Source organism: Aeromonas sp. ASNIH2, assembly GCF_002934795.1.
GTDB lineage: Bacteria > Pseudomonadota > Gammaproteobacteria > Enterobacterales > Aeromonadaceae > Aeromonas > Aeromonas caviae.
On the sequence record NZ_CP026406.1, the window covers coordinates 3,694,758 to 3,748,305 of the forward strand.

A 53,548-nucleotide genomic window follows, 5' to 3' on the forward strand; every position below is an offset into this window, starting at 1 on the left:
GTCGGTCATGCACGAGCTGGCCCTGGCCCTCGATGAGCCGCTGATTTCGACTGCGCATGCCGCCGGTACCGACCGGCAGGCCCTGCGCCTGGCCCGCGAGCTTGAGGCTCGCACCCTTGAACGCGCCGATAACCAGCCTAGCGCCTAACTTCCCTGGCCCGCCTCACCACCAGGCTTACTGAATCAGGACCTGACCAATGACCAATCCGACCATGGCCCATGGGGCCGACCTATTGCGCCATTCCTCACAGCTCAAGCAGGGGGTGGAGGCATGAGCAACGTCTACAGCAAAACCAAAAGAGCCAAGATCTTCTCCATTTTTGGAGGGAACTGTGCGTATTGCGGCGACCAGATCATGATAGAGACATTTCACGTAGAGCATGTGGTACCCAAGTCGAGTGGCGGCACGAATGAATATTTTAATCTGAAGCCATCCTGTGAAGGGTGTAACCGCACAAAACGGACATGGTCTATCGAAGATTTCAGGATCCGCCTTGCAGTCAAGCAAGCGACCAACGGGATCAGCTTTAACGCTGCACAGATCGAATTGCTGAAAGCTACGGGATGCCTTGACTTGCTGGGGGTCAATCAAAACCTGCAGTTCTATTTTGAGACAATGAAGAAAGTTGAGGGACAAGAATGAACATCAACTTTCTTGACCGCCCAATTGCGTTCCATCGCCCGTTTGTGACCATCACCGGTTCAGTCACTGCAGCTCTGTTTCTGTCCCAGGCAATCTATTGGGCAAAGCGCTGTAAAGCACATGAAGATGGTTGCTTCTGGTTCTACAAGACACAGGCTGACTGGGAAGAAGAGACCGGTTTAACCCGCTATGAGCAGGAAGGTGCGCGCAAGGCTTTACGCAATTTAGGGGTTCTTAAAGAAAAGCGGATTGGGTTACCGGCGAAGCTATATTTTTGCATCGATTTGGCCGCACTTGAAGCCGCCTTGAACACCACTGATTTCTTGCAACCTAGTATGCGGAAATCCAGCAAACAGGCTAGTGGAAAACCAGCGGACACTGCTGCTGGAAACCAGCAATCTATTACAGAGATTACTACAGAGATTACTACAGAGATTACTGATCCCCCTGTATCCCCCGTTGGGGGAACTCCCGATGCGCTCCACACCGAAAGTCCAAGACCCGACAAACCGAACACTGACCGTTCGGAAATCGGCAAACGTGGAACCAGACTCCCTGACGACTGGGCACTGCCCGACGCCTGGCTGCAATGGGCCATCCAAGAGACCCACATGCCGGATACCGCCCTTCGGCGTGAGGCTGAAACATTCGCTGACTACTGGCAATCATTGCCGGGCGCCAAAGCCGTGAAGCTGGACTGGGAGAAAACCTGGCGGAACTGGATCCGTCGCGCAGCTACCTCGTTCGCGAATGCCCCTCGCCAGCAGCGTACCAAACCAGAACCCCCCATGCCGCGCGCATTCGGCGAGGAGCTGCCTGCCAGCAAACCTGCCCGCACGACTGACCATTCAGACTATCGACCCAGGCCGTTCGGGGAGTGATGACCATGACCACCATGCCAAACCTGCGTGAATCGCACATGAGCGAGCGACTGTACAGCCATGACGCCGAGGCGTCGGTGATCGGCTGCCTGCTGCTCGACCAGAGCCTGATGGCCGAATGCCTGCTGGAGCAGGGTAATTTCAACTCCCAGCCGCATCAGCGGATCTTCGCTGCCTGCCAGGCGATGTTCTTGCGCAAGGCGCCGATCGACCTGTTGACCCTGCAAGACGAGCTGGGGCGGCGGGAGCAGCTCGATCTGGTGGGCGGGCTGGCCTACCTGGTGGAGATCGCCAAGAACACGCCGAGCGCGGCCAACTTCACGACTTACCAAACCATCGTGCTGGAGCGTTACCGGCTGCGCACGACCTACCTGATGCTGCGTGAGGCGCTGCCACGGTTGGAGCGCGGTGAGAATGTTTCCGATGAGCTGGCCGCCTCCCTGCTGCGCATTGCCCAGCCCAGCGGCAAGTACGAGCACGGCCCGGAGGACATCGCCAGAGCCGCCGTCGATGCGATTGAGCTGTACCAGACCGGACAGGCGCAAGGGGTGACCTACGGCATTCCTGCGCTCGATGAGACCACCAACGGGGCGCACAACTCCGATCTGGTGATCATCGCCGCCAGACCCGCTATGGGCAAAACGGCGCTGCTGTTGAACATGATCCTGGGGGCGCTGGCGTCACCCCATGGCTACTCGCTGGGGTTTGTCTCTGCTGAAATGCCGGTCGCGCAGATCGGCACCCGCATTTGCTGCATGGATGGCCGGGTCAGTAGCCACAAGATGCGTGCCGGTACGCTGGACGACGAGGACTGGTCGCGGCTGACGGTGGCCACTGGCCGGTTGGTCGGTTCCAAGTTGCGGGTGTTCGACAAGTCCGGGGTGAGCATTACCGAGATCGAGCGCATTGCGCGCCGCTGGAAGCATGAGCACGGGTTGTCGGCGCTATACGTGGATTACCTGCAACGGATCAAGGGGGTCAACCCCAATGCGGAGCGCTGGCAGCAGGTGGGTGACAACGTGATGCGGCTCAAGGAGCTGGCCCGTGAGTTGGAGATCCCGGTGATTTGCCTCGCGCAGGTCAATCGGGCGTGCGAGGAGCGGGGCAATAAGCGTCCCGGTATGGGCGACATTGCCAACTCGTCAGAGGTCGAGAAGGAGGCCGATCAGATCATGACGATCTACCGCGACGACGTTTACAACGAGAACAGCACTGAGCGTGGCATTGCCGAGATCAACTACGTGAAGAACCGCCACGGCCCGACCGGGGTGGTGCGTACCCGCTGGGAAGCGCCGTTTATGCGGTTTTGCAGCCTGAAGGAGGATTACTGATGGACATTATCGCTGTGCCTGCCAGCCAGGTATTGAAGGAATGGCATGCTGAGCTGTGCGTCAGGGCCACCCTGACCGAACCGGAGTTAGCGGCGCGCAAGCGCGATCAACGCCGTGCCAGAGAGCGGGAGATCTCCCAGGCGATTGGGCGACCGTATCGCATCGAGGAGGATTGCTGAAATGTTCAATCCTGACGTGAGTGCCGCGGTCGTGGCCGCGAAATTCTGCCGGGTGGTGATCTATCCGCCCGTGCGGGGCTGGGTGTGGGAGCGGGTGCAGCTCGAGGTGGCCGACGAGATCGACGCGCTGGGACACACCGACCAGCACCATGGCGCAGGGCATTGGTTGGTGCAAAGCACGACGCCGGAGCGAGTGGCGGAGGAAGCCGCACGGCTGAGAGCCGCGCCAGTGCTGGTGTTGCGGTGTGATGCTTCGTTTGGGGCTGTGGATAACTTTGAAGGGGAGGGCCTTGCCAACCAGTGACACAAGGGGTACCGCGCCGTACCATTGCCAGTGCCGGACCTAGACCACCCGGCTGTTTAACCAAAGGACCTAGACCATGACCAAGCCGCATACCCGAGATCTATCCATCGCGACCCAGTTGGGCCGCGTGATTGCCGTCATGAGCGACGGCAAGGCCCGTACCCTGCGCGACATCGAGCGCGAGTGCTGGAGCCGCTACGGCCACGCCGACACCCAGGCCGCCATCAGCGCCCGCCTGCGCGAAGTCTGCTGCTACGGCTGGGTGAAGCATTCCAGCAATCAGGTCATCGACGGCAAGCAGGTGTGGCATTACCACCTGACCCCGTTCCCCACCACCGAGGCCGTAGCGGCTAAGGCGGTGGCAGCATGAGAATCACCCACGCTATCGCAGCCGTTCTGGCCGCCACTGCTGTCCAATCGCCCTGGTTCAACCCGCTTGATTTCAAGCCTGGCCATGGCTTCTGCATCCCCAACCCGCGCAATGACCGGGCCGCACAGCGTCAGCGTGCCGCCTCCAAGCGCCGCAACAAAGCCAAGCGGGGGTGAGGATGGAACTTACCCTTCTGAAAATGTCCGGCGGGGTACTTGCCCCGTCCACTCCGGCCGATGCCGAAGCCATCAAGCTGATGCCGATCGGTACCACCATCCTGGCCAAGGGCAAGGGGCGCCGCAACCTGGCGTTTCATCGCCGCTTCTTCGCCCTGCTCAACCTGACTTTCGATTACTGGGAGCCAACTGGCGGCATGGTATCGCCAGCCGAGCAGGGGATCCTGTCCCGGTTCGTTCGCTACCTCGCCCAGTTCGGCGCTGGCAACGTGCTGAACAAGGCCAAGGATGAGTTTATCGACCAGCTGGCCAGCAGCCGTATCGAGCGCCACGGCCCCCAGGCTGAGAAGTCGTTTGAGGTGATGCGCAAGTGGCTCACCGTCGAGGCCGGTTATTACACCTTGGTGATGCTGCCGGATGGCGGCATGCGCAAGGAGGCCAAGAGCGTCAGCTTTGCCAAGATGGATCAGACTGAGTTCTCCGACTTGTACCGGGCTGTGTTCGGGGTCTGCTGGCGCTATGTGCTGAGCAAGCAGTTTGCCACCGAGGAGGAGGCTGAGAACGCCTGCGCCCAGCTGATGGGGTTTGCCGGATGAGATTCGAGACCAGCCCAATCCGCTCCAGCGACCTGCGCGATGGCGCTCGCGGCCAGCTCTGCAAGATCCAGCTTGTCGGGGTCTGCATCGGTGGCACCGAAACCACGGTGCTGGCTCACCTGCCAAGCGCCCCGCATGGAATGGCCCTCAAGGGGGATGATTTGGTGGCAGTTGAGGCGTGCTGTGCTTGCCATGACGCCATTGATGGCCGTATCGCCTACGACTGGCAGCCAGGGGAGCGTGAAGAGGTCACCTATAGCGCCCTGACCCGTCAGCTGCACAGCTGGGTGGTGCGTGGGCTTGTCAGTGTGAAGGGGGCGGCATGAGCGATAAGGCTGTCAGCCTCGCAGAGGTGTGCAAGGAGAGCGGCATCAACGTCGTCTCCATCCTGGAGCAGGTACTAGAGAGCGCCAAGCGCGGCGAGGTCATCAACTGCCTGATCGTGACGGTCAACAGCGATTATTCCTGCTCCCGAGCCTGGGCGAACGGCTACCAGCCTTTCACCTTGCTGGGTCAGCTGGAGAACGCCAAGGCCGGATTCATGACGGCGCACCTCGAATGATCCATCTATCCGCCGTGGAGGCAGGCCGCCTACTCGGCAAGCACCAGAAGGTCAAGCAAGTGGTGGCGAAGGCCAAGAAGGCGCAGCAGGTGGGCGACCTGCACCAGCGCGTGCTGGCCCAACTGGTCGGCTTCCCTGACCCGACCACCGAACTGATGTTCCACCCCAAGCGTAAGTGGCGCCTCGACTTCGCCTGGCCCACCCACATGATCGCCGTCGAGATCCACGGCGGGATCCACTCCGGCGGTCGGCACACCCGGGGGAGGGGGTTCGTAGAGGACCGGGCCAAGATGAACGAGGCCACCTTGCTGGGGTGGACCGTCATCGAAGCCACCCCAGAACACATCAAGTCCGGCCAGCTGCGTGCCTGGCTGCTCTCCGCTTTCAACCAGACCAAATACCAGAGGACCAACCCATGAGCATCGAGCTTCTTATCAAACTGCACGCCCCCAAGGCGGTATCCATCGAGGCGGAGTCGCAGCGGGCTGGCCGCTCTGCGGAGGCGGTGGGCCGTGAGGAGGTGCTGGCCGCCCTGGCTCATGCCGATCGCCTGCACCCGGTCGGGGTGATGGTGCTGCGTGCTCGCCACCTGGGTGATGGTGTCGCCCTGCGCCAACTGGTCGGCAGCTACCCACCCAGCGCGGTGATGAGCGCCGCGGAGCTGCGCAGCGACCCCGAGCGACTGCTGCGGCTCTACAAGCGCCACCACCCCTATGGGCGCCGCGAAGCGAAGCGGGCCCGGGAGCTGGAGTTACTAGGGGATCATGACAACGCGGCGCGGGTGCGGGCGCTCATCGTCTCCCGCTGTGAGCGCGATACCCAGGGTGGGCACTGCCCGGCCTGCTCCGGTACCGGTGAGCTCACCAAGCCGAAGCCGCACGCCTGCCCGCACTGCCACGCCGGATACATCTCGGCCCCGGCTCTGGCCACGGATGCAGAGCGCAACGCGGCCCAAGAGCTGCAGTATTGCTACAGCGATGCGGTGAGGGCGTTTCACCAGTACCTGGACAAGGCCAAGGCGGCGTGAGGGGGCAAGCCATCTATTTGTCTTGTGCGGACTTGTTCTTGGCCCAGATCTCCTGAATGTGAGCTATCAGTTCTTGCAGATCCTCGGCGGGTATATCTGTCTGAAGGGGGTATTTTTTTAGCCTGGCCCAACGTGGGGGCGCGCTCGACACAGGCGCATCGGTTTGCTCTGGGGTGGGGGAGCCAAGGTAGCCTGCGGCTTCCATGGCATTACGCAAGTGATGCACGATCTCTGCATTGATGGATCTCTGATTGTCCTTGGCTGATGCCTCAATCATTTCTTTTAGATCTTGCGGCATGCGAACGTTGAACTGGGGATCTTTTCTTGCCATCTACAAACTACCATCAAAATACCTATTGACGACTATAGTCGCACGGTACTACGCTATCAATGGTAGTACGGTACTATCAAACCCATGAGGGACATAGAGTGAGTAAGCAGATACCCCCCACTTCAATAAGGTTGCCTGATGATCTCAAGCGCTGGCTTGGGCATAGGGCAGTTGATAATGGGATTAGCCTAACCAAGGAGGTAATCACCATTCTCTATAGGGAGATGGAGCGGGAGAGCGAAAGTGATGAGCGCACAGTGGCATGATGCCAGAAAGAATTCGGCCTCAGCTGTTCGAGCAGCTAAGGCCGAGGGATGTAAGCCCCACGACCAAGTAAGGATTACGGTATGACTATACAACAACAGTATCAGCAAACCAAAGTTTTGGCAGGGCCGCTGAATGGTAGCAATGCCATAACCATGACCAGCCTGGATTTTCTGAACAACTTTATCAATCCGGCTCGTATCGCAGCTGGTGAGTCCAAGGTTGAGCACGGAAAATTCCTCGCTCGCGTGTTGGATGAGTTGGACGGCGAGGGGGTCGAAAAGTTTTCGATACCCCATCCGCAGAATAAACAGCCAACCGATGTGGCAAATCTCAACATGGATCATCTAACCCTAGTCGGCATGCGTGAATCCAAGGCCGTGCGCCGCTCGGTGCTCGCCAAGCTCAAGGCGCTTGATGAGCAGGTGCGCGCCCCACAAGTAGACCCCATGGTTGCTCTTAACGATCCAGCCACCATGCGTGGGTTGCTGTTGAGCTACAGCGAGAAGGTGATCAACCTGGAGCACAAGGTTGAGGAGATGCAGACCGATGTTGATGCGCTGGAGCGTATCGCCAAGGCCGATGGCAGCATGTGCATCACCGATGCCGCGAAACACTTGCAGGTGCAGCCAAAATACCTGTTCCAGCTGCTGTCATCCAAGCAGTGGATCTACAAGCGGGCAGGCGGGAAAAGCTGGGTGTCTTATCAGGACAAGCTCCAGTCGGGGGTGTTGGAACACAAGGTGACTATCGTTACCCGTCCAGATGGCAGTGAAAAGGTGACAGAACAGGTGCTGGTGACAGCCAAAGGGATCGCCAAACTTGCCAAGATGATCGGCGTGAGCGGGGTGGCAGCATGAGTGCTCAGGAAAAACTGACCGCCCTGCTGGCATCGATAGCGGACCGGTTGGAGACCATGGATATCCAACTGAGCGACCGTTGCATCCTCGAAAGAGAGTTGGGGGAGGCCAAGGCGCTCGCCACCAACCGTCAATAACCCGACGCTCGCCAAAATCTGCGATTGCTTGCTATTTGCGGTCGCGTGGCACAAAATCTCCCCATCATAGCCGGACTCTTATTGAGCCCGGCTTTTTCATTTCTGGCCCGCCACTGTGCGGGCTTTGTCGTTTCTGGGGTGGGGGATAGGTCATGGCACCTGATAGCGAGCATCTGCGCGATGCCGGGGGTTGGTTGATGAGATTGGCCGGGCCAGGCGGCGGGTTTGCGTGGATGTTCATTCTCGCGATCTGGGGCGGCACGGTGAGTTACCTCTCTCGGCTGAAGCAAAACCGGGAGCTGGCGTTCAGCTTCGCGGAGTGGATAGGGGAGATGGCCATCAGCGGCTTCGCCGGGTTGCTCATGGCTTACGTCGCCATGGAGCTGCAGGCCAGCTGGTATGTCGCAGCTGTGTCAGCCGGCATTGGTGGTCACATGGGGGGGAGGGCGCTGTTTCTCATGGAGCTGGCACTGCGCCGCCGTCTGGGGATGGGGGAGCCGAAATGAGCATTCGCCTGCAAGTCATTGACGAGGTGATCCAGCGGGAGGGAGGTGACAAGTTCACCGACCGTGCGGAGGATCGCGGCGGCCCGACTCGCTGGGGGGTGACCCAGGCCACTGCCCGCCAGTTCGGCTACACCGGCCACATGCGCGACTACCCCAAGAGCGAGGCGATCAAGGTCTACACCTCCTACTGGAACCAGCTGCGCCTTTCCACCATCGAGGTGTTCGATGCGGACCTGGCCACCTACCTGTTCGACTACGGGGTCAACTCCGGCCCCGGGCGCGCCGCCACCGATCTGCAGAGACTGCTGAATGTGCTGAACGATCGACAAAAACTCTATCCAGATATGAAAGTAGACGGGGCCATCGGGCCCCGTTCTCTTTCTGCGCTGGAGAGCTACGTCAAGGCGCGTGGTGCCGGTGGCAAGCGCCTGCTGGCCGAGGCGGTGAACTCCCTTCGAATTGCCCACTGCATCACTCTGGCGGAGCGTCAGGAGTCGCAGGAGGCCAATGCCTACGGCTGGCTGAGCCGGATTTGCAACCTGTGAGGTAGACATGGAGAACATCGTTGATATCGCCGTCCACTGGATCCTGGTCCTGATGGCGGTTGTCGGGGCGGCGTCGATGATTGTGCAGGGCTTGGCCCAGCTCGCAGCGATCACCCCCTCCACCCGGGATGACGAGATCATCGGCAAGGTGCAGGGCTTCCTGACCAGCCTGGTCAAGATCCTGGACAAGGTGGCGCTGAACCTGCCGGCCGACAAGGCCAGGCGATTGTGAGCGCCTTTCTCAAGCTGCTGGGGCTGTTCGCTGACGAGCTGTCACGACTGCTCCGGCTGCAGCGGGCCAGAGAGATACAGGAGAAACACGATGCGAATCACGCCGACCCCCAGGGGCGCTTTGCTGATCGCTTTGGCGCTGCTTCTGACGGGGTGCGCGACGAGCAGCGCAAACCCTAACTGCCCGCCGCCAGCCCCGCATCTGGAATGGAGCCCCGCCGATGATGGCGGGGTTTCTCTTTCTGGTGAGTCCACGGCTCGCCTGCTCGATTACATCGACGCACTGGAGCGCTGTACCAGATAGCCATGACCGACAAGAACGACAAGAAGCCCGCCCCGAAGCGTGGGCCGCGGCGAACTGAAAAGGTGGTGGCGGACGCGCTCAATCCGGAACGCGCTCACCGCAAGTCCACAACCAAGCCACGCACCACTAAGGTGGCCCAACCCGCCAAGCGCCACGGGGTCTACGCCAAGTTTTTCCCCGACGAGGTGATTGAGGATGCGGTGAGGGCCAACCTTGCCGACGAGCTGATCGCCATGCGCTGCGGGTTTCGTAACGGGGTGCTGACCCTGGGCCGCATCGCCAAGGACTTGGAGCTGCCGCCCGAAGAGTTGGAGCTCGAGCAGCGGATGGACCTCTACAAGCTCTACAACTCAACCACGCGCGCCATGGACAACGTGCTCGGGCGCATCGTGCAGCTTGAGAAAACCATTGTCGAGATCCCCTTCATCGTCGAAAGCACCAAGCACAAGACGGTGCAGGCAGAGAAGGACAAGGCGCTGACCGACAAGGCGCGGGCCGAATACGAGATCCTGCGCAAGGGGCGGAACACTGGCGTACAGGTGATGTGGAACCTGGGCTTTATGAATCAAGGGGGTGGTGATGGAGGTTAGGACCATCACCTATTCACCGAGCCCGACATTCGAGGCCATCCACCGGGATCGGCCGATGATCGCCGCCGTACGCGGTCCGGTGGGCTCTGGCAAATCGGTGGGTTGCGTGATGTTCATGCTGGATGTGGCAATCGCCCAGGAGCCCAACGCCGACGGCGTGCGCAAGACCCGCTGGGTCTGCATCCGCAATACCTACGGGGAACTGAAAGCCACAGTTATCAAGACCTTTCAGGACTGGATCCCGGAGGAGGTGTGCCCCATCAAGTGGGATGCGCCCATCGTCGGGCAGATGCGGATCCCGCACCCGGACGGGCGGACCGTCATTGATGCGGAGTTCTTCTTTCTGTCGATGGACAGGCCCAAGGATATTCGCAAGATGCTGTCCCTTGAGATGACCGGGGTGTGGATCAACGAGGCCCAGTTTCTCGATCTGAACATCGTGAACGAGGCCGCATCCCGGGCGGTACAGGCGCGCTATCCCTCCGGCAAGGACGGCGGTCCCACCTGGTGCGGGCTTATCATGGATACCAACAGCCCGGATGAAGACCACTGGTGGCACGAATTTGAGTTCGGCCAGGATGACGATGGCAACCCCCTCAAGCCGGTCGGCTGGAGCTTCTACGAGCAGCCGGGCGCCCTGGTCGAAGTGTCACCAGGGGCGCCGATGTCACCTGACCTGCAGGCGCTTATCGATGCCGGCTACTTCCGCGACTACCAAGGGCGCCGGTTCGTGGCCAACCCCAAGGCTGAGAACGTGAAGAATAACAAGAAGGGGTTCGATGCCTGGTTCGATCAGCTCGGCGGCAAGACGCTCAACTGGGTGAGATCGCGCATCTGCAACCGCTTCGCCACGGTCGCCACCGGCAAGCCGGTCTTCATCGACCACTTCAACCGGGATCTGCATGTTGCCAAGGATAAGCTGGGGCCCATCAAGTCGCTGCCCATCGTCATCGGAATGGACTTCGGCCTGACACCGTCCGCCATCATCGGCCAGGTCACCGCCTTCGGGCAGCTTCGCATTCTGGATGAGGTGGTGGCCACCGGTATGGGGATCGAGCGCTTCATTGATGAGCAACTTGCCCCACTGCTCAATGCCAGATACCCGGGGATGACGACGATCGTCAATGGCGTCGTGATCTGGGGGGACCCTGCCGGGGTGGGCCGCAGTCAGGCCGATGAGACCACCTGTTATGAGGTGCTCGAGCGCAAAGGGTTCCAGGCCGAGCCAGCCCACACCAACAACCTGATGGCGCGCCTTGAGGGTGTGCGGTGGTGGCTGTCGCGGCTGGTTGGCAAGGGGCAGCCAGCGTTCATTATCAGCCCGCACTGCCGGGTGCTCATCAAGGCGTTCGAGACCGGTTACCAGTACAAACAGCTCAACGTGGCAGGGGCGACCAAGTTCACCGAGCAACCCGACAAGAACCAGTATTCCCACCCATCTGACGCCTGCCAGTACCTGTGCCTCGGCGCCATGCCGGAGCGGGACCGCAAGCAGACCATCAACAGCAACGCTACCAGGGCGGCCCAGCGCGCCGCTGACTCTGTAACAGGATACTGACCCCATGAGCAACCCGACCGAAATCACACTGCCTAGCGAGGCGGTGGAGCAGCTTTCACCCCTTGATTTGTTCGGCGCCAGTCGCTTTCGCGATCTTGAGCACCAACTCCAGCAGCGCAGCTTGGTCGAGCAGCGTTGGCTGGATGACCTGCGCCAGTACCGCGGCGAGTACGAGCCCGAGTTCGTCAAGGAGCTGAGTGTGGCCAAGAAGTCGCAGGCCTTCGTCAACATCACCCGCGAGAAGACCGACGCCTGGGCCGCCCAGATGGGGGATATGTTGTTCCCGGTTGATGACAAGAACTACGGCATCGCACCGTCACCCAACCCCAAGCTATCTATGGTGGCCAAGCAGGTGATGATGGTGGGCGATGGTGAACAACCCACGACCGAGGCACAGCAGGCGACGCAAGAACTGGCTGCCGCGCAGGCCGCCGCCACGGCCATGGAGAAGACCATTGACGATCAACTGGTCGCCTGCGACTACAACGCCGAATCGCGCCGGATGCTGCACTATGCCGCCAAAATCGGCACCGGCATCCTCAAGGGGCCCATCGTGGAGAGTGCCATCAAGCAAGCCTGGCTGCGTGGCGATGATGGCGCATGGGGGGTGGAAATAGAGAAGGACCTCAAGCCCGGGTCGCGCTGCGTGTTGCCGTGGGACTTCGTGCCGGACATGAGTGCTACCCGTTTCGCCGACTGTGAGTTCGTCTACGAGCGGGAGTACATGACCAAGAAGGAGCTGCGAAAACTGCTGAACTTGTCCAGCATGGGCTTCATCCCTGAGCAGGTGGAGAGGCTGCTGGCGCAAGAGCCATCCACGACCCGCACCCGCTATGCCGAGTTCGTTGACCAGATCCGCTACCTGTGCGGTCTCAACCCTACCAACCAGGACTCCCGTTATGAGGTGTGGACCTATCACGGCCCGGTCCCCATCGAGGTGCTGCTGGTCGCTGGGGTGGATATCGAGGGGCTGGAGGGGCGCGAGTTCGACGGGGTCATCATCTTCTCCGGTGACGTGATCCTGAAGGTGACTATCAACCCCATGGACACCCTGGAGTGGCCCTATTCTGTCTATGTCTGCGAGCCGGACGAGGGGTCAATCTTCGGCCTCTCCATGCCCTACCTGATGCGCCACCCGCAACGCATCATCAACAGCGCCTGGCGCGCCATGCTGGACAATGCCGCCAAAACGGTGGGGCCGCAGGTGGTGGTGAACAAGCGCCTGATCAGCCCGGTTGATGGCAATTGGGAAGCCACGCCGTTCAAAGTGTGGGAAATGGATGCCAACGTGCAGTGGGCAGAAGTGCAGAAGGCATTCGGGGTGTTCCACTTCGAAAGCCGGCAGAGTGACATGGCCAACATCCTGCAGCTGGCGCTCTCGCTGCTCGACCGCGAGGCCGGGGTGCCGATGATAAGTCAGGGTGAGCAGGGGCAGGTGACGCCGACCTTGGGTGGCATGAGCATGCTGATGAACGCGGCCAACGCCGTGCGCCGACAGCAGGTGAAGGAGTACGACGACAACATCACCAAGCCGATGATCCGGCGCTTCTATAACTGGAACATGCAGTTTGGTGAGGAGTCCGCCATCAAGGGGGATTTCGAGGTGCAGGCCCGCGGCACCAGCGCGCTGCTGGTCAAGGAGATCCAGACCGCGCAGCTGACCCAGATCCTGGACAAGTACAGCCAGAACCCCGCCTTCGCGCCGATGTTCAACCCCTACGAGGCGATGAAGACCCTGCTCCAGTCCATGCACATCGATAACGCCAAGGTGTTGCGTAGCCAGGAGGAATACGAGGCGGCCATCAAGCAGCAACAGGAGAGCGGCCAGCAGGACCCGGCGCTCATCAAGCTGCAGATGGAGCAGCAGTTGGCTCAGGCCAAGTTTGACCATGAGACCCAGCTCGCCCAGATGAAGAGTGCAGGCGCCCTGCAGACAGCCCAGATGCAGGCGTCCATCAAGCTGCAGGAGCTCCAGTTCTCCAGCCAGTACAAGTTGGCCGTGATGCAGCTGCAGCATGAGGACAGTCAGCGCCGTGAGCGCATCGAGCTGATGAAGCTGGCACAAGCCAAGCAGATGAGCCAAGCACAGCTGATGATCGAGCTGGAAAAGCTGGACAAGCAGCAGACTCACGACACTCAGAAGTTCATGGCCGAGGTGAAGATGAAGCAGATGCTGCCGCCGACAGGGAATTACGGGTTGGACTGATGCGCCAGTTGACTTTTCCGGCAGGTGGCACAAAATAGACCCAAGACTGCCAGAGTCTCATTTGCCCCGCCTCGTGCGGGGTTTTGCGTTTCTGGCGCCCACATCATTCAGCCCGGCCATGTGCCGGGTTTTTTATTGGAGTCGTCATGACCAAGCAACTGGACGCAGAGATGGAGCGCGATATCGAAGCGTTGCATTTGACTGCACCGCGCGTCACTCCTGAGCAGATCGATGCACTGATGGCTGGTGTGGCCTATCACACCCATGTGATCCCCGGCACCACTACCACGGTGGCAACGGCCATCGCCGCCAGCGGCTTCACTCTGGCTATCGGTATGAGCGCCTGCGCAGATCCAGCCAACTTCAATGAGGAGTTTGGCGCCAAGTATGCGATCCGGGACGCCGAGTCCAAGGCCCGCAGCCTGCTGTGGAAGCTGGAAGGTTGGCGCCTCAAGCGGCAGTTGCACGAGCAAGTTTGCTCAATTCAGCCTTCGTACATCGACCGCATGCGCCAAGAGCACATTGAGCTGTGCGATCGTTTGAACAAGTTGGGTGATTTCATCGTCACAGAGAAATTTACCACTCTCTCCGCCAATGAGCAGAGCCGCATGAAGCGGCAGCTGGTTGCCATGCAAGAGTATGCAGAGGCTCTGGGTGAGCGTCTTTCATGCGCATCGGTAGATGCGCTGGCATGAAAAAGACCATCGTCCATATCGCCGTGGTGACCACCATCGCGACCCGCTACGGCGTGGCCTTTAATCCCTGGGCAAACCACAGCAGACACCGGCAGCGCCGCGAGCATATAGAACGCGTCATTACACTGGCCGGCGACCTTGCCCAGTCCGGCTACCAGGTGGGATCTCTGGTGCGAGAGGCGTTCCATGCTCACCCATAGCCAGGACACCCATACCGTCTTGCAACACCTGCAGGGCCAGCTCCAGCAGCTGCGTGCCGACCTGGAGCAGGACATGGAGCACGAGCAGACCCAGGCCACCCGAGCCCAGATCCGGCTGCTCGATAAGCTCATCACCGATTTCACGCCGGCTGGCTAACCACAACCCGCGACCACTGCCCGCCTTGTGCGGGTTTTTTATTGGAGATTTTTCATGGATCACCTGAACGACCAAGCCGCACCAGGAGCTGACCAGGCCGCCGCCGAGAGCCGCGATCTGGATGTGTTCGCACAGGCTGCCGGTGCCGCCGACGCGCGTTTGCGTGGTGAGCCCGCAACCAGCGAGCCGCAGAACGTCGAGCAGCACGAAGAGGAACAGCCCGCCGCCAGGAATGACGGTGGTGAACAGCATCAACCGGGGGCCGCCTCTGCTGAGCAGCATGCCGCGTCCGGCGATGACCTGTTTGCTGATGCCACCCCCGAGCAGCGTGCCTATCTGCAATCGCTGATCGCCGATCGGGATCGGGAGGCTCAGGCCGCCCGTTCAGCCAACGGTCGGTATGCCGCCACTGCGCGGCAACTTGCTGAGAAAGAGCGCCAGTTTAACGAGCAGATCACCAGCATCCAGCAGGCAGGCAAGCAGGGAGATGGCACGGAAGCCACCCGCCAGCTTGACGCCCTGGAGAGCCGCATTGCAGCGATGCGCGAGGATTACCCCGACATTGCTGACCATATGCAAGGCGTGGCTGATGCCCTGCGCGATGGACTGCGTAGCGAAATCTCGCAAGTCAAGGAGCCGGTTGCCCAACTGCATGAGCAGGCTAAGGCACGCCAGCACGAGGAGCTGATCACCATCGAGACTGACGAGCTTATCCGTCGGCACCCCGATGCTGAAACTGTGGTGGTGAGTCCGGAGTTTCAAGCCTGGATCGCCAAGCAGCCACCCTCTGTGCAAGGCATCGCCAACTCTGACAGCGCAGCAGACGCCGATGTAGTGCTGACCCTCTACAAATCCACCCAGCTCCAAGCTCAAGCCCAACGCAACGCACAGCGTCAGCGCAAATTGGCCGACATGGCGCCACTTGGCGGCAGTCAGGGGCGCGCCACCGTCGATACCTCCGACGAGGCATCCCTGTTCAGCCGCGCTGCGGCGGATGCGGACAAGCGGCTGACGCAGCGCAAATACTGATTCAGGAGAAATAAGTTATGGCTACCACCACTTACGGGGATATCTCCCCGCGTGTCGGCATCATCGCCGAAGTGAAAATGCTCGAACACGCCGAGCCGATCCTGGTGCTGCAGAAGTTTGGCGACCCCAAGCCGCAGCCGAAGAACAAGGGCCAGACTGTGAAGTTCCGGCGCCCGGTGCCGTTCGCCGCGGCAACTACACCACTGACCGAAGGTGTCACCCCTTCCAGCCAGAAGATGGCCTATCAGGACGTGACTGTCGGCATGGCGCAGTACGGCGCCTGGACCGAGATCACCGACGTGATCGAAGACACCCACGAAGATCCGGTGCTGCAGGATACGCAAATGCTGCTCGGTGAGCAGGCGGCGGAGACCTTCGAAGTGTTGACCTGGGGTGTCATCTCCGGCGGCACCAGCGTGATCTACGCCAACGGCACCGCCCGTAACGGCGTGAACACCCCGGTCACTCTCAACAAGCTGCGCCTGGCCTCCCGCTCACTCAAGAAGCAGCGCGCCAAGAAGATTACCAAGATCCTGGCGCCGTCGGTCAACGTGTCCACCAAGCCGGTCGAGGCGGCATTCGTGGTGGTGGCGCACACCGACTGCGAATCCGACATTCGCGGTCTGGCCGGCTTCAAGTCGGTGGCCGAGTATGGCACCCGCCAGCCGCTGTGCCCGGAGGAGATCGGCTCGGTCGAAGACTTCCGCTTCGTGCTCTCCCCTGTGCTGGCTGCCCTGCCGGATGCCGGTGGGGCCAAGGGGACCATGTTCTCCACTGGCGGCACGAATGCGGACGTTTACCCCATGGTGGTGCTGGCGCAAAACGCCTTTGGTATCGTGCCGCTGAAGGGGAACGGCGGGCCCGGCTCTATCGTGCCGATGGTGCTCAACCCCAACGTACCGCGTGGCGGTGACCCCATGGGACAGCGCGGCTCTGCCTCCTGGAAAAGCTGGTTCGCGGCCGTGCGTCTCAACGAGCTGTGGATGACCCGCATCGAAGTTGCGGTCACCGCGCTCTAACCCCAACAATCCAGAGGAGGCTCGCCCAGTGCGGGCCTCTTTGCTTAGGAGATCACCATGGAACTGATCGACATCAACAATGCTCAACCCGCTGAGCTCCGCAAATACTTGCTGGAACAGTTCGGCATCGAGAAGGCCACCAACACGCCGCGCGAGAAGCTGGTCGCCGAGATCCTGGAGCAGGAGCAAGCCTCCGGCATCAACCGTGATGCCAGTTCGGCCGCCAGCTCGGAAGCCATCACCGGCGCGCCGACCACGGAACAGCGCGAGATCAACGCCAGTAAGCGGGTCAAAATCCGTATCTCCCGCGACCCGCACAGCAAGGGCAATGACGATGTGTATGCCTCTGTCAACGGTGTGGCCTTCATCATCCAGCGCGAGAAGGTAGCCGAGGTGCCAGAGCCGGTCTATCAGGTGCTGATGCAGGCGACGGAGATGCGCTATGAGCAGAAGGACGATGGCACCCTGGTGCCGCGCACCGTGCAGTCCTACCCGGTCAGCCTGGTCGGCTAATCATGACCTTCCTCGAGTTGTGCCAGCGGCTGCGGGCCGAGTGCCAGGATCTCGGCAGCGGTCCCGAAACCGTCGCTGGCCAGAATGGCCGCAACCTGCGCTATATCGAGGCGATCAGGGAATCCTGGATCAAGCTCCAGACATCCCGGGCGGATTGGGACTGGCTGACCAGTGACACTCCGACCCCATTGCAGGTGCTTGCCGACGACAGTGACACCCCATTCATCGACGAGGCGTATCACGTCGTGATCGTCTGGAACGCTTTGCGCAAGATGGCGATCACCGAGCTGGCCCAGGAGTTGATTGTGCGCGGCGAGGACGAGTTCGTGACGTGGCACGGCATCCTCTGCAAGAAATACATCTCGCAGAGCTTGAGCTTCTGTGCCGGGGAGAGCCTGTGAACCTGCCAGAACGCAAGTTCGCCACTGTGCCGCTTGGCGGTGGGCTGGATTTCGCCACCCCGCCCATTGGACGAAACCCAGGATTTGCCATTTCGGCGATCAATGTCGAGCCAGCGCCAACCCAGGGCTATCGCCGCGCCGTGGGGTATGACCGCTTCGATGGCCACCCCAGACCGTCCCAGACCAAGGGCTATTACCTGTTCCGCACGGACGGCTCGCAGGCCTTCCCGGCGGCGACCGGGTTCCCAGCGGTCACATGGTCTGGCGGATCCGGCGTCCTGCTGCACACCAGCGGCGGGGATGCCTTTATCGGTGCGCTGGTAGCTCCCTCCCTGGCCATTGGCGACGCCTTCACTGTCGGCGGTCAGGTGTTCACCCTGACACACGCCCCGTCACGGGCGGCGCGCCAGATGGATGACGCCATTCTTGCCGCAGCCAGGGCCGCAGACTGGCGCCGTACCTTTATCGGAGCAGTGCCCGGGATCGGACCGGTGCGCTGCGTGGTGGCCCTGAGTGATTCGGTTTTCGCCATCCGTGACCAGAGCGTGAGCGAGGCGGCCCTGTTCAAGGCCACCGACGCCGGCTGGGTGGCGGTGGGAGCCATGGGCAAGCAGTTCCTGATCCGCGACGGCTACGGGCTCGATGACGGCGACATGGCGCTGATCAAGCACTCCAGCGGCGCGACCGTGGATGTGGTCGCCCAGTTAGCGGCGGCGGGGGACGTGGGCACCTGCACCGTGCCAAACGGCCAGACCGTGGCGTTTGGTGACATCCTGCGCAGCCCCCCTGTTTCAACCAGCGCCATGACGCTCTCCGGAGTCCTGACCAGCGGGACCACCCCCACGGCGGACACCGCCACCAACCAACTTGGCGGCGGCACCATCGCGGCAGCGGATGCGGCGGGATGGTATGCGCTGGTTGGCACAACCTGGTTCAAGGTGGTCAGCTATCTGCTCAAGACGGGCGCCATCCATACCCTGATCCTGAGCAACCCCCACGGCAAGACCGTGCCGAGCAACACGTCGATCACCCTGTACAAGCTGACGGCCTACGCCGAAGTGCAGGCCGTGTCTGACATGACGCTCAAGGCCGAGGGAAAATACGATGCCTGTGTGTTCAACTTCTTCGGCGACCCGTCGATGCGCCGCGCCTATCTGGCTTCCGGCGTGCAGCGGGCTATCGAGTTGCGGGAAGACGGGCGCATGGTGCCACTGATCGCCAACGGTGACGATGCCGACGACAAGCCGAGCCTCGTTGAGGCGCACGCGGATCACCTGTTCTTGGCCTACAAGGGCGGCTTCTACATCCATTCCGGCCCCAGCAATCCGCTGTCGTGGTCTGGCCTGCTGGGTGCGGAGCAGTTCGCCGTAGGGGACGAGATCACCGGCATCACCACCACGGCGGGGGGCGTGCTGCTCGTGACCTGCCGCAATCGGACGGTCGCCCTGTACGGGACGTCCCAGACCGACTGGCAGCAGAAGGTGATCTCCGAGTCGGTCGGGATCCTGGCCGGCACCCTGCAATCCACCTTCATCCCGGTGGGATTGTCTGAGCGCGGACTGGTGCGGCTGGATCGGGTGCAGGAGTATGGCGACTTCAGCCTGAACCTGCTCGACCCAAGCGATAAGATCCAGCCCATTATCGAGCAGTTCAACTGGGTAGGCTCATCCCAGGTGGCGGGCGCCAACCAGTATCGGCTCTACTCCAGCGCCGGCCGCAATCTGGCTATCAAGATCAATGCAGATGGCGCCATCGAGGTAACGGAGGTTTCCTACGGCTCACCCGTGCTGGACGTGTGGCGCTATGACGAGCTCTCCGAACGTCAGTTCTTCACCCTGGCCAACGCCGATGGCTATGTGTTCGAGCTCGATGAGGACGCAACCAGCTTTGACGGAGCCAACATCAACTGGCTGCTGCGCCTCGCCTATGCCCATTTCGGGTCGCCACAGGTGCGCAAGTCGTGGCGCGGGGTGGAGTTCGAGCACTCGGTACAGGGCCGCCTCGATGCGAGGCTGGCATGGTCGCTTGACTACCGCCCCGGCATCACCTCGGAGAAGCAGGATGTTCATATCGACGCCAGCGGCAGCGGGATCTGGAACTACTCCAGTTGGAACAACTTCTACTGGATGTCAGAAACCGAGGAATCCAGCCGCGTGATCCCGCTGGACGGCACCGGCACCGCGCTGAGTCTGGCACTCTCTGGCCGCTCCAACTCCGAGCCCAATTTCAGCATCACCGGCATGACGGTTGAATACATCCCCAGGAGGTACAAGCGTGGCTAACGAGTATTACGAACGCCTATCGGAAATGAACCCAGGCGATCTTGCCGATGGGTTGGCGATGGAGGCGGAATTTGACGCCATCTCCCAGGGCTTCAGCAAGCTGCCGACCCCGCACACGGGCGGCCAAGGCTTTGATGGCCCGGTGCGAGTGGGGGATGCAGTCAACACCGACGAGGCGGTCAGCCTCGGGCAGTTGAATGCAGCCATCGGTGAGGCTGTGCTGCTGCCCATTGCCACCTATGGCGACTTGTCGGCTACCGCGTGGGGGGCGCTGCCGTCTAACACCTATCTGCTGTTCGGTACAGGCGCGCAGTTCGCCAACACCCCTTACACCCTGGTGGCGGGCTCAACCTACTACCTGCAAGTGCGCCACGTCATCGGTGGATCCGGGGTGGCTATCTACCACGACCAGCTGTCGCTGGCCTCCACGGACGATTCAGCCAACGTCGATTTGCGGCGCCTGTTTGTGCGCACCGGCGGCACCTTTGCCAGCGCTGTCTCTGGCGGCTGGGTGGGGTTCACCCTGAAGAAAGCGGCGCTCACGGCGCTGGAGTCACTGTCACCATCTGCTGACCAGTTGGCTTATTACACGAGCGCAGGCGCAGCAGCCATGACTCCGCTTACTCCCTTCGCCCGCTCGCTGCTGGATGATACAGATGGGGCGGCGGCAAGAAATACTTTATTTGCTTTTAAGTATGACCCTAGTCAGTTATCTATTGATATTAACTATATTGTGACTGCTGGTGTTTATAATATCGGAGGCACTAGTGCTAATTGGCCTCATAGTTCAGGAGGTACACTTATAGTAACTTCGCACGGGACTTATATTAATCAGCAAGCTCATCTCGGTGCTGGTGGCCAAATGCTTATAAGAGGCTATGATGCTGGTGCTTCTACTTGGTCGCCTTGGCGCTTTATTCACGACCAGCGTAGTGTTGTGGGGGTTGTTTCCCAGTCATCTGGCATTCCCACTGGGGCGATTATCGAGAGGGGCAGCAACGCGAATGGTGAATATGTTAAGTACGCAGATGGTACCCTGATTTGTACAAAGAACGGTATTCCAGGGACTTTGGCAAATACAGGTAATATTAATGCTAATATTTTCACTCCCGTGCAGTTCGTCTACCTTGACGGAATATCCACCCAAGTTGGGTTTACCGATTTGATGACAGATTTCCCTAGGGTCTTCTCAGGCCCCACTGCCTATAACATCACGGCCGACTCGCCTACGATATCAACCTACATCCCTATAGCCATTCTATCAAACAACACATTCACACAGGCGAACGCTAATGTTTGCCGTTTTGGGTACATAGCCATCGGCCGCTGGTTCTAAGGAGTTTACTATGAAAATAAAACTATCCCCTGTACGTGCTGACGCACAGCTAGCCGCCACTGTATCTGGCGATGTTCTGACTGTTAATAGCCAAGTATTAGACTTCTCGCCATTACTTGAAGGAGCGTCGTTGCCTTCTGAAGCTGTAGACACGGAATGGCTGCAAGGAAATATCACAAGAATTGACGGAGAAATCCATCTTACGCTTCTGCTTCCTCACGGCGCCAACGCTCCTTATGAAACCAGGTTCCCTGCGGCTTTTGAGACACCTATTACTGTGCTCGAAGGTGAAGTGCCCTTACCACCTTACGATTCGGAAGTGCAAGGGGGCCAATCATGAGTATCGACTGGAGCAAGTTAAGGTCTGCTGCTGACATTGAAAATGAACGAGTGTTGGCTACCTATATCGAATGGAAGCGTGAGCGCGAAGACCGGGTGTGCGCCATTGTGGTGGAAGTTGATGGCCTGCACTTTGACGGCGACGAGGACTCCCAGAACCGCATGGCCCGCGCCGTGGCAGCGGCCGACCTCATGACAGAAACCACCGAATGGACCCTGGCCGACAACACAGTCGCCATGGTGTCGGTGCAGACCCTGAAGACCGCTTGCCGCCTTGCCGGCGAAGAACAGACCCGCATCTGGCACGAAGGCCGCCCGGCCTGATACCGAGGTAACCCCAATGGAAGTACAGAATCTGGCAGGCCTGGGCATCACCCAGGCCAGACAAGGCGCGCCTACACCACCCAATTTCGACGGCAGCAACGTCAATGATCAGCTCGGGGCTACCCTGAATCAGGGCGGCCTGCTGATGCGGATGGCGCAGAGTAAGGGTCAAGGGGCAGCCTCGGCGCGCGGGCTTGGCAATTCCACTATCGGGATCGATGCAGCCCAGAGGGCCATGGTGGATGCCGCATTGCCGATTGCCCAGCAAAATGCCCAGCAGACGCATCAACGTGTGATGCAGGGGTCTGACCAACAACAGCAGATCACCATGTTGGATAAGCAGCAGGGTTGGCAGGGTAATCAAAATTCCCTGGATCGACAGCAGCAACTGAACATGCAGTCCAATCAGTTTGGCCAAGATAAGAACATGGCGAACCTGAACGCATCACTGCAAAAGCAAAGAGACGACCTGCTTTACCAGCAGCAGATTGGCACGCTGGACAAGCAAGGTCAGTTGGAACTGAAGCAGCTCGACGCCCAACTCAAGAACCAGACCTCCCTCAATAACCAGCAGTTTGGTCAACAGAAAGAGCTCAACCAGCAGCAGGCCTTCTTGCAGGCCGAGCGCGACGGCCTGTTGAACAGGTTCCAGCAGGGCATTCTCGACAAAGAGGGGCAGCAGCGCCTCAAAGAGTTGGACGCCCAACTCAAGAATCAGACCTCCCTCAATAACCAGCAAAACCAGTGGAACAGCGCAGAGGCACAGAAGGAACGCCAGCAACAGCTGACGGTGCTTGAAAAGCAGTTCGGACAGGAAACTGCAAAAATGGCCCAGCAAGTGGTGGCAAACACCCATGGCATGTATATGGGGGCCATCGACAGCGCCGTTGGCAGCTACAACGAGCGCTATGCGGCCATCATGGCGGACGGCTCTATGAAGGAGGCCGACAAAATCAATAGTGTGAACAATTTGAGGGGGGAGCTCAACGCCACCTTTGACATGTATCAGCAGCTCTACTCGAACATCAGCACCATCCGCCCGGACTGGACAAAATTCCCGACCATCCAAGTGCCTGGCGCTGAACTTGTCGTAAAAAAATAGGGGGCTTAGATGTGGGGACTTGATGCGGTAGTGAGCGGGTTAAGTGCGGGCTCAGATTACGCAGACGATGCCGTTAAGTTTATCACTGGCGGACTGAGAGAGGCAGGGAAGTGGATGCAGGACAGCCCTGGGGCGGCTACGCTGCTGGGTTCGGCCCTGGTGGCTGGCGGGTCCTATATGGAGAACCGGGAGACCCAGAAAACGCAGAAACGGATGCGCGATGATGAATGGGCGCGGGAAGACCGGATCCGCGATGAGAATGGCGTGCCGCAGCTGACCCCCATCGAGTACCAGGTCACGCCCGGGCTTGCTGGCGACGGGATGACCATGGGTGGCAGCCTGACCAACGGCCTGTTGGCCAACATCCAGAAGAACAAGAAGGGGAGCAACTGATGTCCAGGGAGAGCGGCGCAGGCCCGGAGCGCAACGGCAACGGCGGCGGGATGAGTGGAAACACCGGCAGGGGTAGCGGCGGTTCGTCCAGCGGCGGCAAGGGAGGCGGCCGGAACGATAGCGGCGGATCCGGCAGCAAGAGCAGTTCCAGCAAGAGCGGCAGTAACAAGGGCAAGAATGACACGGCCAGCACCGCCAGCAGTCGGGGCAGCATTGGCCCGATCGGTGGCGCCTCGATGTACGGCGGCGAGTCGGTGCGCAATGCCATGACCAAGGATAACTCCAACAAGAATGGCGGCAGCAAGGTCAGCGATCGGCTGCCCTCCGTCAGCAAGACGCTGGGCACCTACAAGCAGACACCTGCGTTGGCACCGGTCAACAATGCGCATCAGATCTCGTCCTTGGGTGGGGCCTCAATGTATGGCATGGCGGAGGACCAGAAGGGCTTGCTGGGCAGACTGGCCGAGAATGTCGGGCTGACGGCGGACACGCCGGACACTGGCTTTAACCAGACCATCAACACCGACAACGTGAACGGCGTGATCCGCAACTGGGAGGGAAAGGAAAAAAACGGCACCCTGACCGCCACCGATAAACAGCATATTTCCCAGATGGCTGGCGGCTTCAACAAGCAGGCCGGTCTCAATCTGGCAGGTTATGGCCTACTGGGGAGCTTAGGTGGGGCTGCCGCCAAGAAAGTGGGAGAGCTGACCGCCCCAGGGGACTATTTCAGTGGTACTGGTCGGCGCATAGCCAATGGTCAGCTTGACAGTAGCCGATTGGAAGGCAGTGAGGGCGACGTTTTGGGCCATGGTGGTGGTTTGGATGATGCCTTCAAAAGCGCACTGGGGCTGGTATCGTCCTTCGTGCCGGGGCTTGGCTATCTCACCAATGTGGCCGGGGCGGGATTAACGCAGCCCGCCGCAGGGACCGGGTCCGTGCTCAACGGTTTGGCTGGCAACAAGACCGGTGGACTCGTGTCTGGGGATGGCGGTAGTAATGACTACACCGCGCCAACACGCCCCAACCAAAGTGCGCAGACTGGCGAACTCAACTTTGACAGCCGTTTTTATGATCCGAGCCGCTTCAGTGTGAGCGCCGGCAAGAGGGGGTACTGATGGGGCTTATTCATAGCATGCAGCAGGGCGGTGCGCCCGGCGCAGCAGCGCAACAGCAATCCGCACCAGGTCAACCGCAAGAGCGGCCGCAGGCCGGCGGCGAGGATGACCTGCACACCAGCATGATGCAGATGCTGGAAGCAGCGCTGCTAGGTGATGGTGGTCAGGCCGTGGCTGGCAGGCTGGGGGCGGGGGAGGACAAGATCCAGGGGGTGGCCGATGCGGTCGCTGGCGGCATCTTCACCATCCTCAAGCAGGCCAAGGAGGCAGGGCGCCAGGTGCCGGCACAGCAGATCGTCAAGGCGGTCTACGCCGGGTGCCGGGAGATATTGTCTTCAGGCAGGATTGGCGACCCAGACAGCAAGATCGACGCCCTGTTTCGGGCCATGGACAAACTCAAAGAGATGGATGCCGCGAACGACGTGATCGACGATCAGATCCTGGCTGAGGCTGGGCAGTTGCTCCAGCAGATCGTCGCCAAGATGGAGGAGGCGGAAGCCGGCGGGCAACCGCAGGCGCCGCAACAGCCCGCACCGCAACAACAGGGGGCAGCATGAGCCTACTCGCCGCATTAGCCAAGGGGATTGGCGCAGGGACTGTGGATAACGCCAAGGTGGGCTTTGCCGAGCAGCAGCGCCAGCGGGAGGCAATCCAGCGCAAGGAGGAGATGGGCGTTGAGTTCGATCGGCGTGACGCCATGCTTCTAGAGCAAATTAAAGCGGGCAAGGCGGATACTGAAACAAGACTGGCCGCCGCCGCCACCGAGAATGAGAAAGCTCGACAAAGTGAATGGGCCATGATGGAGAAGAGGTTGGGCGCCGGGCTCGCCAAGGCGGCAGCCAGTGCCAATGCGGCCGCCAGGGGGAGCGCCGCCAAGAGCATGCTCAGCCACCTGGACGAGCTGGATAAATACCGCATGGAGATCGACAAGATCCCGGACGACCAGATCACGCCGGAGCGGCGCGACCAAATACACGCTCAGCTCGATATGCAGCGTTACCTGATCGCCTCAAACCCCAATGCCCAGGCGCTGGCCGCAGAGTATGGCGGATTGGACAGGCTGCAGTATGCGCTGTCACTGGTGCCGCCGCCATCCGAGCCAGCTCCAGATGCCCCGGACTCCTTGCGCCGGCCACCAGAGGTACATGCTCCTATGCGCCGCCCTGGTAGTGATGGACCGAATGCGCAACCGTCCAAAGCCTTCTCGGCCGAACAACTGGACGGAGTGTTGGGGAAAACTCAGCAGCAAGCAAAGGCGAATTTGGAAGAGCAAAGGCGAGCGCAATTGCAAGGCCGGAGCGGGAATTATATGGGCGTTGGTTATGACCCGCAGAACCGCGCCCCCGTCAATGTGACGGCTGGCAAGCCACTGAGATTGACCAGTGAGTTCAGCTTGCCCAGTAATGACGCCTATGTCCCGCCATATGCCCGGTATCCGAAGTGATTCGCTGATAAAGAAAAGCCCGCCGTGTGGCGGGCCGTTTACAATAGCATTTATATTTTTGGCCTTGGTGGTGGAGATACATTGGATTGCCCGTTTTCACTCCTGCTTGATAGGCAATCACTTTTCTTTATAACGAAGATGGAGATAGTGTCACCGTCACTACCAAAATAGCCAACCTTTATCAGCATTCCATTTTTTATGGACTTTCTCATGTTGTAACAGAAATTCGATACCATCAGCGGCCTTACCGCTTTATTAAAGTCACTCTTATTGAGCTTGGTGGACTGATAATTGACCAATGTATAGTTAAATGAAGCTGTTTTTTTTGATACAGAGAAACTATCCCACCTTGTTTCTTCATCAATCATTCGTGGTAGAGTGCTTGCGGCAGCTTTTAAAGATTGTATCTCGCTGTAACCTGACGAGCCTTTGGCTCTGTAATAGTCCCTGACTAAAATCAAAGCAAATATTGCAGCAAAAAACATCAGGGTGGCGGATAGAAGCTTTAGTTTGGATGACGTTCTTTTTTCGTTGATTTTCTTTTTCTGCTCATGAAATGCTTGTTCAAATTCATTATATTTTACTGGCGTACATTCACCACTTATGGTTTGGGCGCCTTTAGCTTCACCAGTGTTAGTACCAGCGTGCGCCATAGGTGTTTTTTTGTATGTATTCTTTCCAGCATAATCCTTTTGTGGCTCCACCTATCATCTCCATTATAAAACGGAATAGGGTTTAACGGCCCGACTTAGCCGATGCTGTTCAACGTGCTCTAACAGGCCATCCCACTCTTCCTGCAAGGTTGAGTACATCAGTTGACCGCTGGTACTCCAAAGATCCGGGGATGCCTTGATGGTTTCCCAGATTCTGAGCTCGTCATAATCAAGAAGATCTGGTCGCGCCTGGGCAAGATTAGCCAAACGAACCGACTCATCGGTTGACCATAACCTATCAATCACCTCTAAAAAGCTCTCGCCGCGCTCAATGTCGAAGATTGCTTCAGCGCCGGCGCGCTCTACAGCCCACTCTATTACCCCGGTGATGGTGCGCTTCTGCTGCCTGGCGAGCAGATCGATCAGATACTTGGAGCGGGGGTCGAGTCTTAGAGATAGCGTGACGCTGGTCGAGGCTTTCTTAGATTTCTTTTCAATAGCCATAAATGTTCCTGATGCGCCGGTTTGGATAACCTTAAGCGTTTTCAATGATAGCGATTGTTTATCATGTGTGGTGCGTTGGTCAATGGTGGTAATTTGTAGTGATGGGCGTAATTTTGGTACATGTGCTAAAAATCATTGCATGAGTTAATTTGTTGGACTATGTTAGTCGTATTGAAACCACAGCCAAGCAGAGGACGAGAATGGAAAGCGAGAAGAAAAAACCACTACAGATACGCATGACCCCAGCGATGATCGCGGAGTATAGCGAGAATGCGGGCCAGCATTTTAGGACGTTGGCAGCCGAGGTGATGTACCGTCTGGCGGTACTGGATACGCTGATTGCAAGGGGGGAGGTAAACCTGAATGAGTTCAAGTTCTAGAAAGGATTCGACCCAAGCTGCGTCAACAGCTCGGGCCGAGGATGTAAACCCAACCAGCAAAGTAAGGACTACGGTATGACTATACATCAATCTGATAGACAAACGAAAGTCAATGCCATCGTTATCGAGAGCCATTCTATCGCAGTGAAGGCTGACGGCATGTACTGCCTCAACGATCTGCACAAGGCGGCGATGGCGCTAGGCAAGGCGACAGAGAGCCAACGGCCAGGCGCTTTCTTTGATGTGGAAACAAACCGTGAGTTTGCTCGCGTTGTTTCCGAAAATGCAGGAATTCCTGCATTTAAATCCACCAAAGGGCGCAATGGCGGCACTTGGGCTGTTGAACTGGTCGCCATGAAGTACGCCGGTTGGATCGATGCTTCATTTGAAGTGCAGGTCTATGCCGCAGCTCAAGCGCTGCGTCACGGCGACATTGAAAAGGCGGTTGAGCTCTCGGGCAGCAAGGCGGCCAAGGCTGCGCTGGATGACATGCGCTTGGCCAAGGCTGTCACGTTGCGCGCCCAAGCGCTCGATCAGCAGATCAAGAATGCTCAGGCCATTTGTAATCTGCTCCCCCACCTGAGCGATGTGTCTCGCCAAACCATTACCGCGTCACTGGTTAACCCAGTGGCGGGCGCTGACATCATTCCGCTGCCATTGCTCACTGAGCATTACTACACAGCCACGGAGGTGGGCGACCGCTACGGCATCAGTGCCAACAAGGTGGGCCGCCTCGCCAATGAGCACGGCTTGAAAACCGAGCAATACGGCAAGGTGTTTCTCGACAAATCGCCAAACTCGCCCAAGCAGGTGGAGTCGTTCCGCTACAACGACGCCGGCATGAAGGCCATTGGCGAGATCATCACACAGCTGGAAGTTGGGGGTGCGGCATGAACCTTCATCCGCAAACCAAAGTTTTGGCAGGGCCGCAGAATGACGGCGGCAGCCTGATCATGAAGTCTTTCGAGAACTACCAGATCCGCATCATCACCGATGAGCAGGGCGAGCCTTGGTTTGTTGCCAAGGATGTGTGCGAGGCTCTTGGTTACACCAATAGCCGAAAAGCCTTGGCTGACCACGTTGATGAAGAGGACGTAACGAAACGTGACACCCTTACCAAAGGTGGCGTTCAAGCGGTCAGTTGCATCAACGAGTCTGGCCTGTACTCGCTGATCCTTGGCTCTAAGCTGGAGAGCGCCAAGCGGATGAAGCGCTGGGTCACATCCGAAGTGCTGCCGAGCATTCGCAAGTCAGGCAGCTATGGCGCACCGGCCGCCAACCTGCCTGACTTCAGCAACCCGGCCGCCGCCGCTCGCGCTTGGGCTGAGGAATACGAGCGCGGTCAGGTGCTGGCTATTGAGAACAAGCAACAGCAAGCGCAGATCGACTCACTCGAGAGCCTGTTCCGCCAGGGCATGACCATCCCGCAGTTCTGCAAGATGCTTAACGGGGTCAACACCCAGCAGGTGTGTGGCTTCTTCGAGGCGCGCGGCTGGCTGTTCAATGAAAGCCGCTCCGGGCTTAACAAGCGCTGGCGCACAGCGTCAGAAGCACGTGACAAATACCTTACCGAGGAGCAGCACGAGCAGAAGCGGCATGGTTTAGACCCCTTCATCTATTTCACGCCGGTGTTGTTGCAGAAGGGGGCAGTGCGGATCTATCAGATCTACCTGAAAGGTGAGCTCCCCATGAAGAAGGACTGGGATGGCCTGTATACCCAAGACAAAGTGATCAAGGGGGCCGCATGAGCAGCCAGCCTATTTACCCAGTTTTTAGATTCAGAGATAGCGTCAGTGACGGTGAGAAGGAAAGACGCCTGTCGGCGTTTCGTGATGCCATGCAATCTGTGTCAATGGCTCTCAGCATGAGTGAAAGCCCCCCAATTGTTTTGAGTGCGGCAAGAACAACGCTGGCTGCTGCGTACCTGCTATTCAACGGCAGGGCGTTCAACAATGGCACTGTCAGTAAGCTGCTCACACTGGAGGATATTGAGTGGACAATGGGCAGCACGCTCGAAGCTGAGTTTTATGGCGAAGGCGGAAGTAAAATCACCGCGTCTAAACTGACAGAGCTGTACATGTGCCTGGCTGTAATTGATGGCCACACATGCTGGCTTTCAGAAGCCGGGATTGGGGTGATGGATAGCCTGATGATGAGTACCCTTGGCGTGACATTTGTGATGCCAGACTTCGTCACCGAGTTCATGGGAGGTCTGCAATGAGCGCCGCCCAACTGCAAGCCGAGCTGACCGCGCTGCTGGGAGAGCTTGAGAGCATCGACCTGATGCCGGAAGAACGGTTCGGGCTCACCCAGCGCATTCAGCGGATGATGCCAGCGCCTTCTGGTGACAGCGCCGAGCTTGCCATTTAACCCCCACTAGCACAAAATTTACCCATCATGGCCGGACCCTTAACAGGGGCCCGGCTTTTTTATTGCCTGCGGAGAGTGACAGCATGGCCTACAAGCCGACTTACGATGATTTTCTGAGGGCTCGAACCGCCAAACGGCTGGCCTTTGAACAGCAAACTCAGCAGGCCGTTGAGCCTGCCGATGATCAGGGCATTTTCGGCGATGTCGTTGATATGTTCCAGCGTGGCCTTGGGCAGACCCTGGGCGGTGATCTTGAAACCGTGGGCCAGCTGGCCGATTCACAGGGCATCAAGGATGCCGGGCGTGGGGTGAGTGCGTGGGCTGATGGTCAGCTGCAAGAGGCGTCTACCCCGATGAGGGAGGCGATGGGCAAGCAGTTCTTTCAGGAGAATGCGGAAACCGGCGCCATCGAGGCGGGAGACGCCTGGTCTGACCCGAGATCGTGGGCAGGCAATTTCGCCACCGTGCTGGGGCAGTTCACCGGCTTGGTGGGCGGCACCAAGGGTGCAGGGTTGATTGCCAAACCTGCCTTGCGCGGGGCGGGCAAGCTGCTGGCCAAGGACCTGGTGGAGGGGCAGGCCCGCGAATTGGTGGCCAAGGCCACGGTGAAGGATGCCATCCAGGCGGGGGCGCTCGATTCGGTCAAGGCGGCCTATCTGGCGGCCCCCGGCGAGGCGGCCAAGCGGGCGGTGCTGGACAAGGCCATCGGCCGCCTGACCTCGATCGGTTATGGTGCTCATGCCGGGGCCATGGCGTCCGGGATGCGGGCCCAGCAGGCCGAGCAAGAGGCGAGAGGGTTCCTCAACGGCCTTGGCAATGACGAGCTCAACGCCAACCCTATCTACCAGCAGGCCTATTGGGATCTGGCTGATGGCGAGATGCGGGGGGCTGGTGTTGAGGAGATCCGCAGGGCAGCCATCGACAGCGTTGCGGAGAATGCGGCCACCGGTGCGTGGTCGGACAAGCGAGCACTGACGGCTGATTTCCTGTCCGGCATGTTGACCGGTGCTGGGGGCGGCGTGGGTGGTCTGCTCGGCAAGGTGGGCAGTACCAGGGCGGGCGCCGCGGCTCGCGGCTTTGTCGGTGAAGGGGCTACCGAGGCATGGCAGGGCGGTGAAACCCAGCGAGCGGTGAACCAGGCGGTGCAGGAGTGGGCCGATGAAACCCGGGATCCGATGGCGGGTGTGCTGTCTTCGGCGCTGAACGAGGGGACCCTTGGCGGGGCATTCGGTGGCGTGGTCGGTGGTGTGCACGGGCCCCAGGCCCAGGACGTCGTCAAGCCGGTGGTGCGTGTAGAGCGCCGGGTGGTCACTGGGGACAGTCAGATAGATGACATGATCCACGGGCTGGATCAGCGGCAGGCCGAGCGCGGGGCCGACATCAGCGGTGAAATCGAGAGCATGTTTAGCGGCGATAAAAACCCGTTGGGATCAAGCAAGCTCGACCCGATCAGCGATACCCTGGCAGGTGCCGCTCCCGCAGCCAAGCAGGCCGGCGTTTTTCCCGGCACCTTTGAGCGGGACTCGCGCGGTGTCTTGCGCGTTACTGGGGACGCGGACGCTTTGGCTGCGTGGGCAGAGCAAGCCGATATGCCCTACATCACCGATGGTGATGGCATTGCAATCCCCGCCAAATATGCCAAGCAGGCAGAAAAGGCGATCAAAGGTTACCGGCCGGTTGCAGCTGAGCTGATGGCAGAGGCAGCGCCTGCCGACATGCTTGCGTTCAGCCAGGTTGACCCCATTGAGCATGAGCCCGCGATAAAGCGGCAAGGGTTCGTCATGCGCAATGGCGATGGTCAATCGACTGGGGAGCCGGAGCCCTATGTCCGCCCGCAATCAGGGGATGAGCTGCTGTATGAATCAAGTGCCAACTGGCAGGCTGGTCAGCCACATGCCGAGTCAGCACCAGTAGATCTGGAAGCGCTGCGCAAAGAGAGCGCCCAGCGCTGGCGCGACGGCAACAAGCCAGAGGCGGGCACGCCGGTTCGCACTGAGGAAGACACCGAGCAGGCGCTGAACGCATTGCGGGCCGAGGGGGTGAATGGCTGGGCCGGCCGACAAGATCCCAAGCTGGATATGCCGAAGGGCCAGGAGTTTATCCCGCATGGCCCCCAAGCCGGGTTGCCGGCGGTCGTGGGTGATGGGGTACAACAGGCGGCCGGTAAAGCCAAGGGGCTCCCGCTATCCGATACCATCTTTGCAGGCGGCCCGAGCCACGGCGGCCAGGCGGATAATACCAACTATGCCCGTCCTCACCTGACCCGCGAGCAGGTCGATACCAGCATGGGGGAGGAGTCCACCCGGGATCCGCGCTCACCAGTCAGTCAGGCCATTGCCAATGCCGGCAGCGCCACGGATAGCGTGTTCGGCCCCTTGCGGTCCCTGCGCGTCACCAAGAGAGGCAAGCCGTTTGCCAGCCAGAGGGAGGCTCAGCTCGCATCCCGAACTGATGAGCAGCCGGTGGCACTCAATGGCGGTGGCTTTGGGATTGCCAACCGTGGTGAGGTGGAGCAGGCCAAGGCCGCCGACCAGACAACCGATTTTGCGGATCGCCCAACCATCAACGTAAGTGGTGATTCCGTTACGGTCCCGTCCTCTGCGGAGGGCGCGGCCAGCCAACCACAAGCAGAGGTGCGCGATGAACAGATTGCCCCAGTATCTTCAATCAGCGGTGATGGACAGAGTGATCAGCCTGGCGCAGGCGTGCCGACTGCAGCAGGCGCTGAACCAGCCATTACCGGACTCGCCGATGGAGTTGGAGCCGGAGATCGGGCAGATCTCGCTGCGCCTGCACCTGTACCTGACAGACAGCAGCAAGATGACCAAGCACTGACAACCCCGGCCACCGATGCCGGGGTTGTTGTTTTTGAGGTTGCGGATCCCGCCTCCGATCCTGCCGCTGCCCCGCAGCCGTGGGCGGAGGCCATCGACAATGCTGACGGCACCGTCACGCTCAAAGGTGAGGTCCCGATCATCAGGCAGTGGGCCAAGGATAACGGGGTAAAGGCGATCCCGGGCAAAGGCGGATTGGTGGTGGCCAAGTCATCGGCCGCCAAGGTGCGGGAGTATGTGGCGCCAGCCGCCAGTGAACCGGTGCAGCAGATCGAGGCTGCCCGCGCCGAGGTTGCGCCGGAACCTACCGAGGCGCAGAAGGAGGCGGATACCACCAAGCCCGTCACCAACCAAGGTCGAGAGGTGGTCGCGGCAGACAACCTGACCGATGATGAAGCAATCTCAGTTGCCGATGAGTTGGGTGTCGAGCATGGGGGCAATCCAGACGATGCCCGCTGGGCGCTGGAGAGCTTCAAGCCTGATGCGCTGGCTGCGGCTGCGGCCCGGGTTCGTAACCCAGGTCAGCCGGATACCTTCAAGCCTCGGTCCGGCAGCCCCAACATCGTGGCAGCCCCGCCAGTAGAGGATGAGGCTCACGAGGACGCTAAGCCCGATAAGCCCGGGCCCACCGTTCACTTCTCCAAGCAGGCAATGGCACAAGGGAACAAGCCGGCCAGACACCTGACCCGTAAAGAAGCCGAGCTGGTCACCAAGGGGTGGTTCCGGGAGTACCAGGGGGCGAGCGGCATTGAGGTGAAGATCCACGCCACCCAGGCCGAGCTTGAAGGGGCCCTGGGGCTGGATGCCAAGGACGGATTGATCCGTCGCGCGGCGTTTGACGACGATGCAGGCACTCTCCATGTGGCTGCCGACACCATCTCCGACCCCAAGCGGATGCGCGAGATCCTGCGCCATGAGGTGCTGGCCCACTATGGCCTGGCCAATGTCCTGGGTGACGGGGAATACACCAAGCTGATGAGCCGCCTCATCCAGTCCCAGAAGGACCCCAGCATGAAGCCGGTGTGGGATTGGGTAAACACCCATTACGCCGATGAGGACATCGGCACCCAAGCCGAGGAAGTGGTGGCTCATCTGGCTGAACTGGAGCAGGGGGCCTGGGGCCGTGGCTGGGATCGGGTCGTGGCCATGGTCACCCGGGCGCTGCGTGCGGTCGGCTTTGTACCAGATGGCATTACCGCTGCGGAGACGCGTTCCCTGATTGAAGGACTGGGCAAGAAGCTGCAGCGCAGCGGCCCAGACGACAGCGGGCCGGATGGCGGCAAGAAGTTCAGCCAGGAGGATGCTCAGGCGCCGATCAAGAAAGGTGGTGTCAGGATGAGCCAGACGGCCACCGCCGCAGACAAGGCAATGGAGAAGCTCAACCTGGGCCCCAAGCCCGACATCATCGACAAGACCAAGGCCAGCCTGAACAAGCTCCGTCAAGTTGACCGAGGCGTGGTCAGCTCATGGATCGATCGCGTCATCAAGAAAGCCAACACCGAGGTGCTCGACGCGCTGGCCCCCATCAAATACGCCGAGGAGGCTGCCGGCATTACTGATGCCGCAGACTCCGGTTATGTGGCGGCACGGATGGCGACGGGGGCCGCCTCCACCATGCAGGCGACCATGCTCTATGGTCTGCCGGAGTGGAATGACGGGGTGATCCAGCGCAAGGCGGGTACCGGCGAGAAAGACGCGCTGCTGGGCATCTTTGCCGACCTGGGAGCTGATCTGCACAACTGGCTTGGCTGGATGGCTGGTCACCGGGCGGAACTGCTGATGGCGCAGGGCAGAGAGAACCTGCTCGATGCCAATGACATTGCGGCGCTCAAGGGGCAAGGCAAGGGCAAGGAGGCCAAATTCCTTGATGCCAAAGCCCGCTGGAACCGCCTCAATGCCGCAACCCTGGACCTGGCACAAGAAGCTGGGCTCTTCACCAAAGAGGCGCGGGCCGAGTTTGAAAGCGAATGGTACATCCCGTTCTTCCGTGAATCAGATGACGGCGACGTGATCGCCCCCTTCAAGACGAAGGGCATTGCCAACCAGAACTCCGGCATCAAGAAGCTCAAGGGCGGGGAGGCCAACACCAACGACCTGCTCGAGAACATCTTCACCTCCACCTCCAAGCTGATCGACGCGTCCATGAAGAACATGGCGGCCCAGAAGACGGTTTGGAACCTGGCGGATACCGGCATCATCGAGGTCATTCCGAAGCCAAACAAGATGGATTACCAGGCCCTTGCCAATGGCAAAGACAGGATCATGGTCAAGCTGGAGGGGGAGGACTACATGATCCGGGTTGAGGATCCGGACCTCTATCGCGCTATGACCTTCTTCGACCGCAAGCCGTTCAGCGCCATGGTCAATGTGGCGGCCAAGGCCAAGCGCCTGCTTACTGCTGGGGTCACTGCATCTCCCGAATTCATGCTGCGCAACTTCCTGCGCGACTCACTCTCCAGCTGGGCGATCAGCAAAGACGGCTTCAGGCCGGTGATCGACTCCATCAAGGGGGTGAAAAAGACCCTGGCGATGGACGGCAGTACCATTGATGTGATGTTCAGCGGAGCCTCCTTCCTGGGCGGCTACGTGAATGGCAATGACCCAGAGGCGATGGCCGATACCGTGCGTAAGTCGCTGCGACGCAAGGGGATGACGCCCGAGCAAATCGCCCGCTACGAAAAGAGCATTATCCGCAACGCAGCTCAGGCAAAGGGCGTGGTTGCCAATGTGTGGGAGAAGTACAACCGCTATGGCGAGGCTTTCGAGAATGCCAACCGCGAGGCGGTCTATGCCGCAGCCATCAAGGCTGGCAAGAGCCACGCCCAGGCGGCGTTCGAGTCGAAGGACCTGATGGATTTCTCCATGCTGGGTGCCTCACGCACCATGCAGGTCATGACCCAACTGCTGCCGTTCTTCAATGCCCGGGTGCAAGGTCTAGGCAAGCTGACCCGTGAACTGCGAGACAACCCGAGAGCCATCGCCAAACGTGCAGGCATGATCACGGCTGCGAGCCTGGCTCTGCTGGCCGCCAACTGGGACGATGAGCGATACGAAGAGCTGCCGGATTGGGACAAGGATGCCAACTGGCACTTCTTTGTCGGCGATCAGCACTTCCGGATCCCCAAGCCGTTCGAGATTGGCGTGCTGTTCGGTACCATCCCCGAGCGCATGGTGCGTGCCCTGGGAGACAAGGACACCGGCGCCCAGTTCGGCAAGGCAGTTGCGCGGGCGATCGGCGATACCTTTGCCCTTAACCCGACCCCGCAGATCGTCAAGCCACTGGTAGAGGCCACCTTCAACTATGACACCTTCCGCGGCGGCCCCATCGACGGTCCGCAAGACCTGAACGTCCAGGCAGAGGCGCGTTACAACGAGCAGACCAGCCTGCTGATGCGCGAGCTGGGGGAACTCACTGGCTTCTCACCCAAGCAGCTTGAGCACCTGGTCATTGGTTACACCGGCACCATGGGCAGCTATGTGATGGCTGCCGCTGACGGGCTTATCCGGGCTTCGCGCCCTGGTGAGTCAGCAAGCTGGCGCGCCGACGAGATCCCGCTTGTGAAAGCGGTGTATCGCGGCACTGGCCCTGCAAAGTCCACCCAGCACATGGAGGAGTTCTACCGGATGCTGAACGAGGTGAATCAGCTCAAACGCACCGTTGACCAGTACCGCAGCGAAGGGCTGACCGACAAGGCAAACGAGCTACTGGAAGAGCAGGGCGGGATCCTGAAGTCGCGCCGAAGCCTGAGTCGAACCCAGCAGCAAGTGCGTGTGGTCCGCAACAGGATTGAGCTGATCCAGCGCGATCGCACACTGGCCGCAGAGGAGAAGCGCCGGCGCATTGATGAGATGCTGGCCCGTCGAAACGACCTGGTGTATCAGGCAGTCAACAAGAACAAAGCGAACTGGGAGTAAGGGGGAATTGCGGCCCTGGCTGAGCCTCTGTGATAGGGGTAATCTGGGGCCTTAACCGCTGAGGGCCCTGACCATGTGGATACTGCTTGCTCTGATAATGATGGTGGTGGCGCTGAAAGCGTTCAGTGTCAGCTTTACGCTGGCCCTGATCCCCTTTGCTGCCGGGTGTTGGTGTTTCAGTAAGTCCAGTCGCGATGACCTGGACACCTTCATGGCGTTCAGTTTCTTCGCTGTCTTGATAGGGTTTGCATTAAACATTCTCATTAGTATCTGGTGATATTTTGGCAGGGATTTAGAGAAAGGCACGACACCGATGGGGCTGCGGCCCCATTTTTAATACCCAAATCAGTCCGAAAATGATAAATTCAAGAGGTTTACTGTACGTGTATACAGTGTTTCACAGTCGAGAGACTGGGAGAGCAAGGGGGAGATCGGATGGAATCACTACTAAGCGAACTGGAAGAGTTTGTTGAGACGCTGGACCTGGCGCCTGAGGAGGAGAGCAAGATCGCGCGCATTCTGGAAAAACTACGCGATGAAGCCACCGTGTCAGCGTGATGCGGAAGGATTCGGATTGGCCCGCCAATGTGCGGGCTTTTCTATGCCTGGATGGCAGAAAAGAAAAAAGCCTGCATTTCTGCAGGCTTTCTTGCTCTTGGATCACCAGTGGATCATTTCGATTCCAGTTTTGGGCCAGTCACTGTCGCCTTGTTTGTGCTAAGTGGCTGTTTTATCTGGGTTTGTCCTGTCGGTGTCCTAGTTAAATTGGTGGAGCTGGGGGGATTTGAACCCCCGTCCAAAATTACTACATCCTCGGTACTACATGCTTAGTCACTCTTTACATTCGCCAACACGCTGCGGAGAGACACGCCACGCATTGACTAGCTCGATTGGTTTTAATGCTTCCGCCCCGAGCAGGACTTCCACACGATCCTGTGAAGGATGACCTTCCATTTCCCTAGGACACAGGCAAGCTAGGGGAGAAGGGCTCAGCGCAGGTTATTAAGCTGCGAGTGCGTAGTTTTCGTCGTTTGCGACTATTTTTTTGCGGTTTATTAACGAGGCCTACCGCACCTCGGCATGCACCTTGGGTTTTGTGAATCTTGTCGAATCCAGAATCAGCCCCAAGTTGTCAAAAGGGATTGTACGCAAAAATCCTGTCATGGCAAGGCGTTGATGGCAATCGACCGGCCTTGGCCGGTCGATTGCTGGTTTATTGGTCGCCGCATGGGGGCCGACGGCGCACAATCAACCGCGGTGCTTGTTCTTCATGATGCGGGCCTTCTCACGGTCCCATTCCCGTGCCTTGGTGTCTTCCCGCTTGTCGTGCTCTTTCTTGCCCTTCACCAGGCCGATCTCGACCTTGACCCAGCACGCTTTCCAGTAGAGGGCCAGCGGCACTATGGTGTAGCCCTGACGAGCGGTCAGGCTCTCGAGCTTGTCGAGTTCACGGCGACTGAGCAGCAATTTGCGGGTGCGGGTCGGATCGCATACCACGTGGCTGGAGGCGGCGTTCAGCGGCAGGAAGCTGGAGCCGAACAGGAAGGCTTCCCCCTGCATGAAGATGACATAGGCTTCGCTGATGTTGGCCTTGCCCGCCCGCAGGGACTTCACTTCCCACCCTTGCAAGGACAGGCCGGCTTCCACGCGCTCTTCGATGAAGTACTCGTGACGGGCGGTTCTGTTGAGTGCAATGGTGCTGGACCCGGCTTTGTTTTTACTGTTCTTTTTGCTCATGACGGGGGCCTTAGGCAATGTTTAGGAAGGCGCATTATACGTGGGTGGCGGCGGCTGTAAAACGCACAGCGCTCCGAGTGGCGGCTTTGTGAGCAGTTCGATGACGATTTTGAGGGAAGGGCGGGGCGAGAGCAGGCCACACTGGCCGGAAAGTGTGCGATTGCCCTGCTTGGTGACCCGCGAACAGTTTCGGCGGTGATTTTGGCTGACAAGGTGATAAAATCGGGCCGATTGGATGAGGAAAACCCATGCCCCGTATTACTCGCAGTGCCCTGGTGATGTTCAGCGCGGAACAGATGTTCCGGCTGGTCAATGATGTTGATGCCTATCCTGAGTTCCTGCCCGGCTGTGTCGGCAGCCGTGTTCATGAGTCAGGTGAAGACTACATGATGGCCTCGGTCGATGTGGCCAAGGCAGGTATCGCCAAGACCTTTACTACGCGCAACCAGCTCGATGCCAATCGCACCATCAAGATGGAGCTGGTGGAGGGGCCTTTCAGCAAGCTGGCGGGATGGTGGACCTTCACGCCCCTGGACGTGGATGCCTGCAAGGTGGAGTTTGATCTCGACTTCGAGTTCACCTCCAAGCTCATTGAGCTGGCCTTTGGCCAGATCTTCCGCGAGCTGGTGAGCTCCATGGTGCTCGCCTTCTCCAATCGTGCCAAGGTGGTTTACGGTGTCTGAGCTCCTCAATATCGAAGTGGCCTATGCCCTGCCCGAGCGGCAGACGGTGCTGTGCATCCGGGTCGCGCCCGAGACCAGCGTGCTGGCGGCCATCGAACAGTCCGGCATCCTGCAAAAGCACCCGGAGATCGACCTGTCGGTCAACAAGTTCGGTATCTACAGCCGTCCGGTCAAGGGCACAGAGTCGGTGCAGGAGGGGGATCGCATCGAGATCTACCGCCCTCTCATCGCCGACCCCAAGGAGATGCGCAAGAAGCGGGCGGAGAAAGCCAAGGAAGAGGGGCGCGCCGATGTGGTCACCGGCGGGCGACCCGATGTGCACCGCAAGCGAGACGATGCTGGCACCTGACGGGTGATGGGCTGTGACAAGGGGCGCCGTGGCGCCCCTTTGTGATCGTCTCGCCCGGCACGGGGCATCACAGGGTGAGCAGGCGCTCGTTTTCCACCGTCTCTATCCCGCTCTCCTGGATGGCAAGGCGCGCCATGGCGTGCGCCACCTGACTGGCCTCGATGGCACGCCAGCGGCGCAGCGACCCGCGCAGCAGGGGCTTTACCAGCGGATAGATGGCCTGGATGATCTGCTCCGAACGGCGCGCAGGTTCGCGATGGCCGAGCAGCATGGCCGGGCGCAGGATGACGAGCCGCTGCCACTCCTGGGCCAGCAGGGCCAGCTCCATCTCGCCCTTGGTGCGGGGATAGAGGGCAGGGGAGCGCGGGTTGGCGCCCAGACTGGAGACCACCAGCAGGCGGCGGCAGCCGTGGCGACGGGCGAGCGCGGCAAAGGCCAGCACATAGTCGAGATCGACCCGGCGAAAGGCCTCGGCCGAGCCGGCATCCTTGCGGGTGGTGCCAAGGCAGCAGAAGGCAATGTCCACAGGGGAGGGCAGCGTCAATCTGTCCAGTGCGTCGAACGAGGTGGGCAGCCAGGTGCGTCCCGGAGCGGGGTCGCCCGGTTTGCGGCAGAGCAGGAGGAGGTCGTGCTCCGTCCCCAGCTCGCGCAGCAAGGCTTTGCCAATCAGACCGGTGGCGCCGGCAATCAGGAATCGACTCATGATGATCTCCTCGGGGCAATGAGGCATCCAGAGTGTGGCCCGGCGACATCACCGGGGCCAGAGAGAACAAAACCGGCAGAAGCCGGTTTTGTAATGTCATCTAGAGCGGTGTGGTGAAGGCGGCAGGGAGAGGGAAATCACCGGTCACGGTGGCCAGTCTGTCACCCACGAAGTTGAGGGTCAGCTCCTTGCGCTCCTTGTCGCCCCGACCGGGCTGGAACTCATAGAGGTAGTACCAGGTGTTGGGGTCAAAGCTGTCGCGCAACATGGGAGAACCCAGCACGAACTCGACCTGTTCGCGGGTCATGCCCTGGCGCAGCTTGTCGACCTGCTTTTGTTCCACATAGTTGCCCTGGGGAATATCGATGCGATAGACCAGGCTGCAACCGGACAGGGTGAGGGCGGTCAGGGCCGCGGCAATCAGGTGTTTCATCCGCATATCGGGTTCAGATCATCCATACAGTCTTTTTAGCTCGGCAAATCATACCCACTCCCCGTGCGGAAGTAAAAAGCCATTGATCCATCAGCCAATAAAAAGGGCCGCGTGGCGGCCCTGGCAGATCTTGCCCCCTTACATGGCGGCGCGGAAGATGGCGACGATCTCCGCGTGAGTCGCCTGCCTGGGGTTGGTGAGACCACAGGCATCCTTGAGCGCATTGGTGGCCAGCACGTCGAGGTCGTCGGCCCTGACCCCGAGCTGCTCCAGACCGGCGGGGATCTTGACGTCGCGAGCCAGTTGCCGGATGGCGTCAATGGCTGCCGTCGCACCCTGCTCATCGCTCATGGCGCTCACATCCACCCCCATATGACGGGCTACATCCTTGAGCCGGCCGGCGCACACCCGGGCGTTGTAGGCCTGGACATGGGGCAGCAGCACCGCATTGCACACCCCGTGGGGCAGGTCGTAGAAGCCGCCGAGCTGGTGAGCCATGGCGTGCACATAGCCCAGGCTTGCGTTGTTGAAGGCCATGCCGGCCAGGAACTGGGCATAGGCCATCTGCTCGCGGGCATGGAGATCCTCCCCCTGATGCACGGCGGTGCGAAGGTGTTCGGCAATCAGTGCGATGGCCATCACGGCGCTGGCATCGGTGACCGGGGTGGCGGCGGTGGAGACATAGGCTTCGATGGCGTGGGTCAGGGCATCCATGCCGGTGGCGGCGGTGAGGCCGGCGGGCTTGGCCAGCATCAGTTCCGGGTCGTTGACCGACATCAGCGGCGTGACGTGCTTGTCGATGATGGCCATTTTCACCTGACGGGATTCGTCGGTAATGATGCAAAAACGGGTCATCTCGGAGGCGGTGCCGGCCGTGGTATTGATGGCGATGAGCGGCAACTGCGGCTTGGCGGAGCGATCCACCCCCTCGTAATCCTTGATGCTGCCCCCATTGGCGGCCACCAGGGCGATGCCCTTGGCGCAGTCGTGGGGTGAGCCGCCGCCGAGCGAAATGACGCAGTCACAGCCATGGGCCCGGATCATCGCAAGACCTGCTTCGACGTTGGCCACGGTGGGATTGGGTCTGGTCTCATCGAACACCACGGCATCGATGCCGTGCTCGGCCAGGAGGGCGGCAAGCCGGCCCACCACGCCAATCTGGCCCAGGATCTTGTCGGTGACGATGAGCGCCTTGCGATAGCCATGTCCCTGGATATCCGCTGCCGCCTCCTGCAGGCAGCCCGCCCCCATCAGGTTGATTGCGGGAATGTAGAACTTGAATGTCGCCATGATGGACTCCGTATGATTAGCCATTAAGTGGTATGCGGGCGCCAACATAACAGCGTCGGAGGGGATGAGAAGGGGTCAATGGTATCTCGTTTGCAACTTTGTGGACTCGATCGCGCTCTTTAAATGGACGGTCGCTCAAGGCTTGACAAGGGATGGGAGTGCAAAAGGAGCGTAAAAACGTTTTTCAAGAAATTCATCATCTTAGCAAACGTTTCGCGCCATTTTTGTCAGCTTTGAAGCGCAGAAGTGTGAGGCGCATCAAGGAATTGGAAAGCGCTTTCGACCATAGTTGGCGCCTCCCCGGATGAGGGGATACCGGCTTGAAAGTACCGTAAAGAATCACCTTAACTGCACTCGGCGGCCATGCGGCGGGGCGCAACCAGGAGTCCACTATGTCTGATGTATTTCACTTGGGTTTGAAAAAAGCGGATCTGCAAGGCGCCACCCTGGCGATCGTCCCCGGTGACCCCGAGCGCGTGAAGCGCATCGCAGAACTGTTGGACAACCCGGTGCACCTGGCCAGCCATCGTGAATTCACCACCTGGCGCGGCGAGATGGACGGCAAGGCCGTGATCATCTGCTCCACCGGTATCGGTGGCCCGTCCACCTCCATCGCGGTGGAAGAGCTGGCCCAGCTGGGTATCCGTACCTTCCTGCGCATCGGCACCACCGGCGCCATCCAGCCGCACCTGAACGTGGGCGACGTGATCGTCACCACCGGCTCCGTGCGCCTCGACGGTGCCAGCCTGCACTTCGCGCCGATGGAGTTCCCGGCAGTGGCCGACTTTGACTGCACCACCGCCCTGGTGAACACCGCCAAGGAGCTGGGCTCCAAGCTGCATGTGGGCGTCACTGCTTCTTCTGACACCTTCTACCCGGGTCAGGAGCGTTACGACACCGTATCCGGTCGCGTGGTACAACGTTTCCAGGGTTCCATGAAAGAGTGGCAAGCCATGGGCGTGCTGAACTACGAGATGGAGTCCGCGACCCTGCTGACCATGTGTACCAGCCAGGGCCTGCGTGCGGGCATGGTGGCCGGTGTCATCGTGAACCGTACCCAGCAGGAAATCCCGAACGCCGAAACCATGGCGAAAACCGAATCTGATGCCATCAAGATCGTGCTGGGCGCCGCCCGCAAGCTGATCTGATAGCCCTCTTTGTAACAAAGAGTACCGAGTGGGGGGTGGGGGCCGTTGCGAAAGCGCGGCCCCTATCTTTATCCGCCGTTTGCCCCTTTTGCCTTCCTGACCCTGCTTTCCCCCTTCTTCGTTACCCCTGTTGCACCGTCATGGCCGCCAGTGCCTGCGCAAAGGGTGCCTCACAGCGGATCTGTACCGCTTCGCCGCTCACCGGGTGCACAAAACCGAGTTCACTGGCGTGCAGCATCAGTCTGGGGGCCCGTTCGCAGCCGGGCGGGAGCAGGCCGCCATAGAGATCGCATCCCAGGATGGGATGGCCCAGCCACTGGCTGTGGATGCGCAGCTGGTGGGTGCGCCCGGTTTCCGGTACCAGCCTGACCCGGGTCAATGGCACCGGCTGGCCTGCCCCCTCCAGGGTGAGCCGCTCCATCACCCGATAGCGTGAGCGGGCGGGTTTGCCGCTGGCGGCGCAGATGCTCATCAGCGGGAACAGCGCCGGATCCTTGGCGATGGATGCGTCGATGACGCCCTCATCCACCGCCAGATGGCCGCAGAGCAGTGCCTCGTAAGCCTTGCTCACGGTGCGCTGGCTGAACTGGTGGCAGAGCAGGGCGTTGATGCTCTTGTTTTTGGCCACCACCATGACGCCCGAGGTGCCAAAGTCGAGGCGGTGCACCAGGGCGCAGCCGGGGTAATCCTGTACCAGCCGGTAATGGACCGAATCGAGGTTCTGCGGGTTCTTGCCCGAGAGGCTCAGCAGGCCGCTCGGCTTGTTGATGAGCAGCAGATGCGCATCCTCAAACAGGATCTCGATGGTGGCGGCGCAGGGCGGGGCAACAAAGGTGTCGATGATGGCGGACATGGGGCAACCGGACGATGAAGGGGGAGGGATCATACCCGAACGATGGCGGCGCGGCGAATCTGGGTGTCCGCTCCCAAGGCCTGTCGCCAAGTACTTGATCTCGTTGGTTGAGGCGTTTTGTGACTCCCTCCTGAGTTCATCTGGCCATCTCTTGCTAAGGTATGGCTCCCTGTCATGTTGTAAGGAGTCTGTCCATGGCGTTGCCCGTTATTCTCGATTGCGATCCCGGCCACGATGATGCCATCGCCCTCATTCTGGCGCTGGCGAGCCCCGAGCTGAAGGTGCTGGCGGTCACCACCAGCGCGGGCAACCAGACCCCGGACAAGACCCTCAACAATGCCCTGCGCATCCTGACCCTGCTCGGCCGCGACGACATCCCGGTGGCGGCGGGGGCTGCCAAGCCTCTGGCCCGTGAGCTCATTATCGCCGACAACGTCCATGGCGAATCGGGGCTGGACGGCCCAGAGCTGCCGGATCCCGCCTTTGCTCCCCGGGCGATGAGCGCCCTTGAACTGATGGCAAGATGTCTGCGCGAGAGCCCGGAGCCGGTCACCCTGGTGCCGACCGGGCCGCTCACCAACATTGCCCTCTTGCTGGCGGCCCACCCCGAGCTCAAGCAGAAGATCGCCCGCATCGTGCTGATGGGGGGCGCCGCCGGTGCGGGCAACTGGACCCCCGCGGCGGAATTCAATATTTATGTGGATCCCGAAGCGGCCGATATGGTCTTCAAGTCGGGGCTGCCCATCACCATGTGCGGGCTGGACGTGACCCACGAGGCCCAGGTGATGGACGAGGATATCGAGCGGGTACGCGCCATTCCCAACCCGGTGGCGCAGTGCGTGGCACAGCTGCTCGACTTTTTCATGATCTATCATCGGGATCCCAAGTGGGGATTTGCTGGCGCGCCGCTCCATGACCCCTGTACCATCGCCTGGCTGCTGGCGCCCTCCCTGTTTCACGGGGTGGAGTGCCGGGTCGATATCGAAACCGGCGGGACCCATACCCTGGGGATGACGGTGGTGGATCGCTACGACCTGACCGGCAAACCGGCCAATGCCCTGGTGCTGCTGGGGCTCGACAGGGTCGGTTTCATCGAGTTGCTGGTGCAGCGACTGCGCTCATTTGGTTGACATCCTGGACATCGGATAAGGGGTTGGGAATGTGGAAAGGGACGTTGGCGCTGCTGACATGCATGCAACTGACGGGTTGCGCGACCCCGTTCGAGAAGATGTGGCAGGGGCTGGCGACCTGCGAGCTGGACACCCTTCATCTCGACATCGAGACCGGGCGCCCGGCCAATCCGCAGCTCGCCATGTATACCCCTGACAAGGTGAGCGAGGGCTTTGCCTGGTACAAGGTCCATCAGGAGTTGCACGGCCTGCCCATCGTCGGCTTCCTGGTGCCGGCCTCCACCTTCGAGGTACATGCCCTCTTCGTGGATACCCCCATCGCCAATGCTCGCAGGCTGACCCACAACGCCTATGGCAGCGAATTTTCCGACGAGAGGCTGCATGACGAGGGGATGGCACCCCTGCTGCTGCGCGACCCCAACAATCCCAAGCGCTCCATCATCGACTGCACCCGGGGTGAGCCGGCGGAGCCGCTGCCGGAAGAGTCTTTCGGCGAAGGGGAGTGAGCTCGGGGGAGGGCAACGGGATATCAGGCCAGACAAGAAAGGGGCCAGCCGCAAGGCTGGCCCCTTCTCTATGGGAGGCAGAGCAGGGCCCGGGGTGTCAGGGATACCCCAGGGTCTGCCTGATAACGGGAAGCTGCGCGGCAATCCAGGCCGGATTGATGGGCCCCCAGTCACTGATGCGGTAGTGCCCCTGCAGATGGCGAGCCCCCTCGGTCTGCTCGAAGGCGCACTGGATGTCGAGCTCAGCCAGGGCGCTGAGGGTGTCCTGGGCGGTGCGGCGCGGCATGCCGGTCGCCTCCATGATGGCGGGCACGGTGTCCGTGCCCTGACTGATGAGGTGAGCCACGTAGAGCCGGCGATAGAAGCTGGTGCGGGTCTTGCTCGGCTCGCTCATATCTCGTCCTCGAGGCGATCGAAGTAGCGCCAGGTGGCGATGGCCGCTTTGCCCATCACCAGGGCCCAGACACCGAACCAGAACCAGCGGAAGAAGCTCCAGGTGGAGGCATCGGGCTCGGTGCTCGCGATCTTGGTGACGTTGGGGAACATGGAGAACATGTTCACGCGCCAGCCGTAGGAGGTGATGATGGCCAGGCGTTTTTCGAACTCCATGGACTTGGCCTTGGCCTGGACGTCGGCGGCGTTGAACTTGAAGTAGAAGGGCCAGCCCCATTCGGTGTCTTCATTGCGAAACACCCGGATCTTCTCGCCGGGGCGCTCGGTGTAGATGTAATAGACGTCGGTGGTGGGGCCGTCAGCCGGGTTCTTCTGGCTGATGGGGCCATCCTTGTCGGTGCGCTTCACCTCCACCCCGGTGATGGTGGCGATGGTGTGTTCCGGCAGATAGAAATCGAGCCAGAGTGCGGAGAGCAGGGCGATGAGGCCGAGCATGATAAAAGCGGGTTTCTTGAACTTGAGGCTCATGATGATCTCTCGATGAGGGGGAGTGACGTGCCTCTACCATACCCACATTTGTGAATGCAGCCCAGCCCCCAATGGCACCTTGATGGCAAAAAGCCGTTTTAAACAGGAGGCGTGAAGGGGGAGGGGCAAGTACGGGGCCTGCGCCGGGCCCCGCGGTATCGAAGAGACCCTCTCGGGATCAGAGCTGGAACTGGGCGAGCTGCCTGCGCTGCTGCTCGGCGAGCTGTGACAGTTCGTGACTGGCGGCGGCACTCTGGCTGATGCCGGCGGCGTTCTGGTTCACGATCTCGTGGATGTTGGTGAGGTTGCGGCTGATGTCGGCGGTGACGCAGGATTGTTGTTCTGCCGCGGTCGCCACCTGGGCGTTGGCACCGTTGATCTGGTTGACCGCGTCCGTGATGCCCCCCAGCAAGGCCTGTACCTCGGCGGAGAGCTGCCGGTTGTGGCCGAGGATCTCCAGGGTCTGCTGCACGCCGCTGTTGGCGGAGAGGGACTGGCTCTGCAACTGCTCGATGATGGCCTGGATCTCCTTGGTGGAGTCCTGGGTTCGGGCGGCCAGCAGGCGCACTTCGTCGGCCACCACCGCAAAGCCGCGGCCGCTTTCACCGGCACGGGCCGCCTCGATGGCGGCGTTGAGGGCCAGCAGGTTGGTCTGCTCCGAAATGCTCTGAATGACTTCGATCACCTTGCCGATCTGCTCGGACTGGGACTTGAGCCTGGCCACCACAGTCGCGGCGTTCTCTAGACTACCCGCCATGCGGCCGTTGGCCTCGATGCTTTCGGCAAACAGGGCCAGCCCTTGCTCGACCCGACTGTTGGCATCCCTAGCCAGCTCGTCGGCCAGGGCGGCGTTGTGGTTGACGTTGTCGGCGGTGCTGGCCAGCTCGGTGACGGCGGAGGCCACCTGTTCGGTCTCACCGCGCTGCTGCTGGGCGTTGACCTCTGCCTGGGTCATCACAGCGGCAAGCTCGGTGGCGGCGGAGGCCACATTGCCGCTGATGCCGGTCAGGGTCTGGATGGTGTTGGCAAGCTGGCTCAGGGTTCGGTTGATATCCCTGGCGAGCTGGCCCAGCTCGTTGTTGCCTTCGGCATTGGCACGCACGTTGAAGCGGCCGAGGGCGACGGCGTGCATCACCTCCTGCAACTGGCCGATGGGCTGCACGATGCGCCCGGAGATCCACCAGCCGCCCAGCAGGGCCGCGATCAGGGTGCCCCCCATCAGCAGCAGGGTGCGCAGCAGGGTCGCGCGGTAGTGGGCCTGCTCCTCGGCAATCTCAGTCTGGGTCAGCTGATTGATGTGGACGGACATGGCATCGATCTGCTTGATGAGCGCCTCCCCCAGATCGCGAAAGTGCAGGCGGGCCTGCTCATAGGCGGCGGGATCGCCACTGCCTTGGTACTTGGCGGTCAGCAGGGGCAGCATGCTGCTGCGGGTGTGGCCGAGGTAGGCCTGCAGGGCGGCCGCGACCTGACGGTTGTCCTGCTCGGCACCGGTGACAACCAGTCTGGTCAGGATGGCGCCAATCTCCTGTTCGGCGGCGGAGAGCTGGGCCGGCAACTGGGCGAAGAGGGCCTCATCGTAGAGGCCGTAGATGGCGTTGGTGCGCAGCCGGTAGGTGGCGTGGATCAGGGCCGCGATGTCGTCCTTGTGGCGGGTGACGCTGGCGGTGGTTTCATTCATGTCCTGAATGGCACCGTCGATTTCCTGTTTGCTGATCACGGCCATCAGCAGCATCAACAGGCTGGCGAGCAGGAGAGGGATAAGCACTTGAAGACGAATGGACAGATTATTCAATGACATGAAAGATCCTAACCCGAAAGAGGAGTGAGGCGGCATCTTACACAGGCGCGACAATCCTTGTCACAGGGTTTTTAATGCTGAATTCTTGCTGAATGAAAAGGTTTTTCTTGTGTTAAAAGAGTGTGATAGGCAAGATCGTCTGCTTGTTACCCTGGAGGTGTAGTGTGTCCGACTGGATTGATCCCGCCATCTTGGCGCTCTTTATTCCCACGTTCTTTTTTGTCTCAGTAACCCCCGGTATGTGCATGACCCTGGCGATGACCCTGGGCATGAGTCTGGGGGTGCGCCGTACCCTGCACATGATGTGGGGGGAGCTTGTCGGCGTCGGCCTGGTCTCCGTGCTGTCGGTGGTCGGGGTGGCGGCAGTCATGCTCAACTACCCGGCCCTGTTCTCTGCATTCAAATATGTAGGTGGCGCCTACCTGGTCTGGCTTGGCATCCAGATGTGGCAGGCCAAGGGCAAGATGGCCATCCCGGCGGATCTCTCGGCGGGCCAGCAGACCAGCCCCATGGGACTGGCCGTGCAGGGTTTCGTGACCGCCATCGCCAACCCCAAGGGGTGGGCCTTCATGGTCTCCCTGCTGCCCCCCTTCATCAATGCGGCCAAGCCGATGGCACCCCAGATAGGGGCCCTGGTCGCGCTCATCCTGGTCATCGAGTTCTCCTGCCTGATGCTCTATGCCAGCGGTGGCCGCACCTTGCGCCATTTCCTCGCCAAGAGCGGCAATGTCACTCTGATGAACCGGATCGCGGGCTCTCTCATGCTGTTTGTCGGGGTCTGGCTGGCCTTCGGTTAAACACCCGCTCAATCTGCCGCCCTATGTGACGCCATGGGGCACCTGAAGAGAGATGATGCAAAAAGGCCACCTCCCTGCCCGGGAGGTGGCCTTTTACATGGGCCCGTTTTTTTATGAACCCACTTTTCATGGACTCATGAGGTCAGTCGGTCAGGCAGTCCGGATCGAACACGTACTCCCCGGCCAGCCAGCGCAGGATCTCGTTCACGCAGGCCTGATCCTGGAACGGCAGGTAGCGGCTCTTGAGATGGATGATCTGCTCGGGGGTGAGCTGGGCCAGACCGATGTCCTGGAAGAGCGGCAGGTCTGCCTGGATCATGGCGGAGATCTGCGGCCCGCAGGTGGCGTTGAGGGAGGCGTGCAGCGCCTTGTCAGGATCGTACTGCTTGCCGAGCTTGTAGCTCATGGGCAGGGTGGCGAGCGGCAGTGCCGAGAGGGCCGCCTGCTTCATGGGATTGACCGCATGGCCGCTCACGAGATCCGCCAGCTCTGCCGGACGGTTTTCGAAGGCGCGCAGGTGCAGGAAGCTGCTCGCCTTGCTGCCGTCATTGACCGGATAGTTGTCCCACAGGAAGGGCTTGCGATGGAGCCAGTCGGCGGCCTGTTTGAGGTGGGCAGCCGGATACTCGGTGGAGCAGACTTTGGGGCCGGTCCAGAAGACATCGATGCGCCTGTCGAGCCCCTGACCCAGATCCTGCAGATAGTGGGGGGGCATGGCACCGAACACCTTCTCCAGCACCGGATCCGTGCTGTAGTAGCTGGGGCAGAACAGCAGGCGGCCTGCGTCGGTGTGGGCCGCGATGTCGTGGGCGATGGTGAGCTGCCAGTGGGCGAGATCCGGGGTGTCCCCCTTCATGTCGTCAAACAGGATCGCCAGGATATCGGGCTTGAGCGCCTCCTCGATGAGCCTCACCTTCTCCAGCAGGGCGGGTCGCTGGCGGGCATAGTCGTGATGGGCCCCCATGGGGCTCAGGCCCACCCCGAAGGCCAGACCGTTCTCCCGGCACTGGCGGGCGAGCTGGCACAGGGCTTCAAGCTGGTCGGCGGGCCAGGGTGTGGCCCAGTGCTTGCGCAGGTAGCCGTCTTCCTTGGGGGCGTAGAGGTAGAAGCCATAGCCGTGGCGGGGCAGCCACTGGGCGTAGCGGGCACGGGCTTCCCAGCTCCAGCCCTTGCCAAAGAAACCCTCGATGAGGCCCAGCTTGGGCGAGGGAGGATACAGACCGGACAACAGGGTTTGATAAGGCATGGTTCACTCCCTTCTCACACAAATGCGGGCTACGATGGCCGGCGCCTAGACGGGGTCTTCTTCCAGGAAGCGTACCCCTATCTTGCGGGGTTCACCCTCTTCCATTTCCGCCACCGTCCAGAGCAGTCCCTGCCAGGCGACATGGTCACCGACCACCAGATTATCGCCCAACTGATGGGCAATAAAATCGCCGAGGCTCTGATCCGCCACCTCGCTCACATCCAGCCCGTAGAGCGGGGCGAGATCCACCAGCCTGGCGTTGGCCTCCAGCAGGAAGTCACCGAAGAAGCGCGGGCCCAGATCCTGCTCCGGCGCCTGGCTGAAGAGCTGACCGAGGGCGGGCAGGTCGTGCTCGTGGCCGATGACGCAGAGGATGTCATCGGATTGCAGGCAGGTACTGCCTGAGGGGTGGAGCAGCTCCTGGCCGCGGAACAGGGCGCAGATGCGGGTGCCCTGGGGCATGCGCAGCTCCCGCAAGGGCGAACCGATGCACCACTTCTCGGCGCTCAGGCGATAGACGAAGGTTTCCCACTGGCTGTCGAGATCGATTTCCAGCCCAGAGCGGTTGATGGGAGAGGGCGGTGCGGGCACCTCCACTCGCGCCAGCTTTGATGCCAGCGGCAGCGAGCTGCCCTGCAGGATGAGCGAAACCAGCACCACGAAGAAGGCGACATTGAAGTAGAGCTGGGCATTGGGCAGCCCCGCCATCATGGGGAAGACCGCCAGGATGATGGGCACGGCGCCGCGCAGCCCCACCCAGGAGATGAACCAGCGCTCGCGCGGCGCGAAGTTCTTGAACGGCAGCAGTCCAATCCAGACCGACACCGGACGGGCAAACAGGATCATCCACATGGCCAGGGCCAGTGCCGGCAGGGCGATGGGCAGCAGCTTGTGGGGCGAGGCGAGCAGCCCCAGCACCAGGAACATGCCGATCTGGCTGAGCCAGGTCAGGCCGTCCAGCACGGAGAGGGTGGTGCTGCGGCTGCGCAGGGAGAGGTTGCCAAGCAGCAGGCCGGTGAGGTAGATGGCGAGGATGCCGCTGCCCCCCACCGCCGTGGTGAGGGCGAAGATGAGCAGGCCGCCGCTCACCGTGAGCAGGGGATAGAGACCGGGGGCGAGCTTGGCACTGTTGATGAGCTTCCACAGCAGCCAGCCCCCCGCAAGGCCGATGCCAGCGCCCAGACCAAACTGCTTGACGAGTTGCAGCAGCAGGAAGCCGGCATCCAGCCCCTGCTGGGCGGTGGCCAGCACCTCGATCAGGGTGACGGTGAGAAAGACCGCCATGGGATCGTTGCTGCCCGATTCAATCTCCAGGGTGGCGCTGACCCGCTCGTTGAGGCTGCGCCCGCCGAGCAGGGAGAAGACCGCCGCCGCATCGGTGGAGCCGACGATGGCACCGATGAGCATCCCCTGCATCAGGTTGAGGTCGAACAGCCAGGCGGCGGCGAGGCCCGTGAGGCCGGTGGTGATGGCCACCCCGACCGTAGCCAGCGAGAGCGCGGGCCAGAGCGCGACCCGAAAAGAGGAGACCCGGGTGCGCATGCCGCCGTCCAGCAGAATGATGGCCAGTGCCAGGTTGCCCACCAGGTAGGCGACCGAGTAGTCGGCGAAGTGGATGCCGCCGGGACCATCCTCACCCGCCAGCATGCCGACGGCGAGGAAGATGACCAGGATGGGGATGCCGACTCTGGAGGAGAGTGCGCTCAACAGGACACTGGCGCCCACCAACAGGGCACCGATGAAGAAGAAACTGTTGACGGTGGTGGCATCCAATGGCGAACTCCTTATGGCGGGCTGCAAAACAGGCACATTATATGCAGATTGACCCCCTTTGTATGGCTTAATTGTGCATTTTTTTGCAGTTTTTTACGTTTGTTGCGCAGTTTTCAAGCAGGGCGAGGGCGGAGTGCCCGCGCGGGAAAGCGCAGGGAAAGGGGGCAATGGATGGGGCTTTCAGTGCAGGCAGAGGGGGGCGGCAGAGGGCGAAAAAATACCGTGGACGGGAAGGGTGCAGGAGCGCCGACGGGCTCCTGCGAGGGGGTCAGTCGTCCTCGTCGTCCTTGACCTCCCGGATCTTGTCCTTGTACTTGGGCAGCTGTTTCTCGAGCTGCTTCATGTCCTTGATGGCGTTGAGAAACAGGCCGAGCAAAAACAGCAGCGGCAAGCCTATCCATAACCACAAGCTCATCAGAATCTCCTTTCGTGGTGTGCCGGGGTGACATAGCGGGCCAGGATCTCGTCGAGATGAGCCAGGATGCACTCCTTGCCTTCAATATCCGCCCGTTCCAGACAAAGCGCCAGCGCCGCCGGATCCAGGGCCAGCCCGTCGGATTCGGGCGCGAAGCTCAGGTGCCAGGGCTCGTAGGCCACCCCCTGATCCGGTTGCTCCCCTTTTGCATAGGGCAGGAAGAAGCCGAAGTCGTTCATGTGATCGTCCAGCCATTCGCGCAAATCGGCAAACCAGCCGCCCGCCTCGTACTCCCAGGGTTCCAGCGCGAGCCGGGTGCCGGCGGGCAGGCAGTCCGGATCGTAGATGTCGAGATCCGTGCCCCAGTGATGGCGGCTGGTGCCGGGCAGGGCGCTCCAGTGCAGGATGGCGTGCAGTCGCTCGGTCTCGCCCAGTTGCAGGGCATCGAGGGGCTGGTTGTGCGCATCCAGCAGAGGGCGCTCCCCGCGCCATTTGCCGTTCCAGATGGCGAGCTGGCGCTCGAAGCCGCGCCAGCTGGAGGCCGCCTGCAGGTTGAAACCGGCATGGGCGGCAGCCACCTGCATGTCGTTGAAGGCCGCCGCGGTGGCGGCGGTCAGACGATGGGGGCCGCGCCCCACCAGGATGAGGTGGCTCTCATCCAGCCCAAGCAGTTGATCCTGATTCATGGTCTGGTCTCTCTTGTCCGGAGCGCTGCTCATGCCAGCAGTCGTGCCAGCACCCCTTGGTACATGTCCGCCAGCAGATCCAGATCGCCCGCCTTCACGCACTCGTTCACCTTGTGGATGGTGGCGTTGACCGGGCCGAGCTCGATGACTTCCGCCCCGGTGGGAGCGATGAAGCGCCCATCGGACGTGCCCCCCGTGGTGAGCAGGGCCGGCTGCTGGCCGTTCACTGCCGCCACGGCGGCGACGGTGGCGTCCAGCAGGGCGCCGGTGTCCGTCAGGAAGGGCTGGCCGGAGAGGGTCCACTTCAGCTCGAAGTCCAGGCCGTGACGGGTCAGCAGCGCCTCGACCCGCTCGCGGATAGCCGCATCGGTGAGCTCGGTGCTGAAGCGGAAGTTGAACTGAACCTGCAACTCCCCCGGAATGACGTTGGAGGCGCCGGTGCCGCCCTGGATGTTGGCGATCTGGAAG

Annotated in this window: 67 protein-coding genes and 1 other RNA gene (2 of these 68 only partly in view); 51 read left to right on the top strand and 17 right to left on the bottom strand. The window is 60.6% G+C overall.

Translation table 11 applies throughout. From position 1 onward, the window contains the following. The 13 genes from C3F36_RS17780 to C3F36_RS17840 form a co-directional block, all read left to right on the top strand. Positions 1 to 148, top strand: partial view of a hypothetical protein gene (locus tag C3F36_RS17780; RefSeq protein WP_104455572.1) — the 3' portion only. It extends 71 nt beyond the left edge of the window; 148 of the gene's 219 nt are visible here — the last part of the coding sequence; its start codon lies beyond the left edge, outside the window; it ends in the stop codon at positions 146 to 148. A gap of 123 nt (positions 149 to 271) precedes the next feature. Continuing rightward, a complete protein-coding gene (locus tag C3F36_RS17785; protein WP_104455573.1) occupies positions 272 to 643 on the top strand; it encodes an HNH endonuclease in 372 nt (123 codons plus the stop codon). Continuing rightward, positions 640 to 1,524 (top strand): hypothetical protein, encoded by an 885-nt coding sequence (locus C3F36_RS23620; RefSeq protein WP_199769612.1) that lies wholly within the window; start codon positions 640 to 642, stop codon positions 1,522 to 1,524. Before C3F36_RS17785 ends, C3F36_RS23620 begins: the two co-directional genes overlap by 4 nt. Before the next feature lie 5 nt (positions 1,525 to 1,529). Then, complete coding sequence (locus C3F36_RS17795) at positions 1,530 to 2,855, top strand: replicative DNA helicase (protein ID WP_158656144.1); 1,326 nt, start codon at positions 1,530 to 1,532, stop codon at positions 2,853 to 2,855. Continuing rightward, positions 2,855 to 3,034, top strand: a complete 180-nt coding sequence (locus C3F36_RS17800; RefSeq protein ID WP_104455575.1) for a hypothetical protein — start codon at positions 2,855 to 2,857, stop codon at positions 3,032 to 3,034. The genes C3F36_RS17795 and C3F36_RS17800 overlap by 1 nt, the downstream gene beginning before the upstream one ends. Before the next feature lies 1 nt (position 3,035). Further along, complete coding sequence (locus C3F36_RS17805) at positions 3,036 to 3,338, top strand: hypothetical protein (protein ID WP_104455576.1); 303 nt, start codon at positions 3,036 to 3,038, stop codon at positions 3,336 to 3,338. Positions 3,339 to 3,414: 76 nt separating this feature from the next. Continuing rightward, positions 3,415 to 3,708, top strand: a complete 294-nt coding sequence (locus tag C3F36_RS17810; RefSeq protein ID WP_104455577.1) for a hypothetical protein — start codon at positions 3,415 to 3,417, stop codon at positions 3,706 to 3,708. Continuing rightward, on the top strand, positions 3,705 to 3,884 hold the full coding sequence (locus tag C3F36_RS17815) for a hypothetical protein (RefSeq protein ID WP_104455578.1): 180 nt from the start codon (positions 3,705 to 3,707) through the stop codon (positions 3,882 to 3,884). Before C3F36_RS17810 ends, C3F36_RS17815 begins: the two co-directional genes overlap by 4 nt. 2 nt (positions 3,885 to 3,886) lie before the next feature. Then, complete coding sequence (locus tag C3F36_RS17820; RefSeq protein ID WP_104455579.1) at positions 3,887 to 4,480, top strand: DUF1367 family protein; 594 nt, start codon at positions 3,887 to 3,889, stop codon at positions 4,478 to 4,480. Beyond that, positions 4,477 to 4,806, top strand: a complete 330-nt coding sequence (locus C3F36_RS17825; protein WP_104455580.1) for a nuclease domain-containing protein — start codon at positions 4,477 to 4,479, stop codon at positions 4,804 to 4,806. The genes C3F36_RS17820 and C3F36_RS17825 overlap by 4 nt, the downstream gene beginning before the upstream one ends. Beyond that, positions 4,803 to 5,042 carry a hypothetical protein gene (locus C3F36_RS17830; protein ID WP_104455581.1) on the top strand — a complete coding sequence of 80 codons (240 nt, stop codon included), beginning with the start codon at positions 4,803 to 4,805 and terminating at the stop codon, positions 5,040 to 5,042. Before C3F36_RS17825 ends, C3F36_RS17830 begins: the two co-directional genes overlap by 4 nt. Further along, positions 5,039 to 5,461, top strand: coding sequence for a hypothetical protein (locus C3F36_RS17835; protein ID WP_104455582.1), 423 nt, complete (start codon positions 5,039 to 5,041; stop codon positions 5,459 to 5,461). The genes C3F36_RS17830 and C3F36_RS17835 overlap by 4 nt, the downstream gene beginning before the upstream one ends. Beyond that, positions 5,458 to 6,069, top strand: a complete 612-nt coding sequence (locus C3F36_RS17840) for a hypothetical protein (protein WP_104455583.1) — start codon at positions 5,458 to 5,460, stop codon at positions 6,067 to 6,069. Before C3F36_RS17835 ends, C3F36_RS17840 begins: the two co-directional genes overlap by 4 nt. 13 nt (positions 6,070 to 6,082) lie before the next feature. Here the strand turns inward: C3F36_RS17840 and C3F36_RS17845 are convergent, their stop codons facing one another. Then, positions 6,083 to 6,400, bottom strand: a complete 318-nt coding sequence (locus C3F36_RS17845; RefSeq protein ID WP_104455584.1) for an Arc family DNA-binding protein — start codon at positions 6,398 to 6,400, stop codon at positions 6,083 to 6,085. A 347-nt stretch (positions 6,401 to 6,747) separates the two neighbouring features. On the opposite strand from C3F36_RS17845, the gene C3F36_RS17850 reads away from it, so the two are divergent. The 25 genes from C3F36_RS17850 (at position 6,748) to C3F36_RS17960 (ending at position 25,953) form a co-directional block, all read left to right on the top strand. Further along, positions 6,748 to 7,524, top strand: a complete 777-nt coding sequence (locus C3F36_RS17850; RefSeq protein WP_199769613.1) for a phage antirepressor KilAC domain-containing protein — start codon at positions 6,748 to 6,750, stop codon at positions 7,522 to 7,524. Continuing rightward, positions 7,521 to 7,661 (top strand): hypothetical protein, encoded by a 141-nt coding sequence (locus C3F36_RS23370; protein WP_158656145.1) that lies wholly within the window; start codon positions 7,521 to 7,523, stop codon positions 7,659 to 7,661. The genes C3F36_RS17850 and C3F36_RS23370 overlap by 4 nt, the downstream gene beginning before the upstream one ends. 233 nt (positions 7,662 to 7,894) lie before the next feature. After that, positions 7,895 to 8,167, top strand: coding sequence for a phage holin family protein (locus tag C3F36_RS17855; protein ID WP_158656146.1), 273 nt, complete (start codon positions 7,895 to 7,897; stop codon positions 8,165 to 8,167). Further along, the gene (locus tag C3F36_RS17860) at positions 8,164 to 8,712 is read left to right on the top strand and encodes a glycoside hydrolase family 108 protein (protein ID WP_104455586.1); all 549 of its coding nucleotides are present in this window, start codon (positions 8,164 to 8,166) and stop codon (positions 8,710 to 8,712) included. Before C3F36_RS17855 ends, C3F36_RS17860 begins: the two co-directional genes overlap by 4 nt. Before the next feature lie 7 nt (positions 8,713 to 8,719). Next, positions 8,720 to 8,944: a hypothetical protein gene (locus tag C3F36_RS17865; RefSeq protein WP_104455587.1), complete on the top strand. Its 225-nt coding sequence runs from the start codon at positions 8,720 to 8,722 to the stop codon at positions 8,942 to 8,944. After that, positions 8,941 to 9,123: a hypothetical protein gene (locus C3F36_RS17870; RefSeq protein ID WP_104455588.1), complete on the top strand. Its 183-nt coding sequence runs from the start codon at positions 8,941 to 8,943 to the stop codon at positions 9,121 to 9,123. The genes C3F36_RS17865 and C3F36_RS17870 overlap by 4 nt, the downstream gene beginning before the upstream one ends. A gap of 126 nt (positions 9,124 to 9,249) precedes the next feature. After that, positions 9,250 to 9,837 (top strand): hypothetical protein, encoded by a 588-nt coding sequence (locus C3F36_RS17875; RefSeq protein WP_104455589.1) that lies wholly within the window; start codon positions 9,250 to 9,252, stop codon positions 9,835 to 9,837. Next, a complete protein-coding gene (locus C3F36_RS17880; RefSeq protein WP_104455590.1) occupies positions 9,827 to 11,395 on the top strand; it encodes a TerL in 1,569 nt (522 codons plus the stop codon). Before C3F36_RS17875 ends, C3F36_RS17880 begins: the two co-directional genes overlap by 11 nt. A gap of 4 nt (positions 11,396 to 11,399) precedes the next feature. Then, positions 11,400 to 13,601, top strand: a complete 2,202-nt coding sequence (locus C3F36_RS17885) for a portal protein (protein ID WP_199769614.1) — start codon at positions 11,400 to 11,402, stop codon at positions 13,599 to 13,601. Positions 13,602 to 13,747: 146 nt separating this feature from the next. Next, positions 13,748 to 14,296 carry a Gp49 family protein gene (locus C3F36_RS17890; protein WP_104455591.1) on the top strand — a complete coding sequence of 183 codons (549 nt, stop codon included), beginning with the start codon at positions 13,748 to 13,750 and terminating at the stop codon, positions 14,294 to 14,296. Further along, positions 14,293 to 14,496 (top strand): hypothetical protein, encoded by a 204-nt coding sequence (locus C3F36_RS17895; RefSeq protein ID WP_104455592.1) that lies wholly within the window; start codon positions 14,293 to 14,295, stop codon positions 14,494 to 14,496. The genes C3F36_RS17890 and C3F36_RS17895 overlap by 4 nt, the downstream gene beginning before the upstream one ends. After that, positions 14,483 to 14,653: a hypothetical protein gene (locus C3F36_RS23375; RefSeq protein ID WP_158656147.1), complete on the top strand. Its 171-nt coding sequence runs from the start codon at positions 14,483 to 14,485 to the stop codon at positions 14,651 to 14,653. The genes C3F36_RS17895 and C3F36_RS23375 overlap by 14 nt, the downstream gene beginning before the upstream one ends. A 54-nt stretch (positions 14,654 to 14,707) precedes the next feature. Further along, positions 14,708 to 15,682 (top strand): hypothetical protein, encoded by a 975-nt coding sequence (locus tag C3F36_RS17900; protein WP_104455593.1) that lies wholly within the window; start codon positions 14,708 to 14,710, stop codon positions 15,680 to 15,682. Between the two features lie 17 nt (positions 15,683 to 15,699). Then, on the top strand, positions 15,700 to 16,701 hold the full coding sequence (locus C3F36_RS17905) for a N4-gp56 family major capsid protein (protein WP_104455594.1): 1,002 nt from the start codon (positions 15,700 to 15,702) through the stop codon (positions 16,699 to 16,701). A 57-nt stretch (positions 16,702 to 16,758) separates the two neighbouring features. Next, positions 16,759 to 17,214: a hypothetical protein gene (locus C3F36_RS17910; RefSeq protein WP_104455595.1), complete on the top strand. Its 456-nt coding sequence runs from the start codon at positions 16,759 to 16,761 to the stop codon at positions 17,212 to 17,214. Between the two features lie 2 nt (positions 17,215 to 17,216). Then, on the top strand, positions 17,217 to 17,615 hold the full coding sequence (locus C3F36_RS17915; protein WP_104455596.1) for a hypothetical protein: 399 nt from the start codon (positions 17,217 to 17,219) through the stop codon (positions 17,613 to 17,615). Further along, on the top strand, positions 17,612 to 19,897 hold the full coding sequence (locus C3F36_RS17920) for a hypothetical protein (RefSeq protein ID WP_104455597.1): 2,286 nt from the start codon (positions 17,612 to 17,614) through the stop codon (positions 19,895 to 19,897). The genes C3F36_RS17915 and C3F36_RS17920 overlap by 4 nt, the downstream gene beginning before the upstream one ends. After that, positions 19,890 to 21,233: a pyocin knob domain-containing protein gene (locus tag C3F36_RS17925; RefSeq protein ID WP_104455598.1), complete on the top strand. Its 1,344-nt coding sequence runs from the start codon at positions 19,890 to 19,892 to the stop codon at positions 21,231 to 21,233. The genes C3F36_RS17920 and C3F36_RS17925 overlap by 8 nt, the downstream gene beginning before the upstream one ends. A gap of 10 nt (positions 21,234 to 21,243) precedes the next feature. After that, positions 21,244 to 21,573: a hypothetical protein gene (locus tag C3F36_RS17930; RefSeq protein WP_104455599.1), complete on the top strand. Its 330-nt coding sequence runs from the start codon at positions 21,244 to 21,246 to the stop codon at positions 21,571 to 21,573. Next, complete coding sequence (locus C3F36_RS17935) at positions 21,570 to 21,896, top strand: DUF4376 domain-containing protein (protein WP_104455600.1); 327 nt, start codon at positions 21,570 to 21,572, stop codon at positions 21,894 to 21,896. Before C3F36_RS17930 ends, C3F36_RS17935 begins: the two co-directional genes overlap by 4 nt. A 16-nt stretch (positions 21,897 to 21,912) precedes the next feature. After that, positions 21,913 to 22,998, top strand: coding sequence for a hypothetical protein (locus C3F36_RS17940; RefSeq protein ID WP_104455601.1), 1,086 nt, complete (start codon positions 21,913 to 21,915; stop codon positions 22,996 to 22,998). A 114-nt stretch (positions 22,999 to 23,112) separates the two neighbouring features. Then, entirely contained in the window at positions 23,113 to 23,391 is a 279-nt protein-coding gene (locus C3F36_RS17945; RefSeq protein ID WP_104455602.1) for a hypothetical protein, read from the top strand. Then, on the top strand, positions 23,391 to 24,509 hold the full coding sequence (locus C3F36_RS17950) for a hypothetical protein (RefSeq protein WP_104455603.1): 1,119 nt from the start codon (positions 23,391 to 23,393) through the stop codon (positions 24,507 to 24,509). The genes C3F36_RS17945 and C3F36_RS17950 overlap by 1 nt, the downstream gene beginning before the upstream one ends. Then, positions 24,509 to 25,066 carry a hypothetical protein gene (locus C3F36_RS17955; protein WP_104455604.1) on the top strand — a complete coding sequence of 186 codons (558 nt, stop codon included), beginning with the start codon at positions 24,509 to 24,511 and terminating at the stop codon, positions 25,064 to 25,066. Before C3F36_RS17950 ends, C3F36_RS17955 begins: the two co-directional genes overlap by 1 nt. Then, positions 25,063 to 25,953 (top strand): hypothetical protein, encoded by an 891-nt coding sequence (locus tag C3F36_RS17960; protein ID WP_104455605.1) that lies wholly within the window; start codon positions 25,063 to 25,065, stop codon positions 25,951 to 25,953. The genes C3F36_RS17955 and C3F36_RS17960 overlap by 4 nt, the downstream gene beginning before the upstream one ends. Positions 25,954 to 26,003: 50 nt before the next feature. Here the strand turns inward: C3F36_RS17960 and C3F36_RS23380 are convergent, their stop codons facing one another. Both C3F36_RS23380 and C3F36_RS17965 read right to left on the bottom strand, forming a co-directional pair. Then, positions 26,004 to 26,657: a hypothetical protein gene (locus tag C3F36_RS23380; RefSeq protein ID WP_158656149.1), complete on the bottom strand. Its 654-nt coding sequence runs from the start codon at positions 26,655 to 26,657 to the stop codon at positions 26,004 to 26,006. Positions 26,658 to 26,669: 12 nt separating this feature from the next. Then, the gene (locus C3F36_RS17965; RefSeq protein WP_104455606.1) at positions 26,670 to 27,110 is read right to left on the bottom strand and encodes a hypothetical protein; all 441 of its coding nucleotides are present in this window, start codon (positions 27,108 to 27,110) and stop codon (positions 26,670 to 26,672) included. Positions 27,111 to 27,310: 200 nt separating this feature from the next. Between C3F36_RS17965 and C3F36_RS17970 the strand changes: the two genes are divergently transcribed. From C3F36_RS17970 to C3F36_RS24030, 7 genes are all read left to right on the top strand, one after another. Continuing rightward, a complete protein-coding gene (locus C3F36_RS17970) occupies positions 27,311 to 27,490 on the top strand; it encodes a hypothetical protein (RefSeq protein ID WP_158656151.1) in 180 nt (59 codons plus the stop codon). 75 nt (positions 27,491 to 27,565) lie between these two features. Next, the gene (locus tag C3F36_RS17975) at positions 27,566 to 28,384 is read left to right on the top strand and encodes a KilA-N domain-containing protein (protein ID WP_104455608.1); all 819 of its coding nucleotides are present in this window, start codon (positions 27,566 to 27,568) and stop codon (positions 28,382 to 28,384) included. Continuing rightward, the gene (locus tag C3F36_RS17980) at positions 28,381 to 29,238 is read left to right on the top strand and encodes a BRO-N domain-containing protein (protein ID WP_199769615.1); all 858 of its coding nucleotides are present in this window, start codon (positions 28,381 to 28,383) and stop codon (positions 29,236 to 29,238) included. The genes C3F36_RS17975 and C3F36_RS17980 overlap by 4 nt, the downstream gene beginning before the upstream one ends. After that, complete coding sequence (locus tag C3F36_RS17985) at positions 29,235 to 29,711, top strand: hypothetical protein (protein ID WP_104455609.1); 477 nt, start codon at positions 29,235 to 29,237, stop codon at positions 29,709 to 29,711. The genes C3F36_RS17980 and C3F36_RS17985 overlap by 4 nt, the downstream gene beginning before the upstream one ends. Next, positions 29,708 to 29,860 carry a hypothetical protein gene (locus C3F36_RS23385; RefSeq protein WP_158656153.1) on the top strand — a complete coding sequence of 51 codons (153 nt, stop codon included), beginning with the start codon at positions 29,708 to 29,710 and terminating at the stop codon, positions 29,858 to 29,860. The genes C3F36_RS17985 and C3F36_RS23385 overlap by 4 nt, the downstream gene beginning before the upstream one ends. 83 nt (positions 29,861 to 29,943) lie before the next feature. After that, positions 29,944 to 36,609, top strand: a complete 6,666-nt coding sequence (locus C3F36_RS23875) for an LPD38 domain-containing protein (RefSeq protein WP_104455610.1) — start codon at positions 29,944 to 29,946, stop codon at positions 36,607 to 36,609. Positions 36,610 to 37,044: 435 nt separating this feature from the next. Continuing rightward, on the top strand, positions 37,045 to 37,167 hold the full coding sequence (locus C3F36_RS24030) for a hypothetical protein (protein WP_258039730.1): 123 nt from the start codon (positions 37,045 to 37,047) through the stop codon (positions 37,165 to 37,167). Positions 37,168 to 37,375: 208 nt separating this feature from the next. Here C3F36_RS24030 and ssrA read toward each other — a convergent pair. Both ssrA and smpB read right to left on the bottom strand, forming a co-directional pair. Beyond that, positions 37,376 to 37,735: a transfer-messenger RNA gene (gene ssrA / locus C3F36_RS18000) on the bottom strand. Between the two features lie 122 nt (positions 37,736 to 37,857). After that, positions 37,858 to 38,346, bottom strand: a complete 489-nt coding sequence (smpB, locus tag C3F36_RS18005) for an SsrA-binding protein SmpB (protein ID WP_010673973.1) — start codon at positions 38,344 to 38,346, stop codon at positions 37,858 to 37,860. A 248-nt stretch (positions 38,347 to 38,594) separates the two neighbouring features. Here smpB and C3F36_RS18010 point away from each other — a divergent pair, with 248 nt between their 5' ends. Next, positions 38,595 to 39,029 (top strand): SRPBCC family protein, encoded by a 435-nt coding sequence (locus tag C3F36_RS18010; RefSeq protein WP_010673974.1) that lies wholly within the window; start codon positions 38,595 to 38,597, stop codon positions 39,027 to 39,029. Then, the gene (locus tag C3F36_RS18015) at positions 39,022 to 39,378 is read left to right on the top strand and encodes an RnfH family protein (protein WP_039039886.1); all 357 of its coding nucleotides are present in this window, start codon (positions 39,022 to 39,024) and stop codon (positions 39,376 to 39,378) included. The genes C3F36_RS18010 and C3F36_RS18015 overlap by 8 nt, the downstream gene beginning before the upstream one ends. Positions 39,379 to 39,445: 67 nt before the next feature. Here C3F36_RS18015 and C3F36_RS18020 read toward each other — a convergent pair whose 3' ends face one another. From C3F36_RS18020 to yiaY, 3 genes are all read right to left on the bottom strand, one after another. Beyond that, positions 39,446 to 40,081 carry an NAD-dependent epimerase/dehydratase family protein gene (locus tag C3F36_RS18020; protein ID WP_104455612.1) on the bottom strand — a complete coding sequence of 212 codons (636 nt, stop codon included), beginning with the start codon at positions 40,079 to 40,081 and terminating at the stop codon, positions 39,446 to 39,448. A gap of 100 nt (positions 40,082 to 40,181) precedes the next feature. After that, entirely contained in the window at positions 40,182 to 40,520 is a 339-nt protein-coding gene (locus C3F36_RS18025) for an outer membrane protein assembly factor BamE (protein WP_029314185.1), read from the bottom strand. A gap of 132 nt (positions 40,521 to 40,652) precedes the next feature. Next, positions 40,653 to 41,804, bottom strand: a complete 1,152-nt coding sequence (gene yiaY / locus C3F36_RS18030; RefSeq protein ID WP_104455613.1) for an L-threonine dehydrogenase — start codon at positions 41,802 to 41,804, stop codon at positions 40,653 to 40,655. Between the two features lie 392 nt (positions 41,805 to 42,196). Between yiaY and udp the strand changes: the two genes are divergently transcribed. Further along, positions 42,197 to 42,952: a uridine phosphorylase gene (udp, locus tag C3F36_RS18035; protein WP_010674037.1), complete on the top strand. Its 756-nt coding sequence runs from the start codon at positions 42,197 to 42,199 to the stop codon at positions 42,950 to 42,952. A 121-nt stretch (positions 42,953 to 43,073) separates the two neighbouring features. Here udp and C3F36_RS18040 read toward each other — a convergent pair whose 3' ends face one another. Then, positions 43,074 to 43,805 (bottom strand): RluA family pseudouridine synthase, encoded by a 732-nt coding sequence (locus C3F36_RS18040; RefSeq protein WP_104455614.1) that lies wholly within the window; start codon positions 43,803 to 43,805, stop codon positions 43,074 to 43,076. Positions 43,806 to 43,999: 194 nt separating this feature from the next. Here C3F36_RS18040 and rihA point away from each other — a divergent pair, with 194 nt between their 5' ends. Together rihA and C3F36_RS18050 are read left to right on the top strand one after the other, a co-directional pair. Then, positions 44,000 to 44,935, top strand: coding sequence for a pyrimidine-specific ribonucleoside hydrolase RihA (gene rihA, locus C3F36_RS18045; RefSeq protein WP_010674039.1), 936 nt, complete (start codon positions 44,000 to 44,002; stop codon positions 44,933 to 44,935). Between the two features lie 29 nt (positions 44,936 to 44,964). Next, the gene (locus C3F36_RS18050) at positions 44,965 to 45,441 is read left to right on the top strand and encodes a hypothetical protein (protein ID WP_104455615.1); all 477 of its coding nucleotides are present in this window, start codon (positions 44,965 to 44,967) and stop codon (positions 45,439 to 45,441) included. Positions 45,442 to 45,538: 97 nt separating this feature from the next. Here the strand turns inward: C3F36_RS18050 and C3F36_RS18055 are convergent, their stop codons facing one another. From C3F36_RS18055 to C3F36_RS18065, 3 genes are all read right to left on the bottom strand, one after another. After that, the gene (locus tag C3F36_RS18055) at positions 45,539 to 45,835 is read right to left on the bottom strand and encodes a winged helix-turn-helix domain-containing protein (RefSeq protein ID WP_039039881.1); all 297 of its coding nucleotides are present in this window, start codon (positions 45,833 to 45,835) and stop codon (positions 45,539 to 45,541) included. Further along, complete coding sequence (locus tag C3F36_RS18060) at positions 45,832 to 46,362, bottom strand: DUF1523 family protein (RefSeq protein ID WP_010674042.1); 531 nt, start codon at positions 46,360 to 46,362, stop codon at positions 45,832 to 45,834. Before C3F36_RS18060 ends, C3F36_RS18055 begins: the two co-directional genes overlap by 4 nt. A 178-nt stretch (positions 46,363 to 46,540) precedes the next feature. Beyond that, the gene (locus C3F36_RS18065; RefSeq protein WP_041215567.1) at positions 46,541 to 48,163 is read right to left on the bottom strand and encodes a methyl-accepting chemotaxis protein; all 1,623 of its coding nucleotides are present in this window, start codon (positions 48,161 to 48,163) and stop codon (positions 46,541 to 46,543) included. Positions 48,164 to 48,327: 164 nt separating this feature from the next. On the opposite strand from C3F36_RS18065, the gene C3F36_RS18070 reads away from it, so the two are divergent. Next, positions 48,328 to 48,960, top strand: coding sequence for a LysE family translocator (locus tag C3F36_RS18070; RefSeq protein ID WP_039039878.1), 633 nt, complete (start codon positions 48,328 to 48,330; stop codon positions 48,958 to 48,960). Between the two features lie 142 nt (positions 48,961 to 49,102). Here C3F36_RS18070 and C3F36_RS18075 read toward each other — a convergent pair whose 3' ends face one another. The 5 genes from C3F36_RS18075 to dapE all read right to left on the bottom strand — a co-directional run. Beyond that, positions 49,103 to 50,206, bottom strand: coding sequence for a beta-N-acetylglucosaminidase domain-containing protein (locus C3F36_RS18075; RefSeq protein WP_104455616.1), 1,104 nt, complete (start codon positions 50,204 to 50,206; stop codon positions 49,103 to 49,105). Between the two features lie 45 nt (positions 50,207 to 50,251). After that, on the bottom strand, positions 50,252 to 51,979 hold the full coding sequence (locus tag C3F36_RS18080) for a potassium/proton antiporter (protein WP_010674047.1): 1,728 nt from the start codon (positions 51,977 to 51,979) through the stop codon (positions 50,252 to 50,254). A gap of 268 nt (positions 51,980 to 52,247) precedes the next feature. Then, positions 52,248 to 52,394 (bottom strand): hypothetical protein, encoded by a 147-nt coding sequence (locus C3F36_RS18085; RefSeq protein WP_010674048.1) that lies wholly within the window; start codon positions 52,392 to 52,394, stop codon positions 52,248 to 52,250. Then, positions 52,394 to 53,080, bottom strand: a complete 687-nt coding sequence (locus tag C3F36_RS18090) for a M15 family metallopeptidase (RefSeq protein ID WP_029314223.1) — start codon at positions 53,078 to 53,080, stop codon at positions 52,394 to 52,396. The genes C3F36_RS18085 and C3F36_RS18090 overlap by 1 nt, the downstream gene beginning before the upstream one ends. 29 nt (positions 53,081 to 53,109) lie before the next feature. Beyond that, positions 53,110 to 53,548, bottom strand: partial view of a succinyl-diaminopimelate desuccinylase gene (gene dapE / locus C3F36_RS18095; protein ID WP_104455617.1) — the final stretch only. Its footprint extends 689 nt past the window's final position; the window shows 439 of its 1,128 coding nt (coding positions 690-1,128); its start codon lies off the right edge, out of view; it ends in the stop codon at positions 53,110 to 53,112.

Bases quoted from the DNA above. Each gene is read 5' to 3' on its own strand.
- C3F36_RS23875 (WP_104455610.1), top strand. From the start codon at position 29,944: ATGGCCTACAAGCCGACTTACGATGATTTTCTGAGGGCTCGAACCGCC.
- C3F36_RS17815 (WP_104455578.1), top strand. From the start codon at position 3,705: ATGAGAATCACCCACGCTATCGCAGCCGTTCTGGCCGCCACTGCTGTC.
- C3F36_RS17940 (WP_104455601.1), top strand. From the start codon at position 21,913: ATGGAAGTACAGAATCTGGCAGGCCTGGGCATCACCCAGGCCAGACAA.
- C3F36_RS17975 (WP_104455608.1), top strand. From the start codon at position 27,566: ATGACTATACATCAATCTGATAGACAAACGAAAGTCAATGCCATCGTT.
- C3F36_RS17965 (WP_104455606.1), bottom strand. From the start codon at position 27,110: ATGGCTATTGAAAAGAAATCTAAGAAAGCCTCGACCAGCGTCACGCTA.
- C3F36_RS23375 (WP_158656147.1), top strand. From the start codon at position 14,483: ATGCTCACCCATAGCCAGGACACCCATACCGTCTTGCAACACCTGCAG.
- C3F36_RS17825 (WP_104455580.1), top strand. From the start codon at position 4,477: ATGAGATTCGAGACCAGCCCAATCCGCTCCAGCGACCTGCGCGATGGC.
- C3F36_RS17915 (WP_104455596.1), top strand. From the start codon at position 17,217: ATGACCTTCCTCGAGTTGTGCCAGCGGCTGCGGGCCGAGTGCCAGGAT.
- C3F36_RS17890 (WP_104455591.1), top strand. From the start codon at position 13,748: ATGACCAAGCAACTGGACGCAGAGATGGAGCGCGATATCGAAGCGTTG.
- C3F36_RS24030 (WP_258039730.1), top strand. From the start codon at position 37,045: ATGGAATCACTACTAAGCGAACTGGAAGAGTTTGTTGAGACGCTGGAC.
- C3F36_RS17810 (WP_104455577.1), top strand. From the start codon at position 3,415: ATGACCAAGCCGCATACCCGAGATCTATCCATCGCGACCCAGTTGGGC.
- C3F36_RS18060 (WP_010674042.1), bottom strand. From the start codon at position 46,362: ATGAGCCTCAAGTTCAAGAAACCCGCTTTTATCATGCTCGGCCTCATC.
- C3F36_RS23620 (WP_199769612.1), top strand. From the start codon at position 640: ATGAACATCAACTTTCTTGACCGCCCAATTGCGTTCCATCGCCCGTTT.
- C3F36_RS18075 (WP_104455616.1), bottom strand. From the start codon at position 50,206: ATGCCTTATCAAACCCTGTTGTCCGGTCTGTATCCTCCCTCGCCCAAG.
- C3F36_RS17900 (WP_104455593.1), top strand. From the start codon at position 14,708: ATGGATCACCTGAACGACCAAGCCGCACCAGGAGCTGACCAGGCCGCC.
- C3F36_RS17875 (WP_104455589.1), top strand. From the start codon at position 9,250: ATGACCGACAAGAACGACAAGAAGCCCGCCCCGAAGCGTGGGCCGCGG.
- udp (WP_010674037.1), top strand. From the start codon at position 42,197: ATGTCTGATGTATTTCACTTGGGTTTGAAAAAAGCGGATCTGCAAGGC.
- yiaY (WP_104455613.1), bottom strand. From the start codon at position 41,804: ATGGCGACATTCAAGTTCTACATTCCCGCAATCAACCTGATGGGGGCG.
- C3F36_RS17935 (WP_104455600.1), top strand. From the start codon at position 21,570: ATGAGTATCGACTGGAGCAAGTTAAGGTCTGCTGCTGACATTGAAAAT.
- C3F36_RS18055 (WP_039039881.1), bottom strand. From the start codon at position 45,835: ATGAGCGAGCCGAGCAAGACCCGCACCAGCTTCTATCGCCGGCTCTAC.
- C3F36_RS17970 (WP_158656151.1), top strand. From the start codon at position 27,311: ATGGAAAGCGAGAAGAAAAAACCACTACAGATACGCATGACCCCAGCG.
- C3F36_RS18090 (WP_029314223.1), bottom strand. From the start codon at position 53,080: ATGAATCAGGATCAACTGCTTGGGCTGGATGAGAGCCACCTCATCCTG.
- C3F36_RS17905 (WP_104455594.1), top strand. From the start codon at position 15,700: ATGGCTACCACCACTTACGGGGATATCTCCCCGCGTGTCGGCATCATC.
- C3F36_RS17805 (WP_104455576.1), top strand. From the start codon at position 3,036: ATGTTCAATCCTGACGTGAGTGCCGCGGTCGTGGCCGCGAAATTCTGC.
- rihA (WP_010674039.1), top strand. From the start codon at position 44,000: ATGGCGTTGCCCGTTATTCTCGATTGCGATCCCGGCCACGATGATGCC.
- C3F36_RS18020 (WP_104455612.1), bottom strand. From the start codon at position 40,081: ATGAGTCGATTCCTGATTGCCGGCGCCACCGGTCTGATTGGCAAAGCC.
- C3F36_RS17785 (WP_104455573.1), top strand. From the start codon at position 272: ATGAGCAACGTCTACAGCAAAACCAAAAGAGCCAAGATCTTCTCCATT.
- C3F36_RS17945 (WP_104455602.1), top strand. From the start codon at position 23,113: ATGCAGGACAGCCCTGGGGCGGCTACGCTGCTGGGTTCGGCCCTGGTG.
- C3F36_RS18050 (WP_104455615.1), top strand. From the start codon at position 44,965: ATGTGGAAAGGGACGTTGGCGCTGCTGACATGCATGCAACTGACGGGT.
- C3F36_RS17930 (WP_104455599.1), top strand. From the start codon at position 21,244: ATGAAAATAAAACTATCCCCTGTACGTGCTGACGCACAGCTAGCCGCC.
- C3F36_RS17955 (WP_104455604.1), top strand. From the start codon at position 24,509: ATGGGGCTTATTCATAGCATGCAGCAGGGCGGTGCGCCCGGCGCAGCA.
- C3F36_RS17840 (WP_104455583.1), top strand. From the start codon at position 5,458: ATGAGCATCGAGCTTCTTATCAAACTGCACGCCCCCAAGGCGGTATCC.
- C3F36_RS17960 (WP_104455605.1), top strand. From the start codon at position 25,063: ATGAGCCTACTCGCCGCATTAGCCAAGGGGATTGGCGCAGGGACTGTG.
- C3F36_RS18010 (WP_010673974.1), top strand. From the start codon at position 38,595: ATGCCCCGTATTACTCGCAGTGCCCTGGTGATGTTCAGCGCGGAACAG.
- C3F36_RS17820 (WP_104455579.1), top strand. From the start codon at position 3,887: ATGGAACTTACCCTTCTGAAAATGTCCGGCGGGGTACTTGCCCCGTCC.
- C3F36_RS17850 (WP_199769613.1), top strand. From the start codon at position 6,748: ATGACTATACAACAACAGTATCAGCAAACCAAAGTTTTGGCAGGGCCG.
- C3F36_RS18085 (WP_010674048.1), bottom strand. From the start codon at position 52,394: ATGAGCTTGTGGTTATGGATAGGCTTGCCGCTGCTGTTTTTGCTCGGC.
- C3F36_RS17980 (WP_199769615.1), top strand. From the start codon at position 28,381: ATGAACCTTCATCCGCAAACCAAAGTTTTGGCAGGGCCGCAGAATGAC.
- C3F36_RS17845 (WP_104455584.1), bottom strand. From the start codon at position 6,400: ATGGCAAGAAAAGATCCCCAGTTCAACGTTCGCATGCCGCAAGATCTA.
- C3F36_RS17895 (WP_104455592.1), top strand. From the start codon at position 14,293: ATGAAAAAGACCATCGTCCATATCGCCGTGGTGACCACCATCGCGACC.
- C3F36_RS18065 (WP_041215567.1), bottom strand. From the start codon at position 48,163: ATGTCATTGAATAATCTGTCCATTCGTCTTCAAGTGCTTATCCCTCTC.
- C3F36_RS17885 (WP_199769614.1), top strand. From the start codon at position 11,400: ATGAGCAACCCGACCGAAATCACACTGCCTAGCGAGGCGGTGGAGCAG.
- C3F36_RS17880 (WP_104455590.1), top strand. From the start codon at position 9,827: ATGGAGGTTAGGACCATCACCTATTCACCGAGCCCGACATTCGAGGCC.
- C3F36_RS17830 (WP_104455581.1), top strand. From the start codon at position 4,803: ATGAGCGATAAGGCTGTCAGCCTCGCAGAGGTGTGCAAGGAGAGCGGC.
- C3F36_RS18040 (WP_104455614.1), bottom strand. From the start codon at position 43,805: ATGTCCGCCATCATCGACACCTTTGTTGCCCCGCCCTGCGCCGCCACC.
- C3F36_RS18025 (WP_029314185.1), bottom strand. From the start codon at position 40,520: ATGCGGATGAAACACCTGATTGCCGCGGCCCTGACCGCCCTCACCCTG.
- C3F36_RS17950 (WP_104455603.1), top strand. From the start codon at position 23,391: ATGTCCAGGGAGAGCGGCGCAGGCCCGGAGCGCAACGGCAACGGCGGC.
- C3F36_RS17985 (WP_104455609.1), top strand. From the start codon at position 29,235: ATGAGCAGCCAGCCTATTTACCCAGTTTTTAGATTCAGAGATAGCGTC.
- C3F36_RS17910 (WP_104455595.1), top strand. From the start codon at position 16,759: ATGGAACTGATCGACATCAACAATGCTCAACCCGCTGAGCTCCGCAAA.
- C3F36_RS17795 (WP_158656144.1), top strand. From the start codon at position 1,530: ATGACCACCATGCCAAACCTGCGTGAATCGCACATGAGCGAGCGACTG.
- C3F36_RS23385 (WP_158656153.1), top strand. From the start codon at position 29,708: ATGAGCGCCGCCCAACTGCAAGCCGAGCTGACCGCGCTGCTGGGAGAG.
- C3F36_RS17855 (WP_158656146.1), top strand. From the start codon at position 7,895: ATGTTCATTCTCGCGATCTGGGGCGGCACGGTGAGTTACCTCTCTCGG.
- C3F36_RS17835 (WP_104455582.1), top strand. From the start codon at position 5,039: ATGATCCATCTATCCGCCGTGGAGGCAGGCCGCCTACTCGGCAAGCAC.
- smpB (WP_010673973.1), bottom strand. From the start codon at position 38,346: ATGAGCAAAAAGAACAGTAAAAACAAAGCCGGGTCCAGCACCATTGCA.
- C3F36_RS23370 (WP_158656145.1), top strand. From the start codon at position 7,521: ATGAGTGCTCAGGAAAAACTGACCGCCCTGCTGGCATCGATAGCGGAC.
- C3F36_RS17800 (WP_104455575.1), top strand. From the start codon at position 2,855: ATGGACATTATCGCTGTGCCTGCCAGCCAGGTATTGAAGGAATGGCAT.
- C3F36_RS17860 (WP_104455586.1), top strand. From the start codon at position 8,164: ATGAGCATTCGCCTGCAAGTCATTGACGAGGTGATCCAGCGGGAGGGA.
- C3F36_RS17865 (WP_104455587.1), top strand. From the start codon at position 8,720: ATGGAGAACATCGTTGATATCGCCGTCCACTGGATCCTGGTCCTGATG.